We start from the raw sequence: 57671 nt of genomic DNA, 5'->3' as shown, positions 1-57671 counted from the left end.
ACGATACAATCTTGGGGACAGACGGCGATACATTCGCCACAATCGGTGCATTTAGCAAAATCAATGACGGCGACATTGTTCTCAATCGTGATAGCATCAGTGGGACAGGCTTTGACACAGCGGTTGCAAGTGATACAGCCAACTTCGCAAATCTTTCGAACGCTACCTCCTCTATCAAGGTTGCGACAAGCAACTGCTGGTGCACCGGTGATCGGCTTCATGCTGATTAGCTGTTTGGGACAAACGGCAATACATTGCAGACAGCCGACACATTTCAAGGGATCAACTTCAGCCACGCCGTCTACCACGTGGATTGCATCATAGGCGCAGGCTGTCACACAATCACCAAAGCCCATACAGCCGTATTGACAGGATTGCTGTCCACCAAAGATTTGATTAGCCGCGTAACAGGTGGCAGCTCCTTGATAAGTCATTTTCTGGCTTGTCAGACCGCACCGACCATTACAGGCAACAAAGGCAGCGGTGGGACGCAGTTCTGCTGCTTCGACGCCCAAAAGGCTACTGATCTGCTGTCGCACCTCAGCTCCTCCGGGGGCACACAGATTGGCCTCCGCTGTGCCGGCTGCAAGTGCCTTGGCATAGCCATCACAACCTGAAAAACCGCAGGCGCCGCAATTGATTCCGGGAAGAAGATTGCGAACCGCAGCTTCTTTTTCATTAACCGGGACTTGAAAAATAATGGTAGCAATCGATAAACCGACACCGGCAATCAGTCCCAGACCGGAGACGATGGCAACGGGAATTAGGATACTTTCAAACATGCTTCAAGCTCCTTTCTATTTGAACAAGCCTTCTGCCAAGCCGGCGAAGCCCAGAAACGACATGGAAACGATAGCAGCGGCGATAAGGGTGATCGGCATTCCTTGCAGGGCTTCGGGAATATCGGCAGTTTCTAAGCGCTGGCGCACGCCGGCAAAGAGAACCATTGCCAATAAAAAGCCCAGACCAGCTGCTAAGGCATTGATGAGACTTTGTCCGTAGCTGTAATCCTTGGTGAAGTTCAAAATGGTCACTCCGAGAACAGCACAGTTGGTGGTGATTAGCGGCAGATAGATTCCTAAAGCATTGTATAAGGGTGGCAGGTATTTTTTGATGATGACTTCTACTAATTGAACCAAAGCGGCAATTGTCAAGATGAAGACGATGGTCTGCAGATAGTCTAAGCCCAGCGGAACCAAAACCCAGGCGTACAGTGGATAGGTCACCAATGTCGCCAAGAACATGACGAAAGTCACAGCCACCGACATTCCCACAGCGGTGTCCAGTTTTTTAGAAACCCCGAGAAATGGGCAGATTCCTAAAAATTGTGACAAGACAAAGTTATCGGTCAAAATTCCGGCAACTAAAATGGTAATCATCATTTGCATGGTGCGTCACCCTCCTTTTTGGCGGCCGGTTCTTCGATTAACCCGCAAGCATCCGCGATGGGACAAGCACTGCAATCAGGTTCAGCTGCTGGACGATTACTGAGGCGATTGACCAGCATCACCAACATTCCAAAGACGAAAAAGCCGCCAGGAGGCAGTAAAAAGATGGTCATTGGCGTCACGAAATTGGGAGTGATGCTAAAGCCTAGAAAAGTTCCGGCACCGAGGAGTTCCCGAATGCCGCCCATGCACAAAAGAGCTAACGTAAAACCAATGCCCATGCCCAAACCGTCAGCGGCTGAACGCAGCACGGGATTGTCTTTGGCAAAAGCTTCGGCCCGCCCGAGGATGATACAGTTGACCGCAATCAAAGGTAAGTAGATTCCCAAAGTAGCATCGAGGGCCGGCGCTTTGGCTTTGATAATCAGTTGAACCACGGTTACAAAGCCGGCAATAATCGTGATAAAGGCGGGAATTCGAACCTTATCGGGAATGATATTGCGCAAGGCAGAGATGACGATGTTGGACCCAATTAAAACGACTGTCGCAGCGATTCCCATACCTAATCCATTCATGGCACTGGTGGTGACAGCCAGTGTCGGACAAGTTCCCAGCATCAGCCGCAGCACTGGATTTTCTTTGATAATTCCTTTTGAAAAAACCGTAGAAAGTTTTTCTTTTTCCATGGTCACTTACCCTCCTTTGCAAAAGCGTCGTACAGTGCCAATGCTTTAGTCACCGCAGCTGCTACAGCATTGGAAGATCTGGTGGCACCAGTCACGGCCTGAATTTCATCAGCTGCGGCCGGTGTATTTTTTGTGACGGCCGGTGCAGCGGTAATCTCCCGAAATTGTTCCGTAAAGTCTTTGCGGGTGACATTTTGACCAAGTCCCGGTGTTTCTTGTGAGGCATCTAAAATCTCGATACCCGCCACCTGACCAGTAGCGGTGATTGCCGTCATCACAGAAACATCGCTACCGTAGCCGTAAGCTGCCGTGACAGCGATATAGCCAGTTACTTTTTGAGCAGTCAGTGCTTGATAAAACTGCCCTTGTTCATCATTTTCTTTTGTCAGCAGTTGATAATCCTCGGCTTTCAACAGTTTGGACATAGTCTTTCGCTGCTGTTCTTGTTCTTGCTGGAGGATTTCATCAGAAAAGGCATAGCGGGTTCCTGCCACAGCACCGGTCACTACCAGACAGATGACTACCAGACACAAGGTGGCACTCAAGATACTTTTGATAGTCTTCATGAGTGACTCGCCTCCTTTTTGGTTCCGAAAGCTTTGGGAATCGTGTAGCGATCTATCAGGGGCGTGATGATGTTCATCAATAAGATGGCATAAGAAACGCCCTCTGGTAAGGCCGCGTAAAAGCGAATCAAAACAGTAATCAATCCGCAACCAAACGCATAGATTGCCTGACCGACAGCAGTGGTAGGGGACGTGGTGTAATCAGTGGCCATAAAGACTGCCCCTAAGAGCAGCCCGCCGGACATCATTTGAGACAGAGGGTCACCTCCTAAAATTAAGGAAAGAACGCCAACTGTTCCAATAAAAATCAGCGGAATGGTCGGTGTAATGATACGGCGATACAACAGGTAACCAAAGCCCAAAAGCAGCGCCAGTGCTGAAGTTTCCCCTAGACTGCCAGAACGCATCCCAAGAAACATATCCAATAAGGATGGCAGTGGGCCGCCAGTTTGCAGCGCTTGAAAATAGCTGGCAGAGGTTACGACATCTTCGCCATGATGCAAATAATAAAAGGGAGAATTCCAGACGCTCATCGCAGAAGAAAAAGACATCAGCAATACGATGCGAGCCGTAATAGCAGGGTTGACGAAGTTTTGTCCAAGCCCGCCAAAGCATTCTTTAACGATGACGATAGCGACGAATCCGCCAATCGCAGCCATCCATAGGGGAATCGATACGGGCAGATTCAATGCCAAAAGAACCCCGGTAATCACTGCAGTCAGATCATAAATGGAATAAGTGCGTTTCAAAAATCGTCGGAATAAGAATTCACTCAGCACACAGCTGGTCACACAGGTCAAAATCACTAACAGCGAACGGGGACCAAAAATTACAGTGGCCGCGAGTACTGCCGGGACTAATGCCAAAAGCACATCTCTCATGATGGTGACACTAGAAGCACCGCTGTGAAGATGAGGAGATGAGGTGACGATAAGTTTTTCTTCGGTCATTTTTCGGCCTCCTTGACGATGACTTTGCCTTCTCGCATGTATTGCACGAGACGGCGATTGGAGGGGCAAACGAAGGAACAACAACCACATTCCATACATGCAGTTACTTGAAGTTTTTGCAATGATTCGCTGTCCTGATTTTTAAGAGAGCGCTCGATTTCCAATGGCAAAAGATTCATCGGACAGGCACGGGAACAACGACCACAACGGATACAGGCCATTTCTTGCGGCTGTGTGGCCGAGGCTGCGGATAGACAGGTGATCGCATTGGTCTGCTTAGTAATTGGCAACCCCAGATCGAACTGGGCAATTCCCATCATGGGTCCACCCAAAATCAGTTTGGCGTTAGTTTCTTCTTTTAATCCGCCACAAAAGGCCAAGACGTCACTAATTGGCGTTCCCACCGGCACGAGCAGATTTTGCGGCTGGCGGATATTGTCACCTGAGACAGTGACCCGTTTGGCAATCAGGGGGAGCCCGGTATTCAAATAATGTTGAAGCAGTGAAACCGTCGAAATGTTCAAGATCAAACAGCCCACTGCTGCGGGTAAAGCGCCGGGTGGAACTTTACGGCCGGTGCAACCGTAGATCAACATCTTTTCTGCTCCTTGAGGATAACGAGAAGGCAGCGTCATAACTTGAATTTTCTGGGCAATTTCGGGGTCGGGATGCCGCTTGAGAGCCTCAGCCAATGCAGTAATTGCCTGGGGTTTGTTGTCTTCTATGCCAATGATGCCCTTGGAAATTGCCAGTTGCGCCATAATAGTTAGCATTCCGGCGATGATCCGATCGGTGGCTTCCATGGCTTCACGGTAATCGGAGGTGATGTAGGGTTCACATTCGGCACCGTTAATTACTAAGGTATCCAGCGGCTCTTTAGCAGCCAATTTGACATGAAGCGGAAAGCCGGCACCACCGATTCCCACTAAACCACTGGCACGAGCAGCTTGCAATAAATCGTCTTTACTTTGGATGAGAATCGGAGCGGGCTCTTGAAACAAAGTGAATTCTCCATCATTTTCAAGATGCAGTGCGTCAATCATCTGCCCGTTTGCCAAAAGAATGGGTTTAATGCTCTTTATTTTTCCAGAGACCGGCGCATGAAGCGGGGCAGACACGTAAGCATCGGCGTCTGCTAGTAGCTGACCAACTTTTACTGTCTCTTTGGCTTTGACTACCGGCCGCAAAGGGGCACCGATATGCTGTTGCAAAGGCAAAATCAACAGCTTAGGAGCAGGCAGGGGAATCGTTGCTGATTCAGCGGTAGTTTTTTGATGCGGCACTAGAACACCGCCGCAAAATTTTGCGATAGCTTGGGCTAACATAGGTTGTCGTCCCTTCATAAAAATGTATTTTAAAGCGCTGTCTTTATTATAGCTTTCCCATTTGTCAGGAACAACGAGCTTTGTGATGAAAAACGTGTGACTACCCCTTTACGATAGCGTACTAATAGTGATTTTACTGATAATTGAGAATCGTATTCAGTTGCCTTAAGAAACGGATTTTTTCACAGAGTGGAAACGAGATGTAAAAAAATAACCCTTTCCAGGCTGGGAAGGGTTATTTTTAATCAGTTATTTTATTTTGAAAAAGCAAAGAGTGATTCAGGCTATTTTTTGCGCCATTGTCGCCATAAGTGTCGTGCCACGATTAACAGGATGACGGCTAAGGCGACGATATATCCGAAAATCCCCAAACTGTCGGCGAAAACTGCTCCCCGAGCCGGCTCGGCGCTGACCAGTAGCGAAGAACCGATAATCACAGCTGCCAAGATGAGACCAACCATCAACCGATTGACCATTGCTTCAATTCGACCCAGCAGATGCTCTTGTTCTTTGAAGCTCAAAGTCAAATGGGTCTTGCCGCGAGTGAAGGTCTCCAATGCCTGCAGTGAACGGTCCGGTAATTTAGGCAGACTTTTCCCGCTTTTAATCAGATCAAGGCCCAGTCGCTTGGCGGTTTCTGTCACATCAATCTGTTGTAAATAATATTTTTGCGCATAGGGCTGAGTGACTTCCATTAAAGAAAGCTCTGGATCCAACTCCTCAATGACCCCTTCTAACGTGCTGAAGGCTTTAATCAGCATGGTAATCTCGTGAACCATCTGCAGATTATTTTGGTGGCAAATCTGGATGACTTCCCCCAAAACTCGTTGCAAGTCGATATCTTTGATGGCTAAATTGTAGTAGCGATCCAAAAAAACACCTAACTCAGCATAAAAGCGTTCCTCATCAAAAGGACCTTCCACTTTGCAAAGCCGGAGGACCGCATCCCCCAACTGCTGGGCGTCTTGTGTGTACAAAGCCAATAAGGCGTCGATTAACCGAGAACGTAGCTGATCTGGCAACTCTCCCATCATCCCAAAATCCAGATAGATAATCTGAAAAGGCGGCAGAGAAGTTGGGTCCTGCCATTTCAAATGATAATCCACTCCCGCAAAGACGCCGGCGCGCTCTTTGTTGCGAAAAGCCGGTGCCTGAGTCGTAGTTTTTGCCGGAACATGATGAAAAAAGACATTGCCTGGATGCGGGTCGGCGTGGAAAAAGCCATCTTCAAATACTTGTTTCATAAAACTTTCCACCAGCAGCATACCCAGTTCTTTTTTCAACTCTTTAACACTCGTATCGCCAAAAGCAATCTGCTGCGGGTCAGCCTCCAATAGATAGCGCAAACTGCGACCTTCCATAAACTCTAAAATAAGCACCCTGCTCGTACAATATTCTGCATAAACCTTTGGCACCTTCACTTGCTGCCAACCGTTATTCAGCTGATAGAAGCGTTTGGCGTAGGCTGCTTCTTTGGTGAAATCAGTTTCGTCATCCAAGGAGCGACGGACTTCTGCCAAAACACTTTTGACATCTACCACGTTAGATTCCGGAACATAGCGGATCAGGGGAATCGCCTTTTCAAAAAGGGCAAGATCGACATGGATGTCCGCCACGATTCCCGGATGTTGAACTTTAACTACAACTTTTTGTCCCCCATTGAGGATGGCTAAATGTGCTTGACCGATAGAAGCCGAGGCAAAGGCCGTCTCCTGAAATTCCTCGAAGATTACATCAAGGGGCAACTCCCATTCTTGCTCCAATAATACTTTTACTTTGCTGAAATCGTCAGACTTTACATTGTCTTGCAGTGATTTAAAGGCTTGAATATACTCCGGTGATAAAATATCTGTACGTACGGATAAAAGCTGCCCGATTTTGATGAAGGTGGGGCCCAATTCTTCAAAAGCGTCCCGGACCGCCTGAGGATTCGTCTGCTTGGATAGATTTTGCAGGACCTTGTATTTATGAAAGACTGCGATAATCTCTTTTAAACGTTGCGGTTTGGTTTTTGTTTGATCGGTTCCTGTCATAAGACTTCCTCATTTCTTGGGGGGAGTGAGTCGCTAATCCAGACCAGATGCTCCTGGATCAGCCGGCGCTTAGAAGACTGCCAACGCTTCACGGCTTGTTACTTCAATAGTAGAAGATATCGCTGATAATAACAAGTAATCCCTATCTGACGCGGGTTTTGCCACCTCATAAATTAATTTGTCGCTCTTTAGGCTTTATGCTAAAATGTGGAAGAGTTAAAAGATGGGACTTCACAAAGATTGGCAGCAGCAGTGGCTTTCACTGAGCTGACCAACTTTGAGCATAAGCCGAAATGAAATGCGGTGTAGCACAGGGCTTACATCAGCCTTCAAATCGACTGAAATGGGAGGAATATTTTTTGAAAATCGTATTGCTATACGGAGGGCGCAGCGCGGAACATGACGTTTCTATTTTGTCAGCGTATTCCGTCCTACAAGCAGTGTATTATCACTATTATCAAGTGCAATTGCTGTATATCACAAGAAGCGGCGACTGGATCAAAGGACCGCTACTGACGGAAGCACCAAAATCAGAAGAAGTCTTGCATCTGAGCTGGGGAGCAGACGTAAAAAATCCTACGGGGGAACAGATTCAGCCTTCTGCCATCAAAGAAGATGACGCGATTGTTTTTCCGCTTTTGCACGGACCAAATGGGGAAGACGGCACTATTCAGGGCTTTTTGGAAACCATTGATATGCCTTACGTGGGCACCGGTGTATTGACTAGTGCATGTGGCATGGACAAGATTATGACGAAGTATGTCCTGCAAGCAGGCGGCATCCCGCAAGTGCCTTATGTCCCAGTGTTGAAAAATCAATGGAAAGAAAATCCTAAACAGATTTTTGAACAGTGCGAAGGAACCTTGTTGTACCCAATGTTTGTGAAACCTGCCAACATGGGCTCCAGCGTAGGGATTTCCAAAGCTGAGAACCGCGAAGAACTACAAAATGCGCTGCATGAAGCGTATAAATATGACACCCGTGCTATCGTAGAACAAGGAATCGAAGCCCGTGAGATCGAAGTAGCAATCTTAGGTAATGAAGACGTTCGGACGACTGTTCCCGGGGAGATTGTCAAAGATGTGGCATTTTATGATTACAATTCTAAATATATCGACAACAAAATTGTGATGCAGATTCCAGCAGAGATTCCAGAAGATGTGCAACTAAAAGCGCAAGAATATGCCAAAAATGCGTATACAATGTTAGGCGGCAGCGGATTGTCTCGTTGTGATTTCTTCCTGACTAATAAAAATGAGCTTTTCTTAAATGAATTGAACACGATGCCAGGCTTTACCCAATTTTCGATGTATCCTTCTCTGTGGGACAAAATGGGTCTGAAATATGGTGATCTAATCGAAGAATTGATTCAACTTGGTCTAAACCGCTATGCACAGCGCCACGAGTTTTTGACAGAAGTTAATTGAAATAACGGATAAGATCCAAGAACGCAAGACAAAGCAACACAACAGCGATCACTTCTAAGGGATAACTGGCGAAATTTTCAATAGATGAACAAGAAAATGGCTGTTAGCAAATAGTCGCGACAGGCCAATGAAAAAAAGTCACTTCCGCTGGTTTTTAATGGAAGTGACTTTTTTGTTTGTGGCTCATGCTTGCTTTGGAGGAGGGGACTAGACAATTGTCGCAACTCCTTTTAATATACCCGCTTTCCAGAAACAAGATGATAAAGTGCTGTGTGGTGAGCAGCGATTTTCCTGCTGGATAGAAAATCAACTGAATCTATGGTACTATTCAGAAAAAATGATCAGGTTATCAAAGAAATACCTGTCGCTGGTCAGAAAGGAGGAAACGGATGCCTACGATGAATGACGTTGCCAAATTGGCAGGTGTATCACGAGGAACAGTCTCAAACTATATCAATGGCGTCAAAATCAAGGAAGAATCTCAAGTGAAGATTCAAAATGCAATCAATCAACTGAATTATATCCCGAACACAAATGCGCGTCAGTTAAAAACCAGTCGATCAGATATCGTGGTTTTTATCTTACCCACCACTAGAACGCCTTTTTTTGGAGAATTGACTTACGAAATGCAACAAGCCTTACAAAGAGCAGAATATAAAATGATTCTCTGCAATTCAAATAATGATATTCAGCAAGAAATAGAATATATTCACATGGGACAGATGCAAAAGGTGGCAGGAATTATCACCATGTCTTACAGTGATTTGTCGCAGCAGCACTTGGAAAACCTGCCGATTGTTTCGATTGAAAATAAGATTTCCAAGCGTATTCCTTGTGTTTCTTCAGACAATTATCAAGGGGGAGTGCTGGCAGCAGAAAAGCTCATTTCTTCAGGAGCGAAGAACTTGTTATTAATCACTAGAACTACGACTCATACCGAAGCAAGCTATGGGCAGCGCAGCAGGGGCTTTATTGATTGTTGTCGAAAACACGGACTGGAATGTAAAGTTTTTTGGGGTGAGCATCATGAGGAGACGTTTTATCCAGCTTTGGCAACGTACTTGAAGGAATCTGGGGAAGTCGAGACAGTTGACGGAATTTTTGCGGTGGCGGATCAGTACGCGGATTTTGCTATGGAGTTATTAACAAAGGCCGGGCGTCGCGTGCCAAAAGATCTCCAGATTATCGGTTTCGACGGGAGTAAGATGTATCCCGAGCAAGAAGAATTTATCTCCACAATTCGTCAGCCGGTGGCACTAATGGCAGAAACTTGTGTCAGCATTCTAGAAGAGCTGTTGAATAAGGAAGGGCCCGCACCTGCTGAAGAAATCGTATTGCCGGTAAAATTTATTCCCGGTGGGACGAGCATATGAAACCGTTTAAAAAATACTTGTCATAGTGGACAGGATGAGTTATACTCTACTCAACACTTGGTTGGAACGTTCCAAATCAGGAGCGTTCTTTTTTTAAACTATATTTGGAACGTTCCAAAAAGGAGGAGTTACGTTGAAAAAATTTGTTATCGCCTCTCATGGCAAGATGGCAAAGGGAATTAAAAGCACCTTGGAGTTGTTTGTAGGAACCGAGATAGATGTGACTTATATGTCAGCCTATATGGAGGATGAGCCGGCAATTGAAGAGCAGATCAGTGAGTTCTTTTCAAGGTTAGAGTCAGTAGATCAAGCGGTAATCTTTACGGATTTATTTGGAGGCAGCGTCAATCAAAAGTTGACATTAGCTGCTGCGGATAGAAAAAATGTGTTCCTGATTGCCGGATTCAACTTGCCGCTTATTATTGAAATTATTTTTGGTGCAGAGGTTTATACCAAAGAAAACCTCGAAGGCTTCATTACCGGGGCCAGACAAGCAATGCAGTTGGTAGAAAATCTAAGCACGGTGGATCAAGAAGAAGGTAATCAGCTGGCAGCAGAGGACAGAGAAGCACAAGCAGCAAGTGATGAGAGCATTAAAAATAGTTCCGGAATGAAAGCGGTACAAACTGAAAATGTACCAACATTGTCACACACTGAACTAGCTCCTTTAGAAACAACTTTGCGGGTAGATGAACGATTGATTCATGGCCAAATTGCTATGGTATGGTCTCGAGCACTGAATCTGCATGGAATTATTGTTGCCAACGATGAAGCAGCAGCAGATCAAACCCAACAGATGGCCTTAAAAATGGCTGTTCCCTCGGGGGTAAAAGTGCTGATTCGCTCAGTAGACAATGTTGCTGAAATCCTGCAAGACCCTAGAATCCATCAAACTCGTGTGCTGGTCTTAGTTAAGACGGTCACCGATGCGTTGAGACTCGCAGAAAAAGTACCTAACCTGAAGTACTTAAATATCGGCAATGTGGGGAAATTAGTGACAGAAGAAAAGCAAACGCTGACACAGTTTGTTATGCTGTCAGCTAAAGAAATGGCTAGTTTGAAAAAGCTGGCTACCCTCTATCCTGAAGCAGCGTTGCAAAACCTGCCTTCGGATAAAAAAGTGTTGGCAACAGAGTTTCTTTGATTCATACCATGTTGGGTTTGACGTAGAGAGAAAAGCGCGCAGCTGACAAAATTATTTTTGCTGCGAAAGCTTGTGAGGAGGAAAAAGAATGTTTTATGAAGCACTTGTTACAGCCTTAGTGGTCTTTTTCACAGTAGGGGGACAGGAATTATTAGGCTTTACCATGATTGGTCGACCCATCGTCATAGGTCCCTTGCTCGGTCTTTTGCTAGGAGATATACAGACCGGACTTTTAATTGGTGCGGCACTGGAAACCGTCTTTATGGGAGTCATCAATATTGGGGGTGCCAGTTCGGCAGAGCCTGGTTTGGCAACAGCCCTGGCGACGGTTTTTGCCATCAATATGGGTGCCGGTGTTGAAGTAGCCATTCCTATTGCCATTCCTTTGGGGGTCATTGGCTTACAAATCAAAACATTATTGTATGTTGGTGTAGTAGGACCATTTGCGGCAACCTTTGATCGCTACGCAGAAGAAGGCAGGGAAAAGGGAATCAGACGACTTCATTTTGGCTTGTGGGGACTGCAGTGGGCGCTGTATTCATTGATTCCTTTCTTTGCAGTTTTGGTAGGGTCAAAGGCCACACAACGCGTCTTGGAAATGATTCCGGAAAACTTGCTTAACGGGCTCAGTATTGCTGGTAATCTACTGCCGGCAGTGGGGATGGCCATGCTGTTAAAAATGATGTGGGAAAATAAAATTGCTGTGTATTTCTTCTTAGGATTTTTACTGGTAGCGTACTTGAAGATTCCTTTGATTGCTGTGGCGGCCTTTGCGGTCATTATTGCACTGGTGATTGTAAGTCGTGACTTGGATATTCGGCACCTGAAGGAAACCTTCAAACATACTTCTAAGCAGCAGTCGATTAGCGAAAGTACCTCTGTTGACCCTGAACTAGACGATTTTTTGAAATAGGAGGCTGACATGGAAAAGACAGCGAACAACTTATCAGGAAAAGAAAAGAAATTATTGCGGCAGCTCTATTGGCGTTCCTTTACGCTTTATTCTGCGGTAACGCCATCTAAACAAGGTGCGTCTGGGGTTTCTTATGCGATGCAACCGTTCTTGGATGAATTTTACCCCGTAGCAGAAGAACGTCGTCAAGCGATGGTGAGACAGATGGCCTACTTCAATACGAACGTGGCGATGTACCCTTTTATTTTGGGGATTACGGCATCGATGGAAAAAGAAAATCATTTGAAGACAGATTTCAATGTCGATTCAATCAATGCGGTAAAAACGAGTTTAATGGGGCCACTGGCAGGCATTGGTGATTCAGTTTTTTGGGGAGTTTTGCGAACCATTGCAGCAGGAGTCGCAGTGAGTCTTGCACAATCTGGTAATGTCTTAGCACCGATTGTCTTTTTACTGCTTTTCAACATACCGGTGCAGTTTCTGCGTTGGCAAGGGGGAAAGTTGGGCTACACACTGGGATCTACTTACATTTCCAGTCTCTATGAAAACGGCATGATCAATATTCTGACAAAGGCAGCAGGTGTTGTCGGCTTGATGATGGTCGGGGCGATGAGTTCTCAGATGGTGAAGCTGGATATCAAATGGAACATGATGATGGATGGCGAAGTTGTAATGAAGACTCAAGAAATGCTGGATCAAATCTTTGTCGGCATTTTGCCTCTAAGTGTTACCTTAGTTTGCTTCTATCTCTTGAAAAAGAAAAATGTCTCAATCAATGTGCTGATTGTGGGGCTAATTTTGCTGGGAATTTTGTTATCTGTAACAGGGATTGCTTGAGAAAGTTTGTTTTAGAACAATGTAAACTCGGATATTACGGGAAGGATGTACAGTATGCGCAACGAATGGTGGAAAGATGCCGTTATTTATCAAATCTATCCAAAAAGTTTCAAGGATGCCAATGGTGACGGGATTGGGGACTTGGCAGGGATCCAAGAAAAATTGCCTTATCTTAAAGAGCTGGGAGTAGATGCTCTTTGGTTGAGTCCGGTCTATCTGTCACCTCAAGTCGATAATGGTTATGACATTAGTGATTATTATCAGATTGATCCAATGTTTGGCACCAATGAAGATATGGTACAGCTCATTCGTGAGGCACATAAATTAGACCTGAAAATTATCATGGATTTTGTGGCCAATCATACGTCAGATCAATGCCAGTGGTTTCAAGAAAGCCGTAAATCAAAGGAAAATCCTTATAGTGATTTTTATATTTGGCAAGACGGAAAAGCAGATGGGTCAGAACCGAATAATTGGGGATCAAGTTTTGGCGGATCTGCTTGGACCTGGGATGATTCTCGGCAGCAGTACTATCTTCACTATTATGCCAAAGAGCAGCCGGATCTAAATTGGGAAAATCCGCGAGTTCGACAGGCCATTTATGACATGATGATTTATTGGAAAAACCTGGGCGTCGATGGTTGGCGCTTGGATGTCATTACTTCAATCTCAAAGGACTGGGACTTTCCTGATAATCCCCGCCCCTTTGCAAAAAATAATCAGCACAACGGGCCCCGGATGCATGAATTTATTCACGAGATGAATCAAAAGGTGTTAACCCCATTTGATATGATGAGTGTGGGGGAAGCGCCAGCCTCTGGAGCAGAAGATGCCCATCTGCTGGTCGATCCCAAACGACAAGAATTGGACATGGTTTTTACCTTCCAACACATGCACATCGATCGTAAAAAAGGAGACGTCAATGATCGTTGGGCATTACAAGCACCTGATTTTATCCAATTAAAACAGATCATGAGTCAGTGGCAAAAAGAACTCGAAGGAAGAGGCTGGAATGCCCTCTACTTTGAAAATCACGACCGTGCGCGAATCGTTTCCAGATGGGGCGATGATGACAGTTATCGTTATGAGTCAGCTACTGCTTTTGCCACGATCCTCCACGGAATGAAAGGGACACCCTTTGTCTATCAAGGAGAAGAAATCGGGATGACAAATCCGAAATTTCCCCTTGCTGATTATATCGATGTGGAATTGAAAGGAAATTTCCAACATTATGTTGAACAACAACAGACTTTGACAGCCGAGGAATTTTTGGCAGCTGTCCATAAGGTGAGTCGCGACAATGCCCGCACGCCGATGCCTTGGAACGATTCAGCCAATGGCGGCTTTTCCACGGGGACCCCTTGGTTTCAACTCAATCCAAATTATCCGGATATTAATGTTTTGGCCGATCAAAAAGCTCAAAAATCAGTTTTCCATTATTACCAAAAATTGATTCGTCTTCGTCATGAAGAAGCAATTTTGAAAGAAGGCAGCTACCGTCTGTTACTGCCGGAACATCCGACGATTTTTGCTTATGAGCGCAGGCTTAAAAGGAAAAAATGGTTGGTGGTGGCAAATTTATCCGATTCACCGCAAGAGTTGCAGGCTCTTTTGCCGTTAACTGCGGGGGAAATCCGACTCAGTAATTATCAAGATTCGTTAGCACAAAGTCGATTGAGACCTTATGAAAGCTTCATCTATGAGAGTGGTACCAAGACTGAAAAACTCTAATTTTGTACAGGTTGAAAAGACACTCCCGCAAGAGATGACATTTTTCGCAACAGCTCGTCTCCGTAAGTTATGGGAGGGTTAGAAAAGAGTTCAAAAATAAATAATTGTGACCACAATTCCACCAAACGCATGAAGGAACGAGCAATCGTTAAATTCATGCGTTTTTTGTAAATAGCGTTAGTTAGTTGGGACTCTCGGTGGAACCACAGTTTTCAAAACGAAAAGTGCAGTTCCGATACCCAAAATCCCCATCAAAGCTGGAGTAGCATGACTGAATAAATAGAGTTGACCACCGAGAAGCGGTCCAGCGACTCGCGCCAGCGCTTGGATGCTTTGTGCGCCGCCTAGTAGTTGCCCTTGTTGCGCTTGGTTTGCGGATTTGGACAAAAGACCGTTGTAAGCAGGACCGAAAACAGCATCGCCAAAACTGAACAAAATCATGCCGACAATATAAAGCAGTGGAGATTTACCAGAAATAGAGAGCAGCAGCAACAGATAGCCGCTGATCTCTGACAGCATTCCGAGCCTAGTAATCTGTTTGTCGTTAAGCACTCGGAGCAAAGATGGCATGACGAAGGTCTGAACGAGAATGTCCATGATTCCAATCATAGCAAACATCAGACCGATGACTGCCGGTTGCCAAGAAAAGCTATCCAGAGAAAGCTGTGCGAAAATCGCTTGTAGCAAACCATTGGGAAGCCAAAGGAGAAAACCCGCCAGTAATAATCTTTTGACATTCGGCAGTAAAAAAAGACCGTGTAATTGGCTAAAGGGATTCAAGTGGCTTAGGCGGATTGCAAAAGAGCGCTTAGCGGGGTCTAACGTCTCCGGCATAAAGAAGAAACCATAGACAGCGTTTAATAGGCTGATGGCAGCACCGACAAAAAAAGGAACGCTATTGCCAAATGCTGCCAAAAATCCACCAATCACCGGCCCTAAAGCAGTACCGATTCCAACGACGGCACTGATCCAACCAAAGTAACGGGTTCGCTGCTGGGGAGGTGTGATATCAGCAAAATAGGCAAAAAGAGCAGCGATTTCGCCACCAGTCAAGCCATCAATGACGCGGCCGATAAAAAGCAGCCAGAGGGAGCCGCCGATACCGAAAATCACATAACCGACAGCTGCTCCCACTAAACTAAGCAGCAGTACCGGTTTGCGCCCGAAACGGTCGCTGAGGGCACCTAAAACTGGCGCGGCCACAAACAGCGCTGCTGCATATGCCGCGGCCAGTAAAGTAACCACAGTAGCTTGGTGAGAAGTTGAAACATAGGGGGCTACCATAAAAGGCAAGACTGGAGTGACGATGGTCAGACCCAGCCCCGTTAGAAAAACGGATATGAAGCCGAAGATTACAGCGTGAGGATTAAGTGTTGCTTTATTCATGAAAAGACTCCTTTATTTGCGAAGATTATTTGAAAACTGGAAGACAAGTGTTCAGCTGGTTAGCTCCGGAGAAAATTCCGTTTTTTTGTTTCCTGGTTAACGAAATGGAGTCTACGCCGATTTTGTTTCTTTGTCAACAAAAACAATATATAAAAAAACCTCCAAAAATGGAGGCTGCCAAAGTGAGGTGTCACGAATCTTTCAACATGTGTTTCAAATGTTCCCGATAGCGGCCAATAAAACGAAAAACCGTATCGAACTCTTCATCTGTCATAGTTGCAAAGGCCGCAGCGTCACGTTGGGCGAATTCTTCATGCAGTTTTTGATGGCGGCGATTGAGGGTATCCCCAGCTGCAGTCAGGCGAAAGTAAATTTCCTTCTTGTTTTCCGGCGATTGATAATTTTCAATCAACCCTTTTTCGATCATCTTTTTAGTGAGCTTGCTGATGGCGCCACGAGTCATATAGCTGGCAGCTGCTAGTTTGGTAACGTTAGGATTAGGAATCAGTGCAATTTTTTCAATCAGATCGATCTCATTGAGCTTATAGCCCTGCAGCTCCTTTTCCATAGCCGGACGATTGATCCAGACCAGCTCGTTTGTCAAATCTGTCAATTGTGCCATCAGTTGTTGCTGACGTTCCATAGTAGCTCGCTCCTTAAAATCGCCATCGTTTTTCCAGAAAGTATCTTCAATGACACCAGTATAGCATTTTTTGCCTTCCAATCAACAACATGGGCACAAGGAGAAGTGGCGGACAGGCATGGTTGTGGTACAATCGAAAATGAAAAAGACAGCAAGTTTGAGAGGTTAAACTTATGAAATTAACGATTAAAGAAGTGGCAGCGCTGTTTGGTGCCGATCATATTACTGATGAAACAGTCATCAATCAAGTCGAATTTGACAGTCGTAAAGTACAGGCAGGAGATTTGTTCGTTCCCTTGGCTGGGGTGCGAGATGGCCATGATTTTATTGATGCCGCTGCTAAAAATGGGGCAGTGGCAGCTTTTTGGAGTCGCGATAGCCAAGAGCTGCCCGCAGGTGTCACAAAGATTCCGGTGGCAGATCCGCTTGCGGCAATGCAGCAGCTGGCAGTTTACTACAAGAAAAAATTGGCGCCAAAGACGGTTGCCATCACCGGTAGCAACGGCAAAACCACGACTAAAGATTTGACAGCAGCCGTTTTGTCACAACAATTCATTACGTATAAAACCCAAGGCAACTACAACAACAATATTGGCATGCCCTACACAATTTTGCATATGCCGGATGATTGCCAGCTGTTGGTATTGGAGATGGGGATGGATCATGCCGGTGAGCTCGCTGAATTGTCGGTAATGGGACAGCCGGATGCAGCGGCCATCACTATTATCGGAGAGGCTCATATCGAAAACTTGGGCTCTCGGGCTGGAATCGCAGCGGCCAAAATGGAAATCGTACAGGGACTAGCAACAAAAGGACTACTGCTGGTGCCAGCAGATGAGCCGTTATTGTTGCCGCTACTGGCAGGATTGTCTCAACAGGTGACAACATTTGGTATTCAACAAGGAGATATTTCAGCAACCGTGATTGCAGAAAGTAAAGAACGGACAGTGTTTGAAGTTGCTGGCAAGACCTTCGAAATTCCAGTGATCGGTGCGTATAATGTTAAAAATGCTCTGATTGCCTATGGATTTGGCAAGCATTTTGGATTGAGTGATAGCCAGATTGCCCAAGGATTGGCGACAGTTCAGCTGACCAAAAATCGGACGCAATGGCTGACCGCTAAAAACGGCGCCCAAGTTTTGAGCGATGTCTACAATGCCAACCCAACCGCGATGGCATTGGTTTTAGATACTTTCGGTAAACTACAGACCTCCGACGGCCGCAAGCTGGCTGTGCTGGCTGATATGCTGGAACTGGGTCCGGACTCTCGCCAAATGCACGCCGCCATGGCAGCGCATATTGATGATAGCTACGATACTGTCTTTTTATACGGGACTGAGATGACAGCTCTTTTAAATGCGCTGACTGAAAAAGATGCCGATTTGACTGTGTATCATTTCGACAAGCCCAATAAAAGCGCCTTGATTCAAATGATAAAAGCGGAGTTAGGCCCTGCTGACAGTATTCTTTTGAAAGGAAGCAATGGCATGGGGCTGTCCGAAGTCGTTGAGGCATTGACAGAAGAGTAGTCAGCAGTTTTGAATCACAATTTTCAAGAGCTGAAAACAGTCGAAGCTTCATTCACGGAAAGCTGCGACTGTTATTGTGTTGTGAGGTGGGGACTTGTTGAAGTGTGACAAGTCCTTTTAGCTGTAGAAAAGAAAGCCTTGGGAGGTGGCTAGATGCGAATTGATATTTGTGGTTCAGTGGGCAGCGGCAAAACGACGCTAGCCCGGCAATTATCAGAAGAGTATCAGATTCCTTTGTGTGAAAAAGACGAGGTTGTTTGGAGACGAGAAGCTGATGGGGACCACAAACGGGCACCAAAAGAACGAGATCAGCTATTTAATGAATTTTTGACACAACGCCACTGGATCACAGAAGGCACACCGCGAAAGATTTTGAGAGAGAGCTTTCAGCAGGCAGACCTGATTATTTTCCTCGAAACGCCGGTAGTTATCCGTCTAAAACGACTCTTCTTGCGATGGTATCAACAGCGCCGGGAAAAGAAAACTTTGGGACAAGCGCCAACTTGGAAGATGTTATGGGCTTACCTCAAATGGACCCGCAATTATCCAAGAAATCGGCGGATATTGCTGGAGTGGCTGGCACAACAAGGATTGCAAGAGCGCATCGTCATGGTGAAAAACAGCCAAGCAGCTCAACAACTGATCGAAAAAAACCTTCTTTGAAACGCCGCTTTTGTGAAAGCGGGAAATCAAGGAAGGTTTTTTTATAGCGATTAATAAGGGGGAATTGAAAAACTAACTTGGAAAGTATACAGGCGTTTGTGAACTTCTAAGTCCTTTCTCAAACGCGGTTGTTTGTCATTGCTACTGCCTCTGTTTGATAAAAACGGACCGTGAAAGAAGCGCCACCTTTTTGGACATTTTTAGCGGTAAGACTACCATTTTGTTGACTGATGATCATTCTAGAAAGTGCGAGACCAATTCCGAAACTAGCGTCATGATGCCGTTTTCCTTGATAAAATCGATCAAACAGAAAAGGAAGATCTTCTTGGGAAATTCCAGGACCGCTGTCAGTAATTGTAATCTCTGAATAAATTGGATTTTTTTGACAGGTGATGGCTATCTGTCCTTTTTCAGGGGTATGCTCTAAAGCGTTTTTTAACAGGTTACTCAGCGCTTCCACCGTCCAAGTGGGATCTACTAAAAGGGTATCTTCTAAGTTACCGTGAATTGCCAGAGAAATATCTGCTAATTCCAGTGGGATTGCAAAGGCTTCGACTGTTAGATGAATCAGCTGTCCCGCTGTTAACTGTACCGGATGATAGACGACCGAACCAGCCTCTAGCTTGGCGATTTTCAATAGTTCAGTAACGAGAATGTCAACTCGTTTTAAAAGCTGTTCTTGTTCTCGAATGATGTGGCGGTATTCAGCGTCTGCTAATTCAGGAGTTCGCAGCTGTTCTGTGAGTAAAAAGAGGGTTGTCAATGGTGTTCGGACTTGATGTGCGACGTCTGTCAATGAATTTGCCAGATGATTTTTTTCTTTTTCCAAAGAGGCGGATTGCTCACGTAAGCGATTGGTCATTTTTTCAATTTGATTAGTAAGTATGGCCAATTCTCCTTCTTCTTGAGCCACTACTAAGGATTCTTCTCCATGAAGAATACGGTCGACTTTTTCAGTGACAACTGTAATCTGGTGGTATTGTTGAAACTGAGAAAAGGCAGCACACCCACCAATCAATACGCCTCCACACAAAAATCCTAAAGCCCCAGCTAAAGAAAAAAGGCTAATCAAGATTCCTCCTGTAAGTAGGATTAAGCCCATTGAAAACAGGTTCTGACGAAAAAGTCGATTTCGCAAAAAGAGCATGATTTAGACCTCCAGACGATAACCTAGTCCGCGTATTGTTTTAATTTTTGTAGGGTGTTGTGGGTCTTTTTCGATTTTCTCTCGGAGACGCTTAATATAGACTGTTAATGTATTGTCATTGACGAAATCCCCGGCAACATCCCAAATTTCCTGAAAGAGACGCTCTCTAGTGAGTACTTGACCTGCGTGATTTAAAAATACCAATAGCAGTCGATACTCCAGTGCAGATAAGAAGACCTCATTTCCATCGCGAGTGACCAGACCTTTTACTGTGTCAATGCTAAGATCCTCGATGATATAAGTAGCTTGTGCTTCTCCTCGACGACGCAACACATTTTTGATGCGGGACAAGAGTTCTAATGGGCGAAAAGGTTTAACAATATAGTCATCGCCACCTAGATCAAAGCCGGTGACGATACTCGCTTCATCATCCATTGCTGTTAAAAAAATGAAGGGGATATCCAATGCTTTTGCCTGGGAGCTGATTCCATATCCCGATCCATCCGGAAGATTGAGGTCAATCAACAGCAGGTTTGGGTAGATGCTAGAAGGCTTTAGTCTATTTAGGGCATCTTTTCGAGTATGGACTGTTTCACATTCAAATCCATGCTGTAACAGTAATAGCTGCAGCTTTTCAGCGATAGCTTTCTCGTCTTCAATAATTAGGATTCTGGTCATAAGCAGTCCTCATTTCTAGCGGGATGATTACGGTCATTATACGTTAGACCACAAATGATAGCAAAGAGAGTAATATGCTAAATTATGTGAAAATCAGCGGGAGTAGGACATATTTTGAAAAGACATCAGAAAAACTCGTAGAACTTATCCACGAGTTTTATCTGGCAAAGGGATTATTTTTATTGGCTTCGTAAACCGGCGATGATGTTTTTCTTTTGGAGCTTGTGTACAGCATAAATCATAGTGACAAATACGATGATGAAAACGAGGAGAATGCTAATGGCAATTGCCTGCCAGGGTACCAGAAAGGCTTGCTCCACTCCGGAAGTCGTAAATTTATAGATGATGAAATTTATAACCATAGCGACTGGTAGACCCCATAGCAAGGCTTTGGTGCCATATAAGAGACATTCAAAGCACATCATTTTATAGATTGCTCGTGGTTCCATGCCGACAGATTCCAGCATAGCAAGCTCTCTTTTTCTGAGATTGATGTTTGTAGCAATTGTATTGAAAACATTTGCGACAGCAATTAGTGCAATGATACTAATAAAACTGTAAACAAAAATTTTAGTAGCAGTCAGCATATTGCGATTTGTTCGGTCTCTTTGAACATTGTTGACGACATTTCCGTCTATACTAGGATAGGCTTGCAATATCCTACGCATCGAACGTTCAACTGTGGTCGAATCATCACTCAGGATCTTATAGTTGAAAATTGTCGTATCGTTGCCAGAATGGAAGGCTTCAGGAATACTCTCCTTTAATCTTTCAAATTGGGAAAAAGGTAGATAGACGTACAGTTCATTTTTATTTGGTGTGTGAAACATCGCGGGTTCTTTTTCAGTGTAGGTACTTAGTTGTAAGTGTGTATTCAAAACAGTACGCTTTTCATCAATGAAACCTGTCAAAGCCAATGTTAGCGGAGTTGTACTTTTCAACAAGTCATAGCTGACAATCTTTTTTTGATCAGACTCATAATATGAAAGATGTGAGTTTGCGATGCCGACAAAAGAATCATTCTGGTAAAAATCAGTAGTAGGTACGCCGAGTTGCTGGCTCCATGAGTTAAATGTAGTATCATCCAGTCCTAAAATGGCTATCATTTGCATTGGATTCTTCTGTGATTTTTCATCGGTAGAATCATTTTTTTCGCGAAGACTTCTTTCAGATAGCGAACCTTCAGGAAATTCTGCCATGACATAGCTACTTGCTTGCCAACCTTGGCTTTTGATCTGGGGAATCTGATCAAATTCTTTGAAAATTTCCAAAATACTCTGGGAATCTCCACGAAAAGCAGTAAAACTCAAATCGGATTCTTCAATAGGAGAAGCAGTTTGAATACTATTTTCGACATACATCACCAGTGAAGAGGTACCGATGAATAAAACAATCGAAACAAAGAGCGAGATGATAGTGGAGCGGTATGCTTTGCGATTGCGTTTGAAATTTTTGATTGCTAATACACTTGAAAAGCCAAAAATCTTTGTTGTTAACCAACTTGTTCTAATCTTCTTGCTCTCAAAGTGTATCTGATCATTCTGACGAATAACTGTGATTGCTGAAGCGCGTAACGCCCTTCTTGCGGGTAGCCAAGCCGATAACAAAATGGTAATAAAGCCTACAATTGCCGCCACTATCAGCACTTGCCAACTAGTAACAATCGGCAGCTTGCTTACGACCGCTAATAATTCTGGTTCATTCATTTGTCTCAAGAGAATCAAAAAGCCGGAACGACCAATGTAGACTAGCGACAAACCGCTAATGAGACCAAGGTGGATTGCAATTCCCCCTATCACTAAGCCTTCAAATAAAACTGAATAGCGCAGTTGTTTTTTTGTAGCTCCTACTGAAGACAAGATACCGAATTGCTGCAGACGTTCATTAATCGACATGGAAAAAGCATTGTGAATCAATAAGACAGAACCCAGCGAAATCAATAGGATGAAAACTGCTGCAGTACCTGTCAGCATCAAATTAGTATAATTGTTCTGAGTTTCAGCACCGTTTCCTTGTAGTTGCGAGACAGTTGAGTTTAATTGAACAACGACATCCTCCAGCTCTTTTCCAGAATGCTGTTTTTTGAATTCCTGCCATTGACCGGGATCTTTTAAGCGTAGATATAGAGAACTGGGATGGCTATATTTGAGGGGTTCCGCAGTGGTATAAAATTTGTAAACACGGCCCCAAGTCTCTGTGTCTTGTGACGGCTGATAAATTCCTGAGATACGATAATTGGCTTCAAGAGTTGGTTTGAATTTAGCCAAATATTCTTCTATGGAAGAGTCAGAATGGTATGTTTCGAAATTAGTAACAAGAGGCAGGCTTAGTTGGCTGCCAATTTTCAACTTTTTGCCGGTTTGTTCTATGAAATCGGTGGAAACTAATAATTCATGGTCATTCACAGGTAAGTTGCCCTCCAATTTTCCGAAGGGCAGTTTTTTGAACCCTAAAGATTCTACTCCGATAAGTTGACCGAATGAAGGAACATCCGAGTTATCCATATACTGCTTAGGTAGTGTAGTCAAGGCAAATATATCTGTGAGATAGGACTCGGCCACTTGTTTGTCATTGCGGATCTCTTGCTCTTTTTTTTCCTCTGTTCTGGTTTTGAACTGATAAACCAGTGTGTAGTCTCCGTCAGCTGCAATTGCATCGTTTAACAGTAGTTGGTGAAAAGATGCCGCTAACGTAGTAACCAAAGTAACGAGTGCAACAGACAAAACAACTCCGATAATGGTTACCAACGTACGGGTTTTATTTTTCTTCAGATAGGCAAAAGATACCCTGTTCAAAATGTTCATGGGCGCAGTACCTCATCTCTTATGAGGCGACCGTCCTCGATTTGCAGAATTCGATCTGCCTGTAAGGCGATATTTTCATCATGGGTGATTACCAACATGGTTTGGTTGTATTCTTTATTTGAACGTCGCAGAAGAGACATGATTTCTTGAGAGTTGATACTATCGAGGTTACCAGTAGGTTCGTCTGCCAATAAAAGAGCGGGGGCATTCATCAAAGCGCGACCAATGGAAACCCGCTGTTGCTGTCCGCCAGAAAGTTGATTAGGGAGATGACTCTGTCTACTTTCCAAACCTAGTATGCTAAGGAGCTGGGAAAGTCGTTTTTGATTCACTTTCCGGCTGTCGAGCAAGACAGGCAGTGTAATATTTTCTACTACAGATAATACTGGTATTAGATTGAAAAATTGATAAATCAGCCCAACTTCTCTTCGGCGAAAAATCGCTAACTGCTCGAGATTTTGGGAATAGACGTCTGTATCTCCTACATAGACTTTGCCGGAAGAGGGAGTATCAACTCCTCCGATAATATGCATCAATGTAGATTTACCAGAACCCGAGGGACCAATAATCGCTACAAATTCACCTTTTTCAATGGTAAATGAAACATCCGTTAGTGCATTTATCATATTTTCTCCTGTTCCATATTGTTTACTGAGGTTTTCTACCTTCAGGATAGCCATCGTGACCACTCCTTTTATTGTTTGTTTTATCATAACGTAATTTGTGCTTTGGAAAATGACTGCTGTGTGACAGATGTGTCATTTTCCAATCATGTCTGATCTGCCGTATCATTTCCCACCTCGTCTAAATTCCTTTACTATAGAAGAAAACAGTGAACGGAGGTACGAAATTATGCATTGGGCCTATGAAGCAGCCACAAAATTGATGGAAAAACATCCCGAGCAAGTCATTACCTGTGCGTCAGGAGTTAGTCCGTCCGGTTATGTTCATGTGGGAAATTTTCGCGAGATTGCCACCACGTATTTTGTCACCAAAGCATTAACGGATCTAGGAGGGGATGCACGATTTATTTTGTCATGGGACGATTATGATCGTTTACGCAAGATTCCCGCAAATGTAGCCGGTGTGTCAGAGCATGAAATCGGACTGCCCTATACCAAAGTGCCGGGACCTGAAAAAGCTGAAGCTGGGGTATCTTATGGTGCCTATTTTGAGGGATTGTTCATTGAAGATTTGGCTAAGTTGGGAATAAAACCGGAATATATTTATGAAACGCACCAATATGAAAGTGGGGCTTACGATCAGCAGCTGAAAAAAGCACTGTCTCACCGCCATGAAATTTATGACATCCTAGCCCGTTTTCGTACCGAAGCGGCGGATGAAAAAGAGCGGGAAAACTATTATCCTATCTCTTTATACTGCGATACTTGCGGCCATGACAGTACCAGTATCACGGATTACGACGAAACGACCGGGACCCTTAGCTATACTTGCAAATTTGGACATCAGGGACAACAACAGATTGGTGCCGGTCAAAAAGTCAAATTGCATTGGAAAATAGATTGGCCGATGCGTTGGCAGTATGAACAAGTTGCCTTTGAACCTGGAGGCAAAGACCATTCTTCCAAAAATGGTAGTTTTGATGTGGCTTCGGCTGTTGTACGAGAAATTTTTGGTGGGCAGCCGCCGCTTTATGAGCCCTATGATTTTGTAAATATCAAAGGGCAAACAAAAAAGATGTCCTCTTCTGCCGGCAATATCATCACGCTATCTGAACTTTTGCAGATCTACACGCCGGAATTAGTCTTCTATTTATATGCCAAATACCTGCCAAAAGCTCAGTTTGATCTGGGACTGGATGAAGATGTGTTAAGAAATTATGCTGAGTTTGAACGGAAGGTAAGTGGTATAAAAGAAAAAACCGAAACCGATGAAACGATTCTTCAGATGGTGAAGCTGACTGGTGCCGATTTGCAGGAATGCTATCCGGCATTTGGTCATGTGGTCAGCATTCTTTCACTTACCGGCAATGATCAAGAGCTGACAGCAAAACTGTTGCGAAAAGAGCAGGAGTATTCAGATGAGGCTTTGCAGCATATCTTACCTCGGGCCGCTTACTGGATCGAAAATGATGCCCAAAGCCGATTGTTGAAAGTCCGAGAGACGCCGGATGCAACTGCTTATGGACAATTGGCACCGGTGGTCAAAGAACAGGTGGCGCGTTTACGAAAATTACTGTTGGAGCAGCCGCAGTTAAAAGATCAGGAATTGATGCAGGCCGTTTATGATTTGACTCCGGCGGTCGCTAAAGCAGAAAAACGGCAGGAACAGCGGGAACTTTTCAAAGGAATCTATCAATTGACGATTGGACAAGACGGCGGACCCCGAATTCCACTGCTGGTAGAAGTAGTGGGACGAGAACAAATGGCGGCTTTATTAGATTTTTGACAATTGAAATTGCCTTTTTACACTGAGGAGAAAAGTAGAAAATTGGTGAGTTTCAATTTAGAATTGAAAACTTGCTGAAAATTTCATTCTGTGGTACAATACTCAAATGCCGAAAAGAAGAACCAGTTGGAAGAAATCTCATCCACGAAATTGACTTGTAGTCTGGCCCCAGGAAATTTTACCTGTTGAGCCTTTTACGTAGAGACTGGGAGACAAGTGCAAGACTGACTTGAAGCCCAGTCTTTTTGCGGATAAAAAGCGACCAAAGGGCTTTGCTGTCCTTTGGTTGAACTTTTTCTAAATGCCTTCGTGAAGCGGTTTTCGGCGACAAAGCAGAAAAGAGAAATGACAGGGACCATTTCTTTTTGACTGTGGGAGAAAACGTGCATCTGAGGTCAGCCTGTTGTTACCGGCACGATCTCAAAGCCAAACCAACGCTTCAATCAACAAGAACGTCGTGCCGGGAAACTCGGCGAAGAAACGACGAATAGGAGGATACTTTTTGAAATTCAACGAACTAAACTTATCACCAGAACTGTTAAAAGCAGTGGAACGCTCAGGCTTTGAAGAAGCAACACCAATCCAAGCAGAAACAATCCCGTTGGCACTGGAAGGCCGCGATGTGATTGGCCAAGCACAAACCGGTACTGGTAAAACAGCTGCTTTCGGACTGCCAATGTTGGAAAAAATCGACACCAGCCGTCATGAATTGCAAGGGCTGGTTATTGCACCAACTCGTGAATTGGCAATCCAAACACAAGAAGAATTGTACCGTTTGGGTCGTGACAAACGAATCAAAGTTCAAGCTGTTTATGGTGGAGCTGACATTGGCCGCCAAATCCGTGGCTTGAAAGATCGTCCCCACATTGTAGTTGGGACTCCTGGCCGGATGTTGGACCATATCAACCGCCACACCTTGAAACTCGGTACCGTTGGGACATTGGTCTTGGACGAAGCCGACGAAATGCTGAACATGGGCTTTTTGGAAGACATTGAAACCATTATTGCCCAAGTCCCTGATACTCGCCAAACATTATTGTTTTCAGCAACGATGCCACCAGCGATTAAAAATATCGGCGTCAAATTTATGAAAAATCCAGAACATGTACAGATCAAAGCGAAAGAAATGACAGCAGATTTGATCGATCAATACTATGTACGTGCGAAAGATTTCGAAAAGTTCGATATCATGACCCGCCTGTTGGATGTCCAAACACCGGAATTGGCTATCGTCTTTGGTCGGACCAAACGCCGTGTTGATGAATTGTCACGAGGCCTGGAATTGCGAGGCTACAAAGCAGAAGGGATTCATGGCGACTTGTCACAGCAAAAACGGATGAGCGTGTTGAAATCCTTTAAAGAAGGTCGCTTGGACATCTTGGTAGCCACTGACGTTGCGGCGCGGGGCTTGGATATTTCCGGTGTGACTCACGTTTACAACTATGATATCCCACAAGATCCTGAAAGCTATGTTCACCGTATCGGCCGTACGGGTCGGGCGGGCAAAGGCGGCATGTCGGTAACCTTTGTTACACCAAATGAGATGAGTTACCTGCACGTCATCGAAAACCTTACCAAAAAACGCATGACAGCATTGCGTCCGCCAACCGAAAAAGAAGCCTTCAAAGGTGCTTTAGGTGCGGCAGTAGAGCAGATCGAAGCTGGTTTGCAGGAAAACGGTTTGGAAAAATATGCCCAAACAGCGGAACAACTTTTGGAAGGCTACGAACCAGAAACGCTGGTTGCTTTATTGCTGAAGACGATGGCAAAAGATCCGGCTGATCAAGTACCAGTTAAAATCACGCCAGAACGTCCGTTGCCATCCGGTAAAAAAGGTGGCGGCTACAATAAGAACAATCGTCGGGGCAACGGTGGCGGCAATAACCGCAATCGTAAAGACGGTGGCAGTTACCGTGGCGGCAAGAGCAAAGGCAGCTACAACAAGGATAAAAACTACAGCGGCGACCGTCGAAAAAACGACCGTCGTGACAATGACCACAACTCCGGCGGTAAAAAACGCGGATTTGTGATTCGTACAAACAACGACTAATAGTTTTAGCTACGAGCAGCAGACTTCGGTTTGCTGCTCGTTTTTATTTAAACAAATCAGCTATCCGGGATTTAGATTGGTGAAACGTCGATGGGCTCTTTTTTTAATTGGCAGAGAGAATGTTTCAAACAATCAGTATGCCTCGGCTGTTTTTTTGCTAAACTATCACTGGGCAAACCAATAGTTAAGACCGGAGTTGTTTTCTTTCTCGTGACAAAACTGTTAGGCAAGTGTTGTAACGATTGATTCTATAAAAGCTTCGTTATTTACTAGTGAGTTTCTTTAAAGTAGATTACTGAAGTAGCAAGATTAGTGAATCCCCTGCTTTTCAATTGATGAAGTATTCTTGTAATAAATGTTCAAAAAAGGAGTAAGGTTTTATTTAAAAAAAGTGTGATTTTTCAGGTAGTCGATGTTTTTTTATGGTTTTTGCAGTGTTTTTTGGTAGAATAAGACTAACTCAGAGGCTGTGGCTGACTGCAGATAAGGTAGAGGGATACAGTTATCTGAAAGGACGATATTTTTTATTGAGTCCTCAGATTAGCAAGCAACGGATTTATCTTTAAGGAGAGGGGCGGAAAAAGCCAACATGATCAGAGGAATCGGGATTGATGCAGTTGATCTGGAACGGGTTAAAGAAATCATCGCCAAGAAACCACGGTTTGCTCAGCGAGTCCTGACCTTAAAGGAATTAACGTTATTTGAAAATCTGCCTTTAAAACGGCAGATAGAGTTTTTAGCGGGTCGCTATGCTTGTAAAGAAGCTTTTTCCAAAGCATGGGGGACTGGAATTGGTAAAGTCACTTTTCAGGACTTAGAAATTTTGACAGATAAATTGGGTGCACCCTATTTCAGTCTTTCGCCTCATAAGGGAAAGACCTTCGTCAGTATTACCCATACAGATACTCTTGCATTTGCACAAGTATTACTGGAAGAATAAGTTGTTTTCAAATTGAGAGATTGTAGCGGGCGTGGTATACTTAAACGTCGTGCTTCGGTTGACAATGGCTGTTTAGCAGTTATCGTCAGTCATTACTCTCAGCATTTTAGTGAAAGAAGGAACGACCGTGGTTGAATCGCTTCATCGTCCGACCCGGATCATCGTACATAATGATGCCATCCGACAAAATATCAAACAAGAAATCGATCGTATGCCAGCAGGCCGGGAATTATTCGCAGTGGTTAAGGCGAATGGCTATGGTCATGGGGCTGTGGCAACTGCAAAAGCAGCGTTGACAGGAGGTGCTCACGGGTTTTGCGTAGCGACTGTCGACGAAGGAATCGAATTGCGTGAAGCCGGCTTCACTGAACCAATCTTGATTTTAGGTGTGGTGGATGTGGTGGACCTGCCTTTAGTAGCAGAGCTGCAGCTGGCCTTTCCGGTAGCTAGCCAACAGTGGTTGCAAAAGGCGCGGGCGTACCTGTCAGAAGTTCAAGTAGCGACACCGCTTTTGGTTCATCTTAAAGTAGATAGCGGTATGGGTAGAATTGGCTTTCGCAGCAGTGAAGCAGTCTTGGCGGCATTAGCAGAAATCAACGAGGAACCCCAGATGGTTTTTGAAGGGATCTTCACTCATTTTGCGACTGCTGATGAAGTAGACACGGGGTATTATGATGAACAAAATCGCCGTTTCAATAAAATCTTGCAACAACTACCTTGTCAACCGCGGTATGTTCATGTATCCAATAGTGCCACCGCTTTGTGGCATGACCAACCGGTAGGCAATATGATTCGTTTTGGTGTGGCAATGTATGGTTTGAATCCTTCTGGGCATACCTTGCCGGAAGCTTATCCGTTGCGGCCCGCTTTGGAATTGGTTTCTCGTCTGGTACAGGTCAAGCATTTGGCAGCTGGTGAAGGGATCGGTTATGGGGAAACGTATATCACGGAAACGGATGAATGGATCGGTACAGTTCCTATCGGTTACGCGGATGGTTGGATCCGCAAGATGCAAGGGTTTAAAGTTCTGGTAGAAGGACAATTTTGTGAAATCGTCGGCCGGGTTTGCATGGATCAAATCATGATTCGGCTGCCCAAGGAATTTTCAGAAGGAACTACAGTCACGCTGATTGGTAAAAACGGTAGTCAAGAGATTACATTGCAGGATGTGGCAGACCAACAGGAGACAATTCATTATGAAGTGGCCTGTTTGTTGAGTGGCCGCATTCCAAGAGAATATACAGATTAGGAAGAGGTAAACTATGGTGAAACGCGGAGATATTTATTTCGCTGATCTTTCGCCGGTGATCGGATCTGAACAAGGCGGCGTGCGGCCGGTCTTGGTGATTCAAAATGATCGCGGCAATCATTTTTCCCCCACAGTGATTATTGCAGCAATCACAGCCAAGATGGCAAAGCCTAAATTGCCAACCCATGTGGGAATCAAAGCTTCTGAGACCGGAATCTCCCGAGATTCCGTGATCTTGTTGGAACAGATCCGGACAATCGACAAAAGTCGCCTGAAAGAAAAGGTCTGCCATTTGGAAAGCAAAAAGATGGGTCAAGTGGATCGTGCCTTACGGATTAGTGTTGGGGTAGTAGATCTGGCCGAAACGGTGGGAGTCAGCTGAAAAAGCTAGTTACATACAATGATAAGAGTTCGATCTTTGTGAATCGTCTGTGAGGCGATCTGCTGATCGGGCTCTTTTTGGTTTTGCGAGTATGTTTTTCCGGATAAAGATCGCTAACATGCGCGCTTTGACTTTCTTAGAAAAAATAAGAGCTGAAAAACGGTATTCGCTGCGGCGCAAGGGCAGGTTGGACTTTTTTACGAGGGATCATTCTTAAAAAAACGGACTTTTTCTTGCGAGACGTCCTTTTGGCTGGTATTAAATCAAGTAAAAAATACCCTTGACGAAGTTTTCACAATTCGCTATTTTTAATTTGAGAACACCTGCTATTTGAAAAAATAGTTGCTAAAAAAATGGTGCAAGTCTGATGAGTTTTCTCGTAATTGTGTTAAAATCATATTAGTGATATTAAAAGGCGGTGAGAATATGCGGCATTTGCTGAGTAAAACTGTTTTACGACGTCTGACGCTGATTGAGGCATTGGCACGGTTGAACACTTGGGTCCCAGTGGAACAACTGGTGCAATTGCTGAACTGTACGGATAAAACCCTGATGAAAGATGTTGAGACGATCAATGACGAATGGGAAGAGTACCTGCAGCTTGATTTTTCCAAGCGACGCGGGTTGTCGGTACGAGCTGGCTTGACCAATAAGATTAAAAATGTCTATCAAATCGTGTTACAGGAATCGAGTGAGTTTCAGTTTCTGGAGCGCATCTTTTTTGAGCCGGACAAAGACGCTGACTATTGGATCAATGAATTGTTTATCAGTGAAACCTCTTTTTATCGAATGGTCCGTCAAATCACCCGCTCTTTGAAGACTTACGGATTGAAATTGGAGCGCAAGCCCTTTTGTGTAACAGCAGAAGATGAACGCTGGGTGCGATTGTTTTATCAAAGCTATTTTGAAGAAGCGTATGGCGGGAGTCTTTGGCCGTTTACCATTTCAGAAAAGGACTTGTACTGCTATGTGATGCGCAGCTCGACAGACTTTGATGTAGTGCAAGATGACCGAGAGTTGATTCAGCATGCCTGTCTATTGATGATTACTTGTATCCGGGCCAACCAGGGCTTTATTTTGGATCGCAAAATCTATGACGAGCCTGATGATGTCATTGATCAAGTGATTCAGATGTCTGAAGCATACATGACTTCATTATTGAAGAAAACGGAATACGGACTGACGGATAGCTGGTATCGGGAGATTAGTCGCGGGGTGTTTTATGAGTTTTATAATTGGGACAACCCACAGCAAGAAGTCAGGATTCAAACGGCTGTCGATAAATTTTTGGATAAGTTGGTCAGTGGTGTCAACTATCGTTTGCCAGAAGAAGATCGCAAAAAGATCAGTCAGCGGATGATGCACTGGTATCTGTCTTATGCGATTTATCCCTACGATCGCGTGGTCTTACGAAATGAAAGCGAATCCTCGGCTCGTAATATTCGCCGATTGTATCCGATTTTCAGTAAACTGGTGGAAGTCAATCTTAAAGAAATCGAGAACGATTGCAATTTTCCATGGGCCCAAATCAGAGAAGATGATATTTTATGTCTATTGTTGAAGGATTGGTCCAGTCTACCGCAACAATTGGAAAGTCTCAGACGACAAGTCACTGTATTAATCATCAGTGACCGTGGCCTCAAGCACAGTCACATGCTTAGAGAAATCATCAAAGGCCAGATGCTGGATAAAGTTGTCGTGGATATTTTCAAGAGCTCGGTCTTATTTATCACCCCGACAGAATTGGAATGTTTTCATGATTATGATATAGTGGTGGCAAATAATCCGATACCCGATTATCAAGATGAAAATCTATTGTTGGTGGATAATTTCATGTCAGAAGGAGACTGGAATTTACTGCACCAACGGGTCATTCGTAAGCAAAAGCAAATTTCTGACGACTATATTCATGACTTGGATATTAACCGATTGAAAAGTGGTCGCGAAATCTATCCACAACGAAAAAAAGCTGCGAATTTTGCGACCTTTGTCATGGAAGAAGACCAGCCGACAGAAGGCTTTTTCGATATGTGAGTTGTTTGCGAATAAATGGGTAGCGACAGAAAAGAGGCAATATCATGACCAATGACCAATGGCAGTTGATTAAGGACAATTTTTCCGACCAGCGAGAATATATCGACGGCTACTATTATCGATTGCGGCACTTAGCAGACCAACAATACGAGTTGGCTTTGATCCATGGCGGCGTTTGTGGGGAAAATATTTATCATCCCCGCTTGAAACTGCGAGAAGACGACGGGATGTTAGTTCCAATCAGCCTGTTTGATAATTACAATCATCCGGTGACAAACTTGGAGTATCAGGATGCACCGGAAAAGTTGACGGACAGTATGCAAAACTTGATTCAACAGTTTCTGCAGGCCAAAGAACTGAGTTAATACCAAGCGATGCGGTGAGCTGAAAGGCACACCGCATTTTTTGCAGTGCTGACGAATTGACAACACGACGATTGCTAAGGGTGAATGGCGGATGGCATTTTTCAGAGCGGGTCTTCATTTTTTACCAAGAGATGTTGGAGCAAAACTGTAAGAGAAAGGATAAGACTAAATGTTGAAAATGATTGTATTTGATATGGATGGCTTGTTAGTGGATAGTGAGGCGCTTTATAAAGCCGGCTGGCTAAAAGTGGCTGCCGCTCATAATATACCGCTAACTGCGGCAGACTTGGCAGGTTGGAGCGGTCAAAGCTTACAGGTGACAACCGAAAAATTGATTGCGCTGATGGGATCAGCCCAAGTGGTGGAACAGCTACGCAAAGAACGAGAAATTTTTATCAGCCAACAACTAGCAGCAGACAAGGTTCAGCTAAAGCCTTATGGGAAAGAAGTTCTGACAGCTGCCCGCCAACAGGGATTGATTTTGGCGTTGGCGACGTCCACATTTAGAAAACGAGGGGAAGCCTTTTTACAAGCATTGGGGATAGCTGATTTTTTTGATTACGTGACCTTTGGGGATCAGGTGACACGGATGAAGCCAGATCCGGAAATCTATTTGACTTCGTTGGCAAAAGCGGGGCTGCGAGCTGAGGAAGCTATCGCAGCAGAAGATTCCATCGCGGGTGCCACTGCCGCTACCAAAGCCGGACTCCCAGTCGTCTTAGTGCCGGATCAGTCAGTCGACAGTCACTATACAGCTGCAGAAAAAGCTGACTTGAATATTTTACTAACAGGCACGAGTTTGAAGGTGCTGTTGGATTATTTGCAAAAAGATGCTGAAGGTAAGGAAGATTAGGCGTTGCGAGATATCCTGGCAATCTTCAACAGAAATGCTGCCAATCTCGTAGAAAGTGGCAGTGAAAGAAGCCGGCTGGTTTTTAGGAAAAACACCTGAATCTGCCTGCCTGTGATTGAAAGTACTTTGATCAATTTAGGCAGTCTTATCATTATCTTTTGAAGATTTTTCATGATAAATTTAAAGCAGAGATTAAGAAATTCGTTACTGGTCAGAAACGACTGCGAAAAGAGAACGCTTGCAAGTGTGACAGATTGTCATAAATGTCTAAAACCGCAAACCTTCACAGTTTCTTCCGTAGCCGGGAAACGTGTTTCATGCTAAAGTTTCTTAATGAAAAAAATGATGATGAAATTTGCGGGAACTGTTTACAGAGGAGACTCGCAACGACATATCACTTAAAGGATGATCAGGATGCAGCATATTAAAAATGTTTTTCACTTATACAAATTGGACTGGAAGCGGATCTTTAAGAGCCCAATGGCGGCTTTTCTGATTGTGGCGCTGATGATTTTGCCGTCACTTTACGCTTGGTTTAATATCAAGGCGTTGTGGGATCCATACGGGAATACTGGAGAGTTGCCGATTGCCATTTATTCTGATGATGCCGGGGCTAAGTTCCAGGATACAAAGGTAGAGATTGGCGACCAGGTCCTAGACACACTCCATGACAACAAGCAGCTGGGATGGCGCTTTGTGGATTCAAAAAAGGAAGTAACAGAAGGCGTCAAATCGGGAAAATATTACGCAGGAATCTACTTACCAAAGGATTTTTCAGAAAATCTGCTGAGCTTTGCTTCTGGCACGATTAAAAAACCGAAAATCGAATATTACATCAATGAAAAAATCAATGCTATTGCTCCTAAAATCACTGACAAAGGGGCGAGCAGTCTGCAAGAGCAGATTTCGCAGAATTTCATCAAGACAGCTAGTGATACAGTTTTAAAAGTCATGAACGAGGTGGGCTATGACATTGATGCCAATCTGGTGAGTATCAACAAGGTCAAGACGCTGATCTTAGAGACAGATGAAAATGCCGATACTATCGAAAAATATGCCCAACAAATCGTGGAACTCAACGGCAAAATGCCGGAGATCAAGGAAAAGATTGCTAAAGCCGAGTCCTTCAGTGATTACTTGCCTCAAGTAGATGAAATGGGTAAAAAATTAGTGGCACTCAATGACCGAATGCCGGAGTTGGAAAAACAAGCCGCCGTGATTTTGACATTGCAGGAAAAGATTCCTGAGATTCAAAATGCCGGCAAGCAGTTGGCGCAAGTTGATGCGGATTTCGATACGATTGAAGAAACCATGAACAATGGGATTACCGAAGCCAAACAAGGTTTAGAAATCCTCAAGCAGGTTCAAGAAATTCTACCGGATGTGAAGTCAATGGCAGCCAATGCCGATGACTTTGCCGGTCAGCTAAAAAATGCGGCGGGCAAATTGGAGGACACCTTGCCGACCGTTGCCCAAAACGCCAGCAGCATTTTGAGTGATCTGGTGTTGATTAACACTGAAGTCAGTGATCTGGCAGGCAAGATTAACGAAGCTGTCACTGACGGCCAGCTGACTCCTGAAGAAAAGACAGCTTTGTCTAATGTGCTGCAGGGAATGTCGGATCGCTTGAGTCAGCGGTTGAGCAACATCAATGCGCTGCAGCAATTTATTCAAGCCTTGCCCAACTATGCCAACAGTAGTTTGTTGCAAGATATCAACAACAAGCTGGAAAATGCCAAACCATTGATCAGTGGACTGAAAGAACGTGTTGATAATTTGAATACGGCCGTCAAGACCGGTTCTGTCGCAGATGTTCAACAAGCACTGGCAGCTGTTCAAGACGTCGCCAATAAATTGAACGGCATTTTAGGAACAATTGATGTCGACCAGATTGAGACAGAACTTGAGTCAGGACTGAGTAAAGTAATTGCAGTGATGACAGATGCCCAGAATGCAATCGGCAAAGCCCAACAGATTGACTTTGACAGTTTGTTGGCGGGAACTTCCAAAACGGTGGCTAATGCAGTCACATTGCTGGAGAAATATCAGAAGGAACTACCGGCAATCAAGCAGGAAGTTCATGATGCTAACGAATTGTTGAATGGCCACATGAATGAAATTGTCGCCGGCATCAATGAAGGGGCAGACTTGTACAACAATGAACTGCCACAACTGAAGGAAAAGCTCGCCTTAGCTGCGGATTTTGTGCAAAATGACTGGCCAACCATCGAAAAAGAAATCAAGAGTACCATGACGATGGTGGATGAAAAACTGCCGGAAGTGGAATCGGCATTAAAGATGGCCACCAATTTGATTGAAAACAATTGGCCAACATTAAAAGCAGGACTGCACAAAGCGGCTGAAGCCATCCGTAAAGGTGAGGAAAACGTCGATCTCGGGGAAATCATCAAGCTGCTGAAATCTGACGCCAATGCGGAAAGCGACTTTTTGACTTCACCGGTAGAATTAGTTACTAACCAAATGTATCCTATCGCAAATAACGGCTCTGCCAGCACGCCTTTTTATACAGCGTTGTGTTTGTGGGTAGGTGCGCTGTTGCTTTCTAGTGTTGCGACTACGTCCTATCACTTGGAAGACGAAGACAAGAAAAAATTCAGCAAGCGAGAAACTTTTGTTGCACGGATGCTGACCTTCTTGACTGAAGGTGTCTTCCAAGCACTGGTGGTTGCATTAGGGAATATCTTCTTACTGAAAGTGGATGTGAAAGAGCCGGTTTATGCGGTGTTCTTTACTCTGTTGGTAGGCTTGGCCTTTATGATGATCGTCTATGTGCTTTCGGCTCTCTTTGGCAATATCGGTAAAGGGATTGCCATCATCATTCTGGTGCTATCAATATCCGGCGGGGGTGGGAACTATCCGATTCAGGTCTCGGGCAAGTTCTTTCAAATGATCAACCCGCTACTGCCTTTCACTCATGCTGTGGATTTATTGCGGGAAGCCGCCGGTGGAATCTACTGGCCAAATGCGATCACGAATATTTGGATCATGGCGCTGCTTTTCGTAGGCTTTGGCGTAATTGGCGTGTTGATTTATCCGAAGTTAGAAAAAATGACCAGTAAGCTGGATGGAATTTCAAAAGAAAGCCACTTCTTCCATTGATAAAATGGTAGGGGCCGTGACAATCCTTGAGTCACCGTCTTGTGAAGCGAACAACAATACCAAACGTGAGCACCCAAAAGCCAAGTCCTTTCCACTGTTTCTTAATGGAGGGGACTTGGCTTTTCATTGTTAAAAATTTCAAACGCAGACTTTCCTTATATTATGGTGAACGGATTTTGACACAGAGAATGTTGCAACTGTTTTCTAACATAGACTGTCTTGTTTATACGATGAAACCTTCACTAGTTACCATTTAAAAATGCTTTTCGTCTAACGCCACTTTTTCTACAGGCGCTACTTCTTAGCTGCCAAAGCAAATCTGCTATACTGGTTTTAAGAGGATTTTTGACGGAAATGTTGTGGGAGGTGTGCTGTGGAGACTTATGTTGCAAAGTTCAGAGGCGGGGGTACGAGCTGCCAAATTAGTGATAATAACGGTGAAATAGTCGCTATTTTCAAAAGAAAACCGGCGGCGTTGGTTTTAAATCGCGTGCTGCGAATCTTTGGTCGCCTGCCCAATACCAGCCGAATCACATACTTGGACTCAAGGTTGGCTGGACAGCCCGCTACTTATCTGAAGCAGCAAGCTAGTGGCCCTTTCAGCCGCTTTCGTTTATTCAGCGCGGGACAACTGGCAGGGGACATCCGCCAGATTCCTGAGAGTCTCACTTTTCATTTGGAAGTCAGCTGGTTGCAGCGGCGCTTGAATGTTACTTGTGATCAAGACGCTGCGGAGTTTACTGTAAAAGAGGACAGAAAACAGGTGGCGAGCTTCGTTGTTCAATCTGGAAGCTGGGAGCCGGTATATACGCTTTTTTGTTTTGAAGCAGAGCTGCTGCCGGCTATTTTGAGTATCTTGGTGGCTTGTCAGATGATTTTATACGGCTGAGGGTAACTTGCACCCCTTGTGTGCTTGTTGGTGGCAAGTCTGACAGCTGGCGAGGGCAAGCCGTCTTTTTGCAGCGATTTTACATCATTGGTATGATAGGGGCAGCTGAGTAAACGAGCAGAAAATCGTTGACGAGCTGCTGAAGTTTTTAGCGAAAGGAAGAAAGAACATGACAACATCGGATATCCGTCTAATCATCAGTGATATCGACGGCACGATTTTAAATTCCCAACACCAGGTCTCAAAAAAATTGCAGGCGCTGATGCCATTGTTGCAAAAGCGAAAGATTCCCTTTGTCCTAACGTCGGCCCGCTCGCCGAAAGGAATGACTGCCATTGCCGATGAACTGACTCTCACGGCACCGCTAGCGGCTTATAACGGCGCCTATATTGTAGAGCAGACTAAAAAAGGCAGCTTCACCGAACTATTCAGCCGCCCTTTAGATTTTACCGAGGCCAATAAGGTAATTCAGCTGGCAGTTCATAGCTTTCCCGAGGTGGCGGTCAATATCTATTCAGCTGCCGAGTGGTTCGTCCCAACTATAAATAAATGGGTTCAACAAGAAGAAGCTATCACAGAAATGACGGCAAAAGAGGTCATTTTGCAAGATTTCTTGTCGAATCAGCCGTCAATCCACAAGCTGCTGTTTATCGGCTCAGATGAAGACATCGCCGCATTGGACGCGGCTATCGGCCGCTTGGTCTTGATGGAATCTACCAAATATCGTTCTAAAAGCAATTACTTGGAATTCACTGATAAAACGGTGTCGAAGGAATTGGCATTGCGGGAGCTGGCAGATTATTATCAGGTGGCACCAAATGAAGTCATGGCTATTGGTGATCATGACAACGACCTCAGCATGATCGCGGCTGCCGGCTTTGGCGTCGCAATGGGCAATGCCAGTGAAGCTTGTAAGGAAAAGGCCAATCTGATTACAGTAGACAATGATCATGACGGAGCTGCGGTGGCAATTAGTGACGCATTACAGCTAGAGCTTTGATGCTTGCTGTTGTCTTAATGAAAGGGTAATCGATAGCCGTACTTTTTTGCGGCAATGAACAGTGTGAACTTTTCAGAGACGTTGACGAATAGTCAGAGTCAGCCGCCTTTTTGGAGAAATAGAAATCACCGAGTGCACAGATTGTTACAGTTTGGTTGTGGCAATAAAAAATCATTGACTTTTAAGGTGGGTAAGCGTAGCATACTGTTTTGTTTGCAGAGATTTTTCAGAAAACAATTGATGCATAATTTGTTGAAATTGCGATCATCAGTATCGATAAATGAAATGCTGGTCGTTCGCACACATATTGGTGAAAAGGCAGAGGGATAAAAATTGAATTATTTAAAACGTTTGTTAGTGGGCCGTCCTTTGAAGTCGGCTGAAAATGATGAGCAGAAACTGAGCCGGTTTGCTGCATTGGCGCTGCTGTCTTCGGATGCGTTGTCTTCCATCGCATACGGGACCGAGCAGATCGTCGTGGTGCTGGTCACACTGTCGGCAGCTGCGATCTGGTATTCATTGCCAATCGCTGCGTTTGTCATCATTTTATTAGTGTCGTTGACGTTGTCTTATCGACAGATCATCCACGCCTATCCTCATGGGGGCGGGGCTTATGTCGTATCCAGTGAGAATCTCGGCAAGAATGCGGGCTTGATTGCCGGTGGGTCATTGTTGATTGATTATATGCTGACTGTCGCCGTTTCTGTATCGGCCGGCGCCGAGGCCATTACCTCAGCGATTCCGGCATTATTTGGCCATCAAGTGGCGATTAGTGTAGTGATTGTGCTTTTAATCATGATGATGAATCTACGAGGACTGCGGGAATCGGCGGGCTTTTTGATGGTTCCAGTTTACACGTTTGTTGCCGTCATCACGATTTTGATTGGTTACGGACTGTTTCAAATTGCCACCGGAGCGGCACCTTTTCATGCGACATCTGCGGTTGGGGCGGCGGTGCCGGGAATCAGTATCGCATTGATTCTGCGGGCGTTTTCTTCCGGTTCTTCTTCTTTGACCGGGGTGGAAGCTATCAGTAACGCTGTGCCGTTTTTCAAAAAGCCACGAGCTAAAAATGCCGCGTCGACATTGGCAATTATGGCAGCAATCTTAGGCTTCTTCTTTGTTGGAATTACCTTTTTGAACTATTGGTACGGAATTGTGCCGCAAACTGAAGTTACCGTTTTGTCTCAAATCGGGAAAGCCGTTTTCGGTCATGGCGTTATGTTTTATGTATTGCAATTTGCTACGGCTTTGATTTTGGCTGTGGCTGCCAACACAGGTTTCTCTGCCTTTCCAGTTTTGGCTTACAATCTGGCCAAAGATAAATTTATGCCCCATATGTATCAAGACCGCGGCGATCGCTTAGGCTACTCAAATGGGATCATCACTTTGGCTGCAGGTTCCATTATCCTGCTGTTCATTTTCCAGGGATCAACGGAACGTTTGATCCCACTGTATTCCATTGGCGTGTTTATTCCTTTTGCTTTGTCACAAACTGGGATGGTCATCCATTGGCGTAAGCGGGGCAAAGGCTGGTTGACAAAATCTATTGCCAATATTGTGGGAGCATTTATCTCTTATGCCATCATCGCAATCTTGTTTGCTTTTCGTCTGGCAGATATCTGGCCTTTCTTCATCATCATGCCAGTCCTTTTGTACGTTTTTTATCAGATTCACAAGCATTACCAAAACGTAGCCGAACAACTGCGCTTAGAAGACGAAGTTGCTTTGCATACCTATGACGGCAACACTGTTATCGTCTTGGTGGGTAATGTCACGCGGGTAAATGTCGGTGCATTGAATTACGCGCAATCAATTGGTGATTATGTGGTAGCCATGCACGTCTCTACGGATGAGGATGTCGATAAAGAAAAAGAAATCGAAGCAGAATTTAAAGCGAATTTCCCCGATGTGCGTTTTTCAGTGGTTCATTCCAGTTACCGTTCGATTGAAAATCCCATCATTCGTTATGTAGATTTAGTGAGCAAAAATGCGCGGAAGCATAACTATACGACGACGGTAATCATTCCTCAGTTCGTGCCGAAGCATCGTTGGCAGAACATCCTTCACAACCAGACCAGTCTGCGTTTGCGGATGCGCTTGTCTTGGCGGGAAAATATTGTTGTTGGGACCTACAGCTATCATCTGAAAAAATAGCACTTGTAAGGCGCTCTATATGCGGAAACAATGTAAAAAAACGCTCGTCGATAACGGCTAAAAGCTGTTGTCGACGAGCGTTTTTGCTATACCTTAGTCTGAAGTTTTAGTGGCTGGATCTAGCTTACGTTCAATGATTCCCAGTCCCCAGTCAGTGATGATAGCCATCAAAGCAGTAGGCAACGCCCCTGCTAAAATGATGGAAGCACCGTCTGTGGCGTTGGTTCCGCGGATGATGATATCCCCGAGACCACCGGCACCGACAAAGGCTCCGATAGCGGTGATTCCGATGGCGACCACCAGCGCATTACGAATACCGGCCATAATGACCGAAACAGAAAGCGGCAGCTCGATCATGTACAGTCGCTGCCAAGCGGTCATGCCCATTCCTTTGCCGACATCAAGAATATTTTTGTCGACTTGATTCATGCCGGTGTAGGTGTTTTTGATGATTGGTAAAAGAGAATACAAGAACACTGTTACGATAACGACATTTACCCCTAACCCTAATCCGATCATCAAAATCGAAATCATTGCCAATGAAGGCACTGTCTGAATGATATTTGCCAGACGAATGACCCAGTCAGCGATTTTGTGGTGACGGCTGATCCAGATCCCTAAAGGAATCGCCACAATGGCCGCAAACAGCACTCCATAGATGGAAATTAGAAAATGTCGCAGGAACTGGCTGAAGACATAGCTGCCGTTTTCCTTGAAGTAATAGAAGAACTGTTCGACCAAGTTCATATTTTGCAAGTCCATGTCCTCACTTCCCTTCCTCAAAATAGTTGTGTTTCGCCAAAAACTCTTGTGCTACCACTGTGGGTTCCACCAAGTTGTTGTCGGCTTCATAATTGAGTTTTTGCATCTCTTCAGTATCAATGGTTCCGGCTAATTTGGCGATGGCTTCTTTAACTTTGGGATCTTCTTTGGCTAGTTTGTCATCGATGATCGCCGCAGCATCGTAAGGCGGGAAGAAGTGCTTGTCGTCTTCCAGCATCACTAAATCATAACTGGCAATGCGGCCATCGGTGGAATAGCCCAATACGATATCCATTTTACCAGCAGAGACGGCGTCATAGACTAAGCCAATCTGCATCGGTAAGATTTTTTCAAAAGCAAAACCATATTCTTTTTTGAATCCGTCGTAACCGTCACCTTCTCTGGTAATCCAAGCAGTATCCACACCGGCTGTCAGTTCGCCAGCATGTTTTTGCAGGTCGCTAACGGTTTTTAAGCCATATTTTTCAGCTGTATCTTTACGAACCAGAAAAACATAGGTGTTGTCAAAGCCGTAAGAAGCCATGTAGGTCTGTTTGAAGCGGCTCTTGAATTCTTTTTTGACAATATCAAAGGCTTGCTTGGGATCTTTGACAGGATCCATGCCCAAAGTGGTGGTCAAGTCAGTACCGGTGTAGCGGGCGGCTGAAACTTGGGCGTCACCGTTCATCATCGCTTGATGGTTGATGGTGGTGGTCGCCAAGTTGTTGATGACTGTCGTATCTTTGTCTGTGTAATGTTCAATCATACCCGCCACCAGTGCCGCCAAAATCTGGGACTCTGAGGTGATGCCGCCAGTGATGGCTACGGTGTTGTCTGAAGAAGCACTGGCTAATCCCGGCAGTGAACAGCCGGCCAATGTCAAAAGTGAGACCAGTGTCAGCAATGCGGTATGGAATTTTCGTCTCATCATTTATTCAGCCTCCCTTACTGCTCGCGGGGTCAATTTGTTTTCCAGTTTGCCTAAAAGAAAATCAGCCAATAGTGCCAAGATCGTTACCGGAATGGTCCCGGCGAAAATCAACGGTGGCTGGTAGTTGTTCAAACCAGAGAAAATCAAATCTCCCAGGCCGCCAGCGCCAATATAAGAAGCCAATGTCGCCCAGGCGATGACGTAGACAGCCGCCAACCGAATCCCCGCCATGATTGTAGGCATCGCCAGTGGGAGTTCCACCATCCGAATAGATTCAAAATTCGTCATGCCCATTCCTTTGGCAACATCGCGATAGTTGGGATCTACGCCTTTCATACCGATAAAAGTGTTGCGCAAAATGGGTAAAAGCGAATAGATAAACAGGGCGATGACTGCCGGCAATTTCCCGACGCCGAAAAAGGGAATCATCAGTGCCAGCAATGCTAGTGACGGGACAGTTTGCAAAGCACTAGTAATAGAAATCACGATGCTGGCAGCTTTGGGTGTGCGGGTCAAAAGAATGCCTAACGGAACTGCAATCACAATGCCAAGTAATAGTGCAATTGCAGAGATATAGATGTGCTCAATTGATTTTGACAGAATCTGACTGCCGTATTCATTGAAAAAGTTCGTCATGAAACTCACGCCTCCTCTTTCGCAGATTCCACAGCCTCGCTAATGGTAGCTTCATCGCCCCAGAGTACGTCGTATACGATGTCTACCAGGGATGCTCGAGTCAGAATACCAACGACTCGATTGCGATCATCTACCACAGGAACGTATTTTAGTCCGCGCTTTAAAATCCGCTGTAAGACATTGCGCAGTTGGGTTTTCTGATTAACATAAAAGACATTGGGATTCAAAATGTCGCCAACACTGGATGCTTTGCCGCGCATTTTATCCATTGTTTCCACGTCGATAAAACCTTTAAGAACATCATTGTCGTCAGTGACCAACAAGGTATCTACCCGTTTTTCCCGCATCAGTTTGATAGCATCTCGCAATGATTTGCCTGGGGTGATAGTGACCGCTTTATTCAACATGACTTCTCCCACGGTTGTGGTGTCAGGTTTAGCCTGCAACAGCCGTTCTTCCCCAATCAATTCTTCGACAAATTCATTGGCAGGATGATGGAGAATATTTTCTGGTGTATCAAATTGAATCACTTTGCCTTTGCTCATGATTACAATGCGGTTGGCCAGCTTTAAGGCTTCATCCATGTCATGAGTGACAAATACGATGGTCTTGCCCAAACGTTCTTGCAGATCTTTCACTAAATCTTGCAGTGAATCACGAGTGATGGGATCCAAGGCTCCAAAAGGTTCGTCCATCAAAATGATGTCTTGATCTGCTGCCAAAGCTCGAACAACGCCAATCCGTTGCTGCTGTCCGCCAGAAAGTTCACTAGGATAACGATCTAACATTTCTCGGGGCAACTCCACGAGGTCAATCATCTTTTCCGCTGTTTCATTGCGGGTTTCTTCGTCGACTTTCAATAAACGCTGAACCAATGTGATATTTTCTCGGATGGTCATATGAGGAATCAGGCCGATATTTTGGATCACGTAACCAATTTTGCGGCGCAACTCAACCGGATTAAACTCCTGAATATCCTTGTCGTTGATTAAGATTTTGCCCTTTGTTGGTTCATTCATCCGGTTAATCATACGCATACAGGTAGTTTTTCCGGAGCCGGATGTTCCGATAAAGCAAATAAACTCCCCTTTATCAAAGGAAAGATTGACGTCTTCCACGGCAGTTTTGCCGCCTTTGTAGATTTTTGTGACGTGTTGAAATTCAATCATACTTTTTCACCCTCTATTTTCATTTTTTTCCTCGCAAAGCTACCGTCGTGATTTTCGACGGATAATGTACAGTTATGGACCGCCATTCTCGTTTTCACGTGGACCAGCAGGATGCAGGCGAGAATGCCGGTTCAAGTCAGGTTTCTTCCATAAAATGACAGCGGATTGTCTAAATTACGGCCGCTGTTTCTGCGAAGGGTCTCCCTTAAGTCTGGCAAAGTTCTGCAAAAAATTCAAACATCTTGATTTTATGTGAAAATGGCTTCTCATGAAAACTGGAAAAATTGTGCTTGCTATAACGGAATGGTTGATTTTTTCACAAACTTAAAAGTGAGACAAGACGAAGCTTGCGGGAAACTCGCCAACTAGACCGAGGAGGAAAAATAACAAGGGGTGCACATTAAAAAAAACTGAGAAGAACCTTTGATAAGGATTCTTCTCAGCTTGGAATGCTGATAAAAAATGAGGAACTAGCGCCTTTATAGCTTTAGTAGATAAAAATTCGACGCTTAAGACAGGCCACGAACTACAACAGCGGACAATGCCCATTGTCGTGACTTGTGCAGACAATCATCCCTCCTGTGGGTAGAGGTTTGCTTCGATTTCAGCCCGTTGATCTGCTAAAAACGGCGGCAAAGCAAAACTTTCACCCAATGATTCCAAAGGTTCATCAATAGTAAAACCTGGCGCCATTGTGGCAAATTCCATCCGATTGCCGCCAGGTTCTCGGATATACAGACTCTTGAAATAACCGCGGGAGATCATTTTCTCGATATTCCAACCTTGCGCTTTCGCTTTTTGGTGGAGGGCAGTCAGTGACTCGTCGTCGGAGACCGCAAAAGCGATATGATCGGCTGAGCCGCGACCCATGTGCATTTCTTCTGCAGTATCAGTCGGGAGGATATCCACAAAGTCGGTTTCGTTGAAGTGAATGCGTCCTTGATCATCTGTCTGCCAGTCTAAAAGTTTTTCAAAGAATGCTGCTGTAGCTTGTGGATCTTTTACGTGGATTTCCGACGAATTCAAACCGAGGATCTGGTACCTACCGGGAATATCGTTTTTCGCCCAACGCGCTTGCGGCAAAGGACCATCAGAGACTTCTGTCAGAATCACTGTCACGTCATCAGGATCATTGAAGCGAATCTGTTTATCTGTGAGCTCCAGTTGTACGCCAACTTCTTGTAATCGGTCTTTCCAGAAGGTGAAACTGCCGGCAGGAATTTTTAATCCAATCGTAGCAATAAAGTGATCGTTGTCATAACGATGACCTAAATGAGGCACGACAAAAAAAGTCACTACGGTTCCGGGACTGCCGGTGTAATCCCCGTAATAATAGTGGAGCATACGATGATTTTCCTGGTTAACGGTATTTTTAACAAAGCGCAAGCCCAATGTTTTTGTATAAAAGGCGGCATTTTGCTGGCCGTCTTTTGTCAGCAATGAGATATGGTGAAAAGGTGTCATCATGAGAAGTCCTCCAATTGGTCAAATTTACTTACTAATGATAAGTATAAAGAGTTTCCACAGATTGTGCCAGAAAACTGCTTGCAGTCGAAACCCACGGCAAAACATGCTAAAATAGCCAAGACGAATCGTGGGGAAATGAGCACTTTTTTTAGTTTCCCAATGAAAATAGAAGAAAAGAGTGAACTACATGAAGTTAACCACTGAAGATTTTGATTTTGAATTACCAGAAGAGCTGATTGCCCAGACACCATTGAAAGATCGTTCGGCGTCCCGGTTGTTGGTGCTAGATCACAAGACTGGAAAAATTGAAGACCAGCACTTCCATGATATCATCCATCAGCTGAATCCCGGCGATGCGCTGGTCATGAATGACACCCGGGTGCTGCCAGCGCGTTTGTACGGCGAAAAACCGGAGACTGGCGGCCATCTAGAAGTGCTTTTGCTGAACAATATTGAAGGAGACACTTGGGAGACCTTGATCAAACCGGCAAAACGCGCAAAAGTCGGTACTGAAATCAGCTTTGGCGATGGCCGTTTGACAGCGGTAGTCAAAGAAGAACTGGAGCATGGTGGCCGGATTATTGATTTTCACTATGAAGGCATTTTCTTGGAAACTTTAGAATCTTTGGGAGAAATGCCGCTACCACCATATATCAAAGAACGCTTGGAAGATCCCGAACGCTATCAAACGGTTTACGCGAAAGAAAATGGTTCAGCTGCAGCTCCGACTGCAGGCCTCCACTTTACCAAAGAGCTGTTGGATGAGATTGCAGCAAAAGGTGTGAAGCTGGTCTATTTGACACTTCATGTGGGGTTAGGAACTTTTCGACCAGTGAGTGTCGAGAATATTGCTGAACACCACATGCACAGTGAATTTTACCGCTTGACTCAAGAGGCAGCCGATCAGTTGAATGCGGTCAAAGCAGCTGGGGGTCGAATTGTTGCAGTGGGTACGACCTCGATTCGTACATTGGAGACCATCGGCACGAAATTCGCTGGGGAAATCAAAGCCGATAGCGGTTGGACGGATATTTTTATCACGCCAGGTTATCAGTTTAAAGTGGTGGATGCCTTTTCGACCAACTTCCATTTGCCAAAATCGACATTGGTGATGCTAGTCAGTGCCTTTGCCGGTCGGGAACAAGTCTTGGCAGCTTATCACCATGCAGTAAAAGAGAAGTACCGCTTCTTTTCTTTCGGTGATGCCATGTTCGTCAAGTGATTGCCAGACAATGTAAAAAAGATCAGAAAGAGCTACTGTAGTGAGTAGGCCCTTTCTGATCTTTTTCATAAGCATTATCGTTTTGAGACCAAAAAGTACGGCTTTTAGGACAAAAAGAGACCGGGCTCTCGAGGGCCCGGCCTTTATTTGATGGAAGGATTTGTCGGAAAGAGTTAGTTTGCAATTTATACATGCAAAGTAATAAATCTCTTGTCATAAACAAAAAACTTTGTTTTCACTACATTTTCTACGCTAAAATCATGTGGAACTATTTTGTTGTGTTAAATGTGTTACTGTTTGTTACGTATCTCTATTACTCTGATGTTGTACAAATGTGACAACCTGATGATACGCATTCACTATTTGTAAGTTTACCTCGCACATATAAATCTAGGTGAATCTTGTACTTCTAACAACTTTTTTACCTGTTTATTTTTACGCGATGCTTCTTCGAGATCTCCTTTCCGATAAATTCATCCCTTCCTTACACTCATAATATAGCATGTAATGTAATCGTTTACAAGTGATTTGCTTTAGTTTTTTGTACCTTTATTTCGAGTAGACCAATTTTATCGTAGCTTGCCGGTATCTAAAGGGTTTCAGAAGGGAAAACTGTGAAATAAAAGGTCTGTTGAAAAACTGCTGTGGGAAGTGGAGAGGAAAAAAGCGCAAGCAGCAGAAAATGGGCGGATAAACAATCATCAAATAGGAATAATTTGTGAAAAAATGGCAGATACTTTGTAATAATAAAAAATATCGTGTTATAGTAGAAAGGAAAAGGCAGCACTGGAATAATATAAGGAGGTATGTGCATGGAGTATTATAAAAAAACAATCCATGAAACAGAAGAATTGATTTCTTCACAAATTGAAGTAGGATTATCGGCAATTGAGGCCAACAAACGCTTAGAAAAAAATGGCCCCAATCGCTTCGATGAGGAGAAGAAGGAGCCTTTAGCCAAAAAGGTTCTCCACAGCTTGACGGACTTTACCACTATCGTTTTATTGGTGGCAGCGGCCATCTCCTTTTATACTGCAGTCGCTACAGATCACGGTGATTATTTTGAAGGGCTGTTGATTATTGCAATCGTGATTATCAATTCGGTCTTAGCTATTGTTCAAGAAGGCAATGCTGAAAAAGCGCTCTCCGCTTTACAAGATATGAATAAGCAGACGGCGCTGGTGATTCGTGATGGCAAGCAAATAGAAGTCGATGCCGAAAAGCTGGTGGTGGGAGATCTGCTGGTTTTGGAAAACGGGTCGATGGTTACAGCCGATGCTCGGCTAACGCAAACTTCGCAAATGCGTGTTGAGGAGTCCGCGTTAACTGGGGAAAGTGAGCCGGTAGAAAAAGCGGCCGATTTTGTAGCCGACCAAAAGCTGCCTCTTGGGGATCAGGCAAACATGATCTTTAAAGGTTGCACGGTAGTTAACGGGCGTGGACGCGGTATTATAACTGCGACTGGGATGCAGACTGAGATGGGGAAGATTGCCGGATTATTGGGAGAAGGCGGTAGTCAAACTACACCATTACAAAAGCGCTTGGATCAACTGGGCAAGCGCATCAGCATTTTAGCTTTGGCAGCCGCAGCGGTGGTCTTTTTGCTAGGATATCTGCAAAATGAAGATATTTTGGAAATGTTTTTAACTTCAGTTTCCTTGGCGGTTGCTGCGGTGCCGGAAACCTTGACGGTGATTGTGACTTTGACATTGGCTTACGGCGTCCAGAAGATGGCCAAAAAGAATGCCATCATCCGACGTTTGCCAGCTGTTGAAACACTAGGGACGGCCAGTGTCATTTGTTCTGATAAGACAGGAACCTTGACTCAAAATAAGATGCGGGTACGGCGGGTCTGGACTCACGGAGACGTGGTGACAGATGTGGAAGACCAAATGACAGATGAAGCAATGGAAGTCCTGAAAATCGCGACATTGTGTACAGATGTGTTAGTGGATATTAACGAAGATGGAGAAAATGACTACAGCGGCAACCCTACAGAGGTGGCGATTGTACGAGCTTTTGAAGAAAATTACCATACTAAAAAAGAACTGGATGAGGAATATGTCCGTATTGGGGAATTACCTTTTGATTCCCAGCGCAAGATGATGACTACCCTCCATAAAAAAGGGAAAAAATACCTCTCTGTCACTAAGGGAGCTTTCGATGTATTGTTACCTCGCTTTCGTTTTGGAGATGTTGATCAGGCGGCAATCGTCAATGATCGTTTTGGTAAAAAAGCGCTGCGGGTTATCGCTGTCGGCTATCGCGTCTTTGATGAAGAACCCAGTGAGATGACTTCGGAGTTTTTAGAAAAAGACTTGCAGCTAATGGGTCTGATTGGAATGATTGATCCGCCACGACCGGAAAGTAAGGGCGCTATCGCGAAAGCAAAAAAAGCCGGTATCAAAACAGTAATGATTACCGGCGATCACGTCGTTACCGCCAGTGCCATCGCGAAAGAACTGGGGATTTTAAGCAATAAAAAGCAGGCCATCAGCGGCACCCAACTGCAGCAACTGACAGATGAGGAGTTAGATGGCAAAGTCAAAGATCTGCGAGTTTACGCTCGAGTGACCCCAGAAGATAAGATTCGCATCGTCAAAGCTTGGCAGCGAACAGGAGCAGTAGTAGCTATGACAGGAGACGGTGTCAATGATGCGCCGGCTTTGAATGCCAGCGATGTTGGGTGTGCTATGGGAATTACCGGGACGGATGTCGCCAAGGGTGCGGCGGATATTATTTTGACAGATGATAATTTTGCGACTATCGTGGATGCTGTCGCTCAAGGTCGAACGGTTTATCAAAACATTCGCAAGGCAATCAATTTTCTACTGAGTTGCAATGTCTCAGAAATCTTTATTGTTTTGATTGCCATGTTACTAGGCTGGGGAGCGCCATTCACGGCTGTCCAGCTGCTATTTGTCAATGTCGTGGCAGATGGACTTCCGGGCTTTGCCCTTGGTCGCGAGCCGGCAGAAGCAGGAATTATGGATCAGGAGCCAATTCCTTCAAATGAAGGCGTCTTTGCTAGAGGTCTGTGGCAAAAAATTGCTATTAATGCAACGAGCTTCACAGTTGTCGCCTTGTTTGGTTATTATATCGGTCGTTTTGTCGATAGCATCAGCCACTGGGTGCCTGCTTCTCCAGAAGTTGGACAAACGGTTGCTTTTCTAGTTTTGGCCTACTCGTCTATTTTACACGTCTTTAATGTCCGTAGTAGCCGCTCGATTTTCCAAGTGAAACTTGCCAGCAACAAGTCATTGTTTGAGATGGCAGTGCTGGCGGTAGTGATTACGACGGCAATCGCCTTGATTCCAACGACACAAGCCTTATTCAATCTGGTACACATTAGCCTGAATCATTGGATGCTGGTTGGAATCTTGTCCATTGTACCGATTTTCGTTAATGAGATGATTAAATTTCATTTTTCTGCAGATGAAGAAGAACCAAAAGAAGCGTAATAATCAAAAAGGATGGCGACAATCGTTGAATCATCCTCTAGAGTACACCTCATCAAACGTGAGCTAATAAAAGACAAGCCTCTTCCACCGTTTTTAGGGGAAGTGGCTTGTCTTTTCGTTAGTTATCACTGGAAAGGAGTGATGGGACAGCTTAATAACTATCTGCTTCGTTAGGCAGAGCGTTGTAAAAGGCTGCCATTGTCGCTTTGTAATAGGGAATGAACCACAGCATACCGATAACAGTGATGCTGGCTAAAATGCCCCAACCGATAAAGCTTAGCTGCAAGACGAAGAGTTTCCATTTGTAGCCTTTCATCAAGTTGCGACTAGCCGTGATGCATTCCAACGCACCGGGTTTTTCACCAGTTCCTTCATAAATATCGTAGTAAACAAAATAGCTTTGAGAATAAGCAAATGATTTGATTACACCAGGAATGATAAAGAGGAGGGTCCATAGATAGCTGAAAATCGAGATCAACAGCATCGTTGCGATTAATCCCCAGATATAAGGGGAACGGAAACAGCGAAAGGCATCGATAACTTGATAAGGTTCATTTTTGCGGCCTCGGATAGCATCAAGAAACGTAAAATTCGTTCCAGAATCCAGCACTACCTGAAGTAGCCCAGCTAACAGTGAGATCAAAAATGTCTTGCCAAACTGTGCCGAAAGTGCCAAGACAAAGGCAGTATCAAGAGTATCGCTTTGAACGACAGAGTCCAGATAGTCAGAAGATAGCAGCGTACCCACCGTCACGGGGACGGTTAATATCATAATGATTGCGATGATGATCAGACCGGGTACCAGCGTCATTAGAATTGCGCCGCCCCAACGTCCAGCCAAGGCATTTTTAGCTTCTTGTTTCAATTCTTTTCGAGATTTTAATTGGTCATTCATAAAGTTTTCCCTCCCTAACACATTGCTGGCGACTGTTTGTAAGTCGCTAGATTGAGTATAGCAAATCCCAGTGCTTTTGACACTTGTATCGGAATTCGAATAACTTTAGTGACGATCCTTCTAAAAAAACAAGCACGCAGACTGTTGGAAATCAATTTCATATTTAAGACTGGGTTAGTCAAAGAAAACGAAAAAAACCTGGCAGGAAACACCTGCCAGGCTTTTTTAACGAAGTCAATCTAAGATGACTTCGTTGGGAAGATTGTTGTAGAAGGCGGCTTTTGTAGCTGAGATATATGGATTCAGCCACAGGTAGCCTAAGAAGAAAGGAATGGCTGCCAAGATGTACCAACCAATGAAACTTAGATCCAGTAAAAATAGTTCCATCTTGTGACCATCCATCAGCTTGCGACTGTAGGTGATACAGTCTAAAGCACGGGGCTGTTGGCCAGTTCGTTCCACGATATCATAATAGACATAGGTGGCTTGTGAGTAAGAATAGTATTTGACAAACATTGGAATCACAAGTAAAAGGGCCCACAGGCTTAGGAAGATTGCTGATAACAAAGTGATCAATAAGATACCTACAAAGAATTTGCCAGAAAAGGCTCGCAAGGCATTAGGCAAAGGTTCAATATCGTTGCGCTGCCCCCGCAAGAGTTCCAGATAGGTCCAATTAATCCCACTGGCAAATAATGCACCGATAATAGATCCGACGAGGCTACCACCGCTACTGCCAGTATTGCCGGATTGATCGGAAAGCGCATCACCCATTTGATTAGCAAAATTAGGCCAATCAAATTTTGAGGCAACGATAAAAACAGGAATTAATAATATCAGCAAGACGGCAATCTGAATAAGTGTCGGAATTAAGTTAAGTAGTACAGCTTTGCTCCAACGTCCAGCCAAAATAGATTTGGCTTCGTTTTTCAGTTCAGCTCTGGTTTTCATATGATTTGCTCCTTTCTTGTTTAAGTTAATTAATTAATGTATGGATAAATATCTCCATACTTTATTATCAGTATAGCAGATTTGTCGAAAATTCCTGTTGCCGGGGCTTGAATGATAAATATTCATGAAAACTCGCGAAAATGCCAGCTTTCACAGGATTTATTAAGAAAACTTTTGTGCTATTTACTTTTTGTCAGTGAATCAGTATGATAGGTGAGTTGAAGAGCACTCACCGACAACAGTATGGTCTGTTCGGTGGAAGACATATATGAAAGTAGGGTAAAAAATGCCGCAACCAGCCATTTCTTATCGTTTGATAAAAAAAGAAAAACATACCGGAGCACGTTTGGGAGAAATCATTACGCCTCATGGAACATTCCCGACACCGATGTTCATGCCGGTAGGAACGCTGGCAACAGTGAAGACTATGTCGCCGGAAGAACTTAAGGAGATGGGAGCAGGGATCATTCTCAGCAACACCTATCATCTGTGGCTGCGACCAGGAGAAGATCTGGTTGCCGAAGCCGGTGGACTGCACAAGTTCATGAACTGGGACCAGCCAATTTTAACTGATTCTGGCGGTTTCCAGGTCTTCTCGTTGGCAGACATGCGCAACATTGAAGAAGAGGGTGTCCACTTTAAAAATCACTTGAATGGTGCACCGTTGTTCTTGTCTCCGGAAAAGGCTATCGACATTCAAAATAAATTAGGCTCGGATATTATGATGAGCTTTGATGAGTGCCCGCCCTTTGATGAAAGCTACGACTATGTTAAAAAGTCAGTTGAGCGTACCAGTCGTTGGGCAGAACGAGGCTTGAAAGCTCACGCTAATCCGGCTCGTCAAGGATTGTTTGGTATCATCCAGGGGGCAGGTTTCGAAGATCTTCGTAAACAAAGTGCCCGAGACTTAGTAGGCATGGATTTTCCTGGGTATTCTATCGGTGGGTTATCCGTAGGTGAGCCAAAATCCGAAATGAATCGGGTCTTGGAATTTACTACGCCGTTGATTCCAGAAAACAAACCCCGCTATCTGATGGGTGTAGGGGCAGCGGATTCATTGATTGACGGTGTCATTCGCGGTGTCGATATGTTCGACTGCGTATTGCCAACACGAATTGCTAGAAACGGGACCTGCATGACTTCACAAGGACGTTTAGTAGTAAAAAATGCGAAGTATGCCCATGATTTCCGGCCAATTGATGAAAAATGCGACTGCTATACTTGCCGTAATTACAGCCGCGCCTATATTCGTCATCTGATTAAATGTGATGAAACCTTTGGAATCCGTTTGACCTCTTATCATAACTTGTACTTTTTGTTGAATTTGATGAAGCAAGTGCGTCAAGCAATCATGGATGATAATCTTTTGGAATTCCGCCAGGCCTTCTTTGAAGAATACGGATTCAATAAAGAAAACGCCAAAAGTTTCTAAACTTCACACAAAAATCATAGTGAAAATGGCGAATCTTTGTTATAGTGTTTTTTGTACACTACAGCGGGAACCGGTTTCTTTAATACGGTTGGCTGTACTATGTAAACAATCAAAATTGAGGTGAAATATTTTATGGAATTACTGATCCCTATCGTCTTAGTGGGTGTGATGTGGTTTTTCATGTCCCGTTCAACTAAGAAACAACAACAGGAACGTCAAAACACATTGAACGCAATGAAAGCCGGTGATGACGTGATTACGATTGGCGGACTGCACGGCGTGTTGTCAGAAGTCAACGACAAAACAGTTGTCTTGGACTGCGAAGGCATCTACCTGGAATTTGAGAAATCCGCTGTCAAAACAGTTAAACCCGGAACAACTGCTGTAACGGACACTGTTCAAACAGAAATCGTACCTGAAGCAACTGTTGAAAAGACAGAAGCTGCAGAAGAAGATATCACCGAAAACGACAAAGACTAATCCTGCCTTGTGCAGGATTTTTCTTTTAACTTTTAACTTTGAAGAGGAGTGTACAGATGCGACTGACAGACAGGTGGTATTTCGGCGGTGTTTTGAAGCGGAAAGCGGCTGAATTCCACAAATCAGGCTATCCCCAAGTAACAACAGAAGAACTGTGGGCATACTGTCAGGAGTATCTCTGGCCAAAAAGACAAGCACTAACTCACAAGACGCAAAAAAGACTGCTGGCATTGATCACACCCCATGATTTTTTTGATTACCAACAGATTAAGATTCGGACTCATCAAAATAGTTTATCTGAATTAGGAGACCTTTCAGATCTATTTTGAGAAAACATGCGCAATCTTTTATAACGTAAAAAAAGTTTAAAAAAAAAGCATTTACGCCGAAAAAAAGGTGTAAATGCTTTCTTTGTTTATCTGACAACCTTTTGAATTCCTTGATATAACGCCAAATTTCTGGTTTTTAAAAAAACTGTGAAAAAGTTCACACAAAACTATTTACAAGTCAGATTCTTTCGTGTATTATTCGGTGTGTGAAATAGTTAACAAAGAAAATACGGTCCACAATATAGGAGGATGACAATGGCTAAGACATTGGAAAAAGACGTAAAGACTGTAGATGTAGATACAGTAATCGACGAACTGGCGGCCAAAGCAAATGCAGCTGCAAAACAAATGGAAAACTTCACGCAAGAGCAAGTTGACCATATCGTTCACGAAATGGCAATGGCTGCGTTAGATCAACACATGCCTTTGGCGAAAATGGCAGTTGAAGAAACTGGTCGTGGAATCTACGAAGACAAAGCAATCAAAAACATGTACGCGTCTGAATATATCTGGAACTCTATCAAGCACGATAAAACAATCGGCGTAATCAACGAAGACAAACAAAAAGGTTTGATCGAAGTTGCTGGCCCTGTCGGTACTGTCTGTGCAGTAGTTCCTACTACTAACCCGACTTCTACCACAATCTTCAAAGCGATGATCTCACTGAAAACAGCAAACTCAGTAATCTTCTCTTTCCACCCATCAGCACAAGCTTGTTCTGTTGAAGCAGCTCGTATCGTTCGCGATGCAGCCATTGCAGCAGGGGCGCCTGAAAACTGTATTCAATGGATTGAAAAAGAAAATGCATCAATTGAAGCGACACAAAAATTGATGAACCACCCAGGTGTGGCAATCGTTTTGGCAACTGGTGGTCCTGGCATGGTAAAATCTGCTTACTCAACTGGTAAACCAGCGTTGGGTGTAGGTGCTGGTAACGTGCCGGCTTATATCGAAAAAACAGCAAAAATCAAACGTGCAGTCAACGACGTAATCGTTTCAAAAACTTTTGACAACGGTATGATTTGTGCTTCTGAACAAGGGGTTATCGTTGACCAAGAAATCTACGATGAAGTAAAAGCAGAATTCGAAGCACACCAATGTTATGTAGTGAAGAAATCTGAACTGCAAAAATTGGAAGATGCGGTAATGAACGAAGGCAAATACGCAGTTAATCCTGCAATCGTTGGTCATCCGGCAGTTGAAATTGCAAAATTGGCAGGCATCAAAGTTCCAGCAGGGACTAAAATGCTGATTGCTGAATTGGAAGGCGTGGGTGCTGATTATCCATTGTCTCGCGAAAAATTGTCTCCAGTCTTGGCAATGATGAAAGCTGAAAACCACGAACACGGTTTTGAATTGGCTCAAGGCATGCTGGAACTGGGCGGTTTGGGACATACAGCAGTAATCCACACAGAAGACGAAGACCTGCAATTGCAATACGGTCTGAAGATGAAAGCTTGTCGTGTATTGGTCAACACTCCTTCAGCTGAAGGTGGTATCGGGAATATCTACAACGAAATGATTCCTTCATTGACACTGGGCTGTGGGTCATACGGCCGCAACTCCGTATCGAAGAACGTATCAGCTATTAACCTGATCAATGTGAAGACTATCGCGAAACGGAGAAATAATATGCAATGGTTCAAATTACCTTCAAAAATTTACTTTGAAAAGAACTCTCTGTTGTACTTGGAAAAAATGGAAAATGTTGAACGGGTAATGATCGTTTGTGACCCAGGCATGGTGCAATTCGGTTATGCGGATACAGTACGTGAAGTTTTGGCTCGCCGCAAAAACGACGTGAAGATTGAAATCTTCTCAGATGTTGAACCAAACCCTTCAACTAACACTGTTTACGCTGGTACAAAAGTTATGGTTGATTTCCAACCAGATACAATCATCGCATTGGGTGGCGGTTCTGCAATGGATGCTGCCAAAGGGATGTGGATGTTCTATGAGCACCCAGATACTTCTTTCTTCGGCGCAAAACAAAAATTCTTGGATATTCGCAAACGGACTTACAAGATTGAAAAAGCAGTAAAAACACAATTTGTATGTATCCCTACAACGTCTGGTACCGGTTCTGAAGTAACACCGTTTGCCGTTATCACTGACAGCGAAACACATGTGAAATACCCATTGGCTGACTACGCCTTGACCCCAGATGTTGCCATCGTGGACCCTCAATTCGTATTGTCAGTACCGGCTTCTGTAACAGCAGACACTGGGATGGACGTCTTGACTCATGCTATCGAATCTTATGTATCTGTTATGGCCTCTGATTACACTCGTGGCCTGAGCCTGCAAGCAATCAAGCTGGTCTTCGACTACTTGGAAAAATCCGTGAAAGTCGGCGACATGGAATCTCGTGAAAAAATGCATAATGCATCAACAATGGCTGGGATGGCCTTTGCCAATGCTTTCTTGGGTATTTGTCACTCTATCGCTCACAAAATCGGTGGGGAATATGGTATCCCTCACGGACGGACCAATGCAATCTTGTTACCGCATATCATCCGTTACAATGCGAAAGATCCTCAAAAACATGCGATGTTCCCTAAATATGACTTCTTCCGCGCAGACACTGACTACGCTGACATTGCGAAATTCTTGGGTCTGAAAGGTGAAACAACTGAAGAGTTGGTTGAAGCTTTGGCGACTGCTGTCTACGAATTGGGTAAAAAAGTTGGCATCGAAATGAGCATCAAAGCGCAAGGCGTAACGAAAGCAACGTTGGATGCAACGGTAGATCGTATGGCTGAATTGGCTTACGAAGACCAATGTACAGGTGCCAATCCAAAAGAACCATTGATCTCAGAATTGAAAGGGATCATCATCGAAGCTTACAACGTGAAAGCGTAAGTTTCCTCCACAAAACTGAAATACGGTACTTCCAACCACCCCGCAGCTTCTTAGCAGCTATGGGGTGGTTTTTTGGTTCTACAATATTTAGTGTTGGTGGAAAATCTCCGATTTTCTTCCAACACTTTTTTGTATGCAAAGTATAGAAAAAGAGATACCCAAATTGATAGAATGAAGTCGACTAAAACACACTCACCAAGAAAGGGATATCTCCATGGACTATTCTACAAGAATTTTGACTGGTTTAACAGATGAAAACCTATTTTTTGATACAAATTGGCTGGAAGAGCGTCAGGAAAATGATCTTCCTATTCTGGTCATTAAAGGGCAACTATCCTATACACCTTTGGCCTGTACAAAATGTGGCGTTAAGAATGAGGGGCAAATCATCAAAAACGGGACG

The 57671-nt window shown here is 44.4% G+C and carries 46 protein-coding genes and 1 pseudogene (1 of these 47 running past the window's edge); 27 read left to right on the top strand and 20 right to left on the bottom strand.

All coding sequences use genetic code 11. The annotated features are described in order from the left end of the window. The 7 genes from BAU14_RS02535 to BAU14_RS02505 all read right to left on the bottom strand — a co-directional run. Window positions 1–782, bottom strand: the 5' portion of a protein-coding gene (locus tag BAU14_RS02535; protein ID WP_161898514.1) for an RnfABCDGE type electron transport complex subunit B. Its footprint begins 34 nt before the window's first position; only the first 782 of its 816 coding nucleotides appear in the window; its start codon is at window positions 780–782; its stop codon lies off the left edge, out of view. A gap of 15 nt (window positions 783–797) precedes the next feature. Continuing rightward, on the bottom strand, window positions 798–1388 hold the full coding sequence (locus BAU14_RS02530; protein WP_161898513.1) for an electron transport complex protein RnfA: 591 nt from the start codon (window positions 1386–1388) through the stop codon (window positions 798–800). Beyond that, window positions 1379–2074: an electron transport complex subunit RsxE gene (gene rsxE, locus BAU14_RS02525; protein ID WP_161898512.1), complete on the bottom strand. Its 696-nt coding sequence runs from the start codon at window positions 2072–2074 to the stop codon at window positions 1379–1381. Before rsxE ends, BAU14_RS02530 begins: the two co-directional genes overlap by 10 nt. A gap of 2 nt (window positions 2075–2076) precedes the next feature. Then, window positions 2077–2640, bottom strand: coding sequence for an FMN-binding protein (locus tag BAU14_RS02520; RefSeq protein WP_161898511.1), 564 nt, complete (start codon window positions 2638–2640; stop codon window positions 2077–2079). After that, the gene (locus tag BAU14_RS02515) at window positions 2637–3590 is read right to left on the bottom strand and encodes an RnfABCDGE type electron transport complex subunit D (RefSeq protein WP_161898510.1); all 954 of its coding nucleotides are present in this window, start codon (window positions 3588–3590) and stop codon (window positions 2637–2639) included. The genes BAU14_RS02520 and BAU14_RS02515 overlap by 4 nt, the downstream gene beginning before the upstream one ends. Continuing rightward, window positions 3587–4915: an electron transport complex subunit RsxC gene (gene rsxC, locus BAU14_RS02510; protein ID WP_202622148.1), complete on the bottom strand. Its 1329-nt coding sequence runs from the start codon at window positions 4913–4915 to the stop codon at window positions 3587–3589. Before rsxC ends, BAU14_RS02515 begins: the two co-directional genes overlap by 4 nt. Before the next feature lie 284 nt (window positions 4916–5199). Continuing rightward, window positions 5200–6948, bottom strand: coding sequence for an ABC1 kinase family protein (locus tag BAU14_RS02505; protein WP_161898508.1), 1749 nt, complete (start codon window positions 6946–6948; stop codon window positions 5200–5202). Window positions 6949–7307: 359 nt separating this feature from the next. Between BAU14_RS02505 and BAU14_RS02500 the strand changes: the two genes are divergently transcribed. The 6 genes from BAU14_RS02500 to BAU14_RS02475 all read left to right on the top strand — a co-directional run bounded on the left by BAU14_RS02500 (window position 7308) and on the right by BAU14_RS02475 (window position 14373). Further along, window positions 7308–8375 carry a D-alanine--D-alanine ligase gene (locus BAU14_RS02500; RefSeq protein ID WP_161898507.1) on the top strand — a complete coding sequence of 356 codons (1068 nt, stop codon included), beginning with the start codon at window positions 7308–7310 and terminating at the stop codon, window positions 8373–8375. 389 nt (window positions 8376–8764) lie between these two features. Then, the gene (locus BAU14_RS02495; RefSeq protein ID WP_161898506.1) at window positions 8765–9748 is read left to right on the top strand and encodes a LacI family DNA-binding transcriptional regulator; all 984 of its coding nucleotides are present in this window, start codon (window positions 8765–8767) and stop codon (window positions 9746–9748) included. 133 nt (window positions 9749–9881) lie between these two features. Further along, window positions 9882–10892 (top strand): PTS mannose/fructose/sorbose transporter subunit IIAB, encoded by a 1011-nt coding sequence (locus BAU14_RS02490; RefSeq protein WP_161898505.1) that lies wholly within the window; start codon window positions 9882–9884, stop codon window positions 10890–10892. An 88-nt stretch (window positions 10893–10980) separates the two neighbouring features. Next, the gene (locus BAU14_RS02485; RefSeq protein WP_161898504.1) at window positions 10981–11805 is read left to right on the top strand and encodes a PTS mannose/fructose/sorbose/N-acetylgalactosamine transporter subunit IIC; all 825 of its coding nucleotides are present in this window, start codon (window positions 10981–10983) and stop codon (window positions 11803–11805) included. A gap of 9 nt (window positions 11806–11814) precedes the next feature. Beyond that, window positions 11815–12642 carry a PTS system mannose/fructose/sorbose family transporter subunit IID gene (locus BAU14_RS02480; protein WP_161898503.1) on the top strand — a complete coding sequence of 276 codons (828 nt, stop codon included), beginning with the start codon at window positions 11815–11817 and terminating at the stop codon, window positions 12640–12642. 54 nt (window positions 12643–12696) lie between these two features. Continuing rightward, entirely contained in the window at window positions 12697–14373 is a 1677-nt protein-coding gene (locus BAU14_RS02475; protein WP_161898502.1) for a glycoside hydrolase family 13 protein, read from the top strand. Between the two features lie 177 nt (window positions 14374–14550). On the opposite strand, the gene BAU14_RS02470 is transcribed toward BAU14_RS02475, so the two are convergent. Continuing rightward, window positions 14551–15759: an MFS transporter gene (locus tag BAU14_RS02470; protein ID WP_161898501.1), complete on the bottom strand. Its 1209-nt coding sequence runs from the start codon at window positions 15757–15759 to the stop codon at window positions 14551–14553. Between the two features lie 190 nt (window positions 15760–15949). Beyond that, window positions 15950–16402, bottom strand: a complete 453-nt coding sequence (locus BAU14_RS02465; RefSeq protein WP_161898500.1) for a MarR family transcriptional regulator — start codon at window positions 16400–16402, stop codon at window positions 15950–15952. A gap of 173 nt (window positions 16403–16575) precedes the next feature. Here BAU14_RS02465 and BAU14_RS02460 point away from each other — a divergent pair, with 173 nt between their 5' ends. Together BAU14_RS02460 and BAU14_RS02455 are read left to right on the top strand one after the other, a co-directional pair. Beyond that, window positions 16576–17931, top strand: coding sequence for a UDP-N-acetylmuramoyl-tripeptide--D-alanyl-D-alanine ligase (locus BAU14_RS02460; protein ID WP_161898499.1), 1356 nt, complete (start codon window positions 16576–16578; stop codon window positions 17929–17931). Window positions 17932–18084: 153 nt separating this feature from the next. Next, a complete protein-coding gene (locus BAU14_RS02455; RefSeq protein WP_161898498.1) occupies window positions 18085–18594 on the top strand; it encodes an AAA family ATPase in 510 nt (169 codons plus the stop codon). Window positions 18595–18712: 118 nt separating this feature from the next. Here the strand turns inward: BAU14_RS02455 and BAU14_RS02450 are convergent, their stop codons facing one another. The 4 genes from BAU14_RS02450 to BAU14_RS02435 form a co-directional block, all read right to left on the bottom strand. After that, the gene (locus tag BAU14_RS02450) at window positions 18713–19741 is read right to left on the bottom strand and encodes a sensor histidine kinase (RefSeq protein WP_161898497.1); all 1029 of its coding nucleotides are present in this window, start codon (window positions 19739–19741) and stop codon (window positions 18713–18715) included. A 3-nt stretch (window positions 19742–19744) separates the two neighbouring features. Continuing rightward, a complete protein-coding gene (locus BAU14_RS02445) occupies window positions 19745–20419 on the bottom strand; it encodes a response regulator transcription factor (RefSeq protein WP_161898496.1) in 675 nt (224 codons plus the stop codon). A 179-nt stretch (window positions 20420–20598) separates the two neighbouring features. Then, complete coding sequence (locus BAU14_RS02440) at window positions 20599–23223, bottom strand: ABC transporter permease (protein ID WP_161898495.1); 2625 nt, start codon at window positions 23221–23223, stop codon at window positions 20599–20601. Further along, window positions 23220–23903: an ABC transporter ATP-binding protein gene (locus BAU14_RS02435; RefSeq protein ID WP_161898494.1), complete on the bottom strand. Its 684-nt coding sequence runs from the start codon at window positions 23901–23903 to the stop codon at window positions 23220–23222. Before BAU14_RS02435 ends, BAU14_RS02440 begins: the two co-directional genes overlap by 4 nt. A gap of 172 nt (window positions 23904–24075) precedes the next feature. Between BAU14_RS02435 and lysS the strand changes: the two genes are divergently transcribed. The 12 genes from lysS to BAU14_RS02375 all read left to right on the top strand — a co-directional run bounded on the left by lysS (window position 24076) and on the right by BAU14_RS02375 (window position 40671). Then, window positions 24076–25632: a lysine--tRNA ligase gene (gene lysS / locus BAU14_RS02430; RefSeq protein WP_161898493.1), complete on the top strand. Its 1557-nt coding sequence runs from the start codon at window positions 24076–24078 to the stop codon at window positions 25630–25632. A 502-nt stretch (window positions 25633–26134) separates the two neighbouring features. Beyond that, window positions 26135–27682 carry a degradosome RNA helicase CshA gene (gene cshA, locus BAU14_RS02425; protein WP_161898492.1) on the top strand — a complete coding sequence of 516 codons (1548 nt, stop codon included), beginning with the start codon at window positions 26135–26137 and terminating at the stop codon, window positions 27680–27682. Window positions 27683–28271: 589 nt separating this feature from the next. Continuing rightward, window positions 28272–28622, top strand: coding sequence for a holo-ACP synthase (gene acpS / locus BAU14_RS02420; RefSeq protein WP_161898491.1), 351 nt, complete (start codon window positions 28272–28274; stop codon window positions 28620–28622). 127 nt (window positions 28623–28749) lie between these two features. After that, the gene (gene alr / locus BAU14_RS02415) at window positions 28750–29871 is read left to right on the top strand and encodes an alanine racemase (protein ID WP_161898490.1); all 1122 of its coding nucleotides are present in this window, start codon (window positions 28750–28752) and stop codon (window positions 29869–29871) included. A 13-nt stretch (window positions 29872–29884) separates the two neighbouring features. Continuing rightward, window positions 29885–30253, top strand: coding sequence for a type II toxin-antitoxin system PemK/MazF family toxin (locus BAU14_RS02410; protein ID WP_161898489.1), 369 nt, complete (start codon window positions 29885–29887; stop codon window positions 30251–30253). Between the two features lie 426 nt (window positions 30254–30679). After that, complete coding sequence (locus BAU14_RS02405; RefSeq protein ID WP_161898488.1) at window positions 30680–32287, top strand: helix-turn-helix domain-containing protein; 1608 nt, start codon at window positions 30680–30682, stop codon at window positions 32285–32287. 44 nt (window positions 32288–32331) lie between these two features. Further along, on the top strand, window positions 32332–32652 hold the full coding sequence (locus BAU14_RS02400; protein ID WP_161898487.1) for a hypothetical protein: 321 nt from the start codon (window positions 32332–32334) through the stop codon (window positions 32650–32652). A gap of 169 nt (window positions 32653–32821) precedes the next feature. Next, a complete protein-coding gene (locus BAU14_RS02395) occupies window positions 32822–33505 on the top strand; it encodes an HAD family hydrolase (protein WP_161898486.1) in 684 nt (227 codons plus the stop codon). Window positions 33506–33919: 414 nt separating this feature from the next. Continuing rightward, window positions 33920–36625, top strand: a complete 2706-nt coding sequence (locus BAU14_RS02390) for a YhgE/Pip domain-containing protein (protein ID WP_161898485.1) — start codon at window positions 33920–33922, stop codon at window positions 36623–36625. A gap of 373 nt (window positions 36626–36998) precedes the next feature. Continuing rightward, a complete protein-coding gene (locus BAU14_RS02385; protein ID WP_161898484.1) occupies window positions 36999–37514 on the top strand; it encodes a hypothetical protein in 516 nt (171 codons plus the stop codon). A 169-nt stretch (window positions 37515–37683) separates the two neighbouring features. Continuing rightward, a complete protein-coding gene (locus BAU14_RS02380) occupies window positions 37684–38514 on the top strand; it encodes a Cof-type HAD-IIB family hydrolase (RefSeq protein WP_161898483.1) in 831 nt (276 codons plus the stop codon). Window positions 38515–38847: 333 nt separating this feature from the next. Next, entirely contained in the window at window positions 38848–40671 is a 1824-nt protein-coding gene (locus tag BAU14_RS02375) for an APC family permease (RefSeq protein WP_161898482.1), read from the top strand. A gap of 93 nt (window positions 40672–40764) precedes the next feature. Here BAU14_RS02375 and BAU14_RS02370 read toward each other — a convergent pair whose 3' ends face one another. From BAU14_RS02370 to BAU14_RS02350, 5 genes are all read right to left on the bottom strand, one after another. Continuing rightward, window positions 40765–41433 carry an ABC transporter permease gene (locus BAU14_RS02370; RefSeq protein WP_161898481.1) on the bottom strand — a complete coding sequence of 223 codons (669 nt, stop codon included), beginning with the start codon at window positions 41431–41433 and terminating at the stop codon, window positions 40765–40767. Window positions 41434–41437: 4 nt separating this feature from the next. Beyond that, a complete protein-coding gene (locus tag BAU14_RS02365) occupies window positions 41438–42364 on the bottom strand; it encodes an osmoprotectant ABC transporter substrate-binding protein (protein WP_161898480.1) in 927 nt (308 codons plus the stop codon). After that, the gene (locus BAU14_RS02360; RefSeq protein ID WP_161898479.1) at window positions 42365–43000 is read right to left on the bottom strand and encodes an ABC transporter permease; all 636 of its coding nucleotides are present in this window, start codon (window positions 42998–43000) and stop codon (window positions 42365–42367) included. A gap of 5 nt (window positions 43001–43005) precedes the next feature. After that, window positions 43006–44169: a betaine/proline/choline family ABC transporter ATP-binding protein gene (locus tag BAU14_RS02355; RefSeq protein ID WP_161898478.1), complete on the bottom strand. Its 1164-nt coding sequence runs from the start codon at window positions 44167–44169 to the stop codon at window positions 43006–43008. A gap of 570 nt (window positions 44170–44739) precedes the next feature. Then, complete coding sequence (locus BAU14_RS02350) at window positions 44740–45636, bottom strand: VOC family protein (protein ID WP_202622147.1); 897 nt, start codon at window positions 45634–45636, stop codon at window positions 44740–44742. A 187-nt stretch (window positions 45637–45823) separates the two neighbouring features. On the opposite strand from BAU14_RS02350, the gene queA reads away from it, so the two are divergent. Together queA and BAU14_RS02340 are read left to right on the top strand one after the other, a co-directional pair. Next, window positions 45824–46858 (top strand): tRNA preQ1(34) S-adenosylmethionine ribosyltransferase-isomerase QueA, encoded by a 1035-nt coding sequence (gene queA / locus BAU14_RS02345; RefSeq protein WP_161898477.1) that lies wholly within the window; start codon window positions 45824–45826, stop codon window positions 46856–46858. A gap of 812 nt (window positions 46859–47670) precedes the next feature. Further along, window positions 47671–50319, top strand: coding sequence for a cation-translocating P-type ATPase (locus BAU14_RS02340; protein ID WP_161898476.1), 2649 nt, complete (start codon window positions 47671–47673; stop codon window positions 50317–50319). A 151-nt stretch (window positions 50320–50470) separates the two neighbouring features. Here the strand turns inward: BAU14_RS02340 and BAU14_RS02335 are convergent, their stop codons facing one another. Continuing rightward, entirely contained in the window at window positions 50471–51214 is a 744-nt protein-coding gene (locus BAU14_RS02335; protein WP_161898475.1) for a DUF975 family protein, read from the bottom strand. Window positions 51215–51448: 234 nt separating this feature from the next. After that, window positions 51449–52165 (bottom strand): DUF975 family protein, encoded by a 717-nt coding sequence (locus BAU14_RS02330; RefSeq protein WP_161898474.1) that lies wholly within the window; start codon window positions 52163–52165, stop codon window positions 51449–51451. Window positions 52166–52451: 286 nt separating this feature from the next. Between BAU14_RS02330 and tgt the strand changes: the two genes are divergently transcribed. From tgt to BAU14_RS02305, 5 genes and pseudogenes are all read left to right on the top strand, one after another. Further along, window positions 52452–53597, top strand: coding sequence for a tRNA guanosine(34) transglycosylase Tgt (tgt, locus tag BAU14_RS02325; protein ID WP_161898473.1), 1146 nt, complete (start codon window positions 52452–52454; stop codon window positions 53595–53597). 132 nt (window positions 53598–53729) lie between these two features. Next, window positions 53730–54077 (top strand): preprotein translocase subunit YajC, encoded by a 348-nt coding sequence (gene yajC, locus BAU14_RS02320; protein WP_161898472.1) that lies wholly within the window; start codon window positions 53730–53732, stop codon window positions 54075–54077. 56 nt (window positions 54078–54133) lie between these two features. Continuing rightward, a complete protein-coding gene (locus tag BAU14_RS02315; protein WP_161898471.1) occupies window positions 54134–54406 on the top strand; it encodes a post-transcriptional regulator in 273 nt (90 codons plus the stop codon). A 255-nt stretch (window positions 54407–54661) separates the two neighbouring features. Continuing rightward, window positions 54662–57268, top strand: a complete 2607-nt coding sequence (gene adhE, locus BAU14_RS02310; RefSeq protein WP_161898470.1) for a bifunctional acetaldehyde-CoA/alcohol dehydrogenase — start codon at window positions 54662–54664, stop codon at window positions 57266–57268. A 214-nt stretch (window positions 57269–57482) separates the two neighbouring features. Beyond that, window positions 57483–57671: pseudogene (locus BAU14_RS02305) on the top strand (ISL3 family transposase); the annotation flags it as partial.

The sequence above is a fragment of the Candidatus Enterococcus leclercqii genome, assembly GCF_009933135.1.
In the GTDB taxonomy this organism is placed as follows: Bacteria; Bacillota; Bacilli; order Lactobacillales; family Enterococcaceae; genus Enterococcus_C; species Enterococcus_C leclercqii.
This window is presented reverse-complemented; position numbering and strand designations above follow the sequence as displayed.

Bases quoted from the DNA above. Each gene is read 5' to 3' on its own strand.
- BAU14_RS02530 (WP_161898513.1), bottom strand. From the start codon at position 1,388: ATGCAAATGATGATTACCATTTTAGTTGCCGGAATTTTGACCGATAAC.
- rsxE (WP_161898512.1), bottom strand. From the start codon at position 2,074: ATGGAAAAAGAAAAACTTTCTACGGTTTTTTCAAAAGGAATTATCAAA.
- BAU14_RS02520 (WP_161898511.1), bottom strand. From the start codon at position 2,640: ATGAAGACTATCAAAAGTATCTTGAGTGCCACCTTGTGTCTGGTAGTC.
- BAU14_RS02515 (WP_161898510.1), bottom strand. From the start codon at position 3,590: ATGACCGAAGAAAAACTTATCGTCACCTCATCTCCTCATCTTCACAGC.
- rsxC (WP_202622148.1), bottom strand. From the start codon at position 4,915: ATGTTAGCCCAAGCTATCGCAAAATTTTGCGGCGGTGTTCTAGTGCCG.
- BAU14_RS02505 (WP_161898508.1), bottom strand. From the start codon at position 6,948: ATGACAGGAACCGATCAAACAAAAACCAAACCGCAACGTTTAAAAGAG.
- BAU14_RS02495 (WP_161898506.1), top strand. From the start codon at position 8,765: ATGCCTACGATGAATGACGTTGCCAAATTGGCAGGTGTATCACGAGGA.
- BAU14_RS02485 (WP_161898504.1), top strand. From the start codon at position 10,981: ATGTTTTATGAAGCACTTGTTACAGCCTTAGTGGTCTTTTTCACAGTA.
- BAU14_RS02480 (WP_161898503.1), top strand. From the start codon at position 11,815: ATGGAAAAGACAGCGAACAACTTATCAGGAAAAGAAAAGAAATTATTG.
- BAU14_RS02475 (WP_161898502.1), top strand. From the start codon at position 12,697: ATGCGCAACGAATGGTGGAAAGATGCCGTTATTTATCAAATCTATCCA.
- BAU14_RS02470 (WP_161898501.1), bottom strand. From the start codon at position 15,759: ATGAATAAAGCAACACTTAATCCTCACGCTGTAATCTTCGGCTTCATA.
- BAU14_RS02465 (WP_161898500.1), bottom strand. From the start codon at position 16,402: ATGGAACGTCAGCAACAACTGATGGCACAATTGACAGATTTGACAAAC.
- BAU14_RS02460 (WP_161898499.1), top strand. From the start codon at position 16,576: ATGAAATTAACGATTAAAGAAGTGGCAGCGCTGTTTGGTGCCGATCAT.
- BAU14_RS02455 (WP_161898498.1), top strand. From the start codon at position 18,085: ATGCGAATTGATATTTGTGGTTCAGTGGGCAGCGGCAAAACGACGCTA.
- BAU14_RS02450 (WP_161898497.1), bottom strand. From the start codon at position 19,741: ATGCTCTTTTTGCGAAATCGACTTTTTCGTCAGAACCTGTTTTCAATG.
- BAU14_RS02445 (WP_161898496.1), bottom strand. From the start codon at position 20,419: ATGACCAGAATCCTAATTATTGAAGACGAGAAAGCTATCGCTGAAAAG.
- BAU14_RS02440 (WP_161898495.1), bottom strand. From the start codon at position 23,223: ATGAACATTTTGAACAGGGTATCTTTTGCCTATCTGAAGAAAAATAAA.
- BAU14_RS02435 (WP_161898494.1), bottom strand. From the start codon at position 23,903: ATGGCTATCCTGAAGGTAGAAAACCTCAGTAAACAATATGGAACAGGA.
- lysS (WP_161898493.1), top strand. From the start codon at position 24,076: ATGCATTGGGCCTATGAAGCAGCCACAAAATTGATGGAAAAACATCCC.
- acpS (WP_161898491.1), top strand. From the start codon at position 28,272: ATGATCAGAGGAATCGGGATTGATGCAGTTGATCTGGAACGGGTTAAA.
- BAU14_RS02410 (WP_161898489.1), top strand. From the start codon at position 29,885: ATGGTGAAACGCGGAGATATTTATTTCGCTGATCTTTCGCCGGTGATC.
- BAU14_RS02405 (WP_161898488.1), top strand. From the start codon at position 30,680: ATGCGGCATTTGCTGAGTAAAACTGTTTTACGACGTCTGACGCTGATT.
- BAU14_RS02400 (WP_161898487.1), top strand. From the start codon at position 32,332: ATGACCAATGACCAATGGCAGTTGATTAAGGACAATTTTTCCGACCAG.
- BAU14_RS02395 (WP_161898486.1), top strand. From the start codon at position 32,822: ATGTTGAAAATGATTGTATTTGATATGGATGGCTTGTTAGTGGATAGT.
- BAU14_RS02390 (WP_161898485.1), top strand. From the start codon at position 33,920: ATGCAGCATATTAAAAATGTTTTTCACTTATACAAATTGGACTGGAAG.
- BAU14_RS02380 (WP_161898483.1), top strand. From the start codon at position 37,684: ATGACAACATCGGATATCCGTCTAATCATCAGTGATATCGACGGCACG.
- BAU14_RS02370 (WP_161898481.1), bottom strand. From the start codon at position 41,433: ATGGACTTGCAAAATATGAACTTGGTCGAACAGTTCTTCTATTACTTC.
- BAU14_RS02365 (WP_161898480.1), bottom strand. From the start codon at position 42,364: ATGATGAGACGAAAATTCCATACCGCATTGCTGACACTGGTCTCACTT.
- BAU14_RS02360 (WP_161898479.1), bottom strand. From the start codon at position 43,000: ATGACGAACTTTTTCAATGAATACGGCAGTCAGATTCTGTCAAAATCA.
- BAU14_RS02355 (WP_161898478.1), bottom strand. From the start codon at position 44,169: ATGATTGAATTTCAACACGTCACAAAAATCTACAAAGGCGGCAAAACT.
- BAU14_RS02350 (WP_202622147.1), bottom strand. From the start codon at position 45,636: ATGATGACACCTTTTCACCATATCTCATTGCTGACAAAAGACGGCCAG.
- queA (WP_161898477.1), top strand. From the start codon at position 45,824: ATGAAGTTAACCACTGAAGATTTTGATTTTGAATTACCAGAAGAGCTG.
- BAU14_RS02340 (WP_161898476.1), top strand. From the start codon at position 47,671: ATGGAGTATTATAAAAAAACAATCCATGAAACAGAAGAATTGATTTCT.
- BAU14_RS02335 (WP_161898475.1), bottom strand. From the start codon at position 51,214: ATGAATGACCAATTAAAATCTCGAAAAGAATTGAAACAAGAAGCTAAA.
- BAU14_RS02330 (WP_161898474.1), bottom strand. From the start codon at position 52,165: ATGAAAACCAGAGCTGAACTGAAAAACGAAGCCAAATCTATTTTGGCT.
- tgt (WP_161898473.1), top strand. From the start codon at position 52,452: ATGCCGCAACCAGCCATTTCTTATCGTTTGATAAAAAAAGAAAAACAT.
- yajC (WP_161898472.1), top strand. From the start codon at position 53,730: ATGGAATTACTGATCCCTATCGTCTTAGTGGGTGTGATGTGGTTTTTC.
- BAU14_RS02315 (WP_161898471.1), top strand. From the start codon at position 54,134: ATGCGACTGACAGACAGGTGGTATTTCGGCGGTGTTTTGAAGCGGAAA.
- adhE (WP_161898470.1), top strand. From the start codon at position 54,662: ATGGCTAAGACATTGGAAAAAGACGTAAAGACTGTAGATGTAGATACA.